Origin of the sequence: Stenotrophomonas africana (assembly GCF_013004645.1) — a bacterium.
GTDB lineage: Bacteria > Pseudomonadota > Gammaproteobacteria > Xanthomonadales > Xanthomonadaceae > Stenotrophomonas > Stenotrophomonas africana.
In genome coordinates this window covers 1-57671 of sequence record NZ_JABEME010000007.1, presented here as the reverse complement: position 1 = coordinate 57671, position 57671 = coordinate 1, and the positions used below count along the sequence as shown (strand labels likewise).

The 57671-nt window shown below is 66.2% G+C and carries 50 protein-coding genes (1 of these 50 running past the window's edge); 27 read left to right on the top strand and 23 right to left on the bottom strand.

From position 1 onward, the window contains the following. The 6 genes from gyrA to ligA all read right to left on the bottom strand — a co-directional run. Positions 1-1295, bottom strand: partial view of a DNA gyrase subunit A gene (gene gyrA / locus HLA98_RS13330; protein WP_057500617.1) — the 5' end (the start) only. 1420 nt of this gene lie to the left of the window's left edge; the window shows 1295 of its 2715 coding nt (coding positions 1-1295); the start codon lies at positions 1293-1295; the stop codon falls past the left edge of the window. A gap of 261 nt (positions 1296-1556) precedes the next feature. Further along, a complete protein-coding gene (mtnA, locus tag HLA98_RS13325; protein ID WP_049445610.1) occupies positions 1557-2621 on the bottom strand; it encodes an S-methyl-5-thioribose-1-phosphate isomerase in 1065 nt (354 codons plus the stop codon). A gap of 47 nt (positions 2622-2668) precedes the next feature. Continuing rightward, positions 2669-3397, bottom strand: coding sequence for a DUF3011 domain-containing protein (locus HLA98_RS13320; RefSeq protein ID WP_057500618.1), 729 nt, complete (start codon positions 3395-3397; stop codon positions 2669-2671). 139 nt (positions 3398-3536) lie between these two features. Then, positions 3537-4493, bottom strand: coding sequence for an EF-P lysine aminoacylase EpmA (gene epmA, locus HLA98_RS13315; protein WP_049445613.1), 957 nt, complete (start codon positions 4491-4493; stop codon positions 3537-3539). After that, positions 4490-4975 carry a GNAT family N-acetyltransferase gene (locus tag HLA98_RS13310; RefSeq protein ID WP_049445614.1) on the bottom strand — a complete coding sequence of 162 codons (486 nt, stop codon included), beginning with the start codon at positions 4973-4975 and terminating at the stop codon, positions 4490-4492. The genes epmA and HLA98_RS13310 overlap by 4 nt, the downstream gene beginning before the upstream one ends. Before the next feature lie 49 nt (positions 4976-5024). Beyond that, positions 5025-7496 carry an NAD-dependent DNA ligase LigA gene (ligA, locus tag HLA98_RS13305; RefSeq protein ID WP_170272477.1) on the bottom strand — a complete coding sequence of 824 codons (2472 nt, stop codon included), beginning with the start codon at positions 7494-7496 and terminating at the stop codon, positions 5025-5027. A gap of 282 nt (positions 7497-7778) precedes the next feature. Between ligA and HLA98_RS13300 the strand changes: the two genes are divergently transcribed. After that, a complete protein-coding gene (locus HLA98_RS13300) occupies positions 7779-8897 on the top strand; it encodes a pyridoxal phosphate-dependent aminotransferase (protein ID WP_057500620.1) in 1119 nt (372 codons plus the stop codon). 99 nt (positions 8898-8996) lie between these two features. Here the strand turns inward: HLA98_RS13300 and zipA are convergent, their stop codons facing one another. The 6 genes from zipA to HLA98_RS13270 all read right to left on the bottom strand — a co-directional run bounded on the left by zipA (position 8997) and on the right by HLA98_RS13270 (position 15324). Further along, positions 8997-9734: a cell division protein ZipA gene (gene zipA / locus HLA98_RS13295; RefSeq protein WP_057500621.1), complete on the bottom strand. Its 738-nt coding sequence runs from the start codon at positions 9732-9734 to the stop codon at positions 8997-8999. A 46-nt stretch (positions 9735-9780) separates the two neighbouring features. Continuing rightward, complete coding sequence (gene smc / locus HLA98_RS13290) at positions 9781-13284, bottom strand: chromosome segregation protein SMC (RefSeq protein WP_057500622.1); 3504 nt, start codon at positions 13282-13284, stop codon at positions 9781-9783. Positions 13285-13543: 259 nt separating this feature from the next. Beyond that, complete coding sequence (gene rplI, locus HLA98_RS13285; RefSeq protein ID WP_049408589.1) at positions 13544-13993, bottom strand: 50S ribosomal protein L9; 450 nt, start codon at positions 13991-13993, stop codon at positions 13544-13546. A gap of 105 nt (positions 13994-14098) precedes the next feature. Beyond that, positions 14099-14329, bottom strand: coding sequence for a 30S ribosomal protein S18 (rpsR, locus tag HLA98_RS13280; protein WP_002804494.1), 231 nt, complete (start codon positions 14327-14329; stop codon positions 14099-14101). A gap of 11 nt (positions 14330-14340) precedes the next feature. Next, positions 14341-14778, bottom strand: a complete 438-nt coding sequence (gene rpsF, locus HLA98_RS13275; RefSeq protein ID WP_049445625.1) for a 30S ribosomal protein S6 — start codon at positions 14776-14778, stop codon at positions 14341-14343. A gap of 207 nt (positions 14779-14985) precedes the next feature. Next, a complete protein-coding gene (locus HLA98_RS13270) occupies positions 14986-15324 on the bottom strand; it encodes a HesB/IscA family protein (protein WP_006376495.1) in 339 nt (112 codons plus the stop codon). Positions 15325-15452: 128 nt separating this feature from the next. On the opposite strand from HLA98_RS13270, the gene asnS reads away from it, so the two are divergent. From asnS to HLA98_RS13215, 11 genes are all read left to right on the top strand, one after another. After that, positions 15453-16847 carry an asparagine--tRNA ligase gene (gene asnS, locus HLA98_RS13265; RefSeq protein WP_057500623.1) on the top strand — a complete coding sequence of 465 codons (1395 nt, stop codon included), beginning with the start codon at positions 15453-15455 and terminating at the stop codon, positions 16845-16847. Positions 16848-16877: 30 nt separating this feature from the next. After that, positions 16878-17177: a hypothetical protein gene (locus HLA98_RS13260; RefSeq protein ID WP_005417403.1), complete on the top strand. Its 300-nt coding sequence runs from the start codon at positions 16878-16880 to the stop codon at positions 17175-17177. A 7-nt stretch (positions 17178-17184) separates the two neighbouring features. After that, positions 17185-17499 carry a hypothetical protein gene (locus HLA98_RS13255; protein ID WP_006453002.1) on the top strand — a complete coding sequence of 105 codons (315 nt, stop codon included), beginning with the start codon at positions 17185-17187 and terminating at the stop codon, positions 17497-17499. Positions 17500-17506: 7 nt separating this feature from the next. Further along, positions 17507-18145, top strand: coding sequence for an FMN-binding negative transcriptional regulator (locus HLA98_RS13250; protein WP_057500624.1), 639 nt, complete (start codon positions 17507-17509; stop codon positions 18143-18145). 74 nt (positions 18146-18219) lie between these two features. After that, the gene (can, locus tag HLA98_RS13245; RefSeq protein WP_005413910.1) at positions 18220-18882 is read left to right on the top strand and encodes a carbonate dehydratase; all 663 of its coding nucleotides are present in this window, start codon (positions 18220-18222) and stop codon (positions 18880-18882) included. Between the two features lie 20 nt (positions 18883-18902). After that, positions 18903-19424, top strand: coding sequence for a 3-hydroxyanthranilate 3,4-dioxygenase (locus HLA98_RS13240; protein WP_057500625.1), 522 nt, complete (start codon positions 18903-18905; stop codon positions 19422-19424). Between the two features lie 138 nt (positions 19425-19562). Beyond that, on the top strand, positions 19563-20837 hold the full coding sequence (gene kynU, locus HLA98_RS13235) for a kynureninase (RefSeq protein WP_057500626.1): 1275 nt from the start codon (positions 19563-19565) through the stop codon (positions 20835-20837). Between the two features lie 31 nt (positions 20838-20868). After that, entirely contained in the window at positions 20869-22236 is a 1368-nt protein-coding gene (locus HLA98_RS13230) for an FAD-dependent oxidoreductase (RefSeq protein WP_057500627.1), read from the top strand. Beyond that, entirely contained in the window at positions 22236-23675 is a 1440-nt protein-coding gene (gene sbcB / locus HLA98_RS13225) for an exodeoxyribonuclease I (RefSeq protein ID WP_057500628.1), read from the top strand. The genes HLA98_RS13230 and sbcB overlap by 1 nt, the downstream gene beginning before the upstream one ends. Beyond that, positions 23672-24358 carry a DUF2461 domain-containing protein gene (locus HLA98_RS13220; protein ID WP_005410240.1) on the top strand — a complete coding sequence of 229 codons (687 nt, stop codon included), beginning with the start codon at positions 23672-23674 and terminating at the stop codon, positions 24356-24358. The genes sbcB and HLA98_RS13220 overlap by 4 nt, the downstream gene beginning before the upstream one ends. 55 nt (positions 24359-24413) lie before the next feature. After that, positions 24414-24965 carry a DUF2939 domain-containing protein gene (locus HLA98_RS13215; protein WP_057500629.1) on the top strand — a complete coding sequence of 184 codons (552 nt, stop codon included), beginning with the start codon at positions 24414-24416 and terminating at the stop codon, positions 24963-24965. Between the two features lie 174 nt (positions 24966-25139). Here the strand turns inward: HLA98_RS13215 and HLA98_RS13210 are convergent, their stop codons facing one another. From HLA98_RS13210 to HLA98_RS13200, 3 genes are all read right to left on the bottom strand, one after another. Next, positions 25140-26084 carry a 5'-nucleotidase gene (locus HLA98_RS13210; protein WP_019660382.1) on the bottom strand — a complete coding sequence of 315 codons (945 nt, stop codon included), beginning with the start codon at positions 26082-26084 and terminating at the stop codon, positions 25140-25142. Between the two features lie 47 nt (positions 26085-26131). Next, the gene (locus tag HLA98_RS13205; protein ID WP_049445646.1) at positions 26132-26905 is read right to left on the bottom strand and encodes an NAD kinase; all 774 of its coding nucleotides are present in this window, start codon (positions 26903-26905) and stop codon (positions 26132-26134) included. Between the two features lie 208 nt (positions 26906-27113). Further along, positions 27114-32090: an NAD-glutamate dehydrogenase gene (locus HLA98_RS13200; protein WP_057500630.1), complete on the bottom strand. Its 4977-nt coding sequence runs from the start codon at positions 32088-32090 to the stop codon at positions 27114-27116. A gap of 250 nt (positions 32091-32340) precedes the next feature. On the opposite strand from HLA98_RS13200, the gene HLA98_RS13195 reads away from it, so the two are divergent. The 3 genes from HLA98_RS13195 to HLA98_RS13185 are packed head-to-tail and all read left to right on the top strand — an operon-like array spanning position 32341 to position 37454. After that, positions 32341-32997: a TetR/AcrR family transcriptional regulator gene (locus HLA98_RS13195; protein WP_057500631.1), complete on the top strand. Its 657-nt coding sequence runs from the start codon at positions 32341-32343 to the stop codon at positions 32995-32997. After that, the gene (locus HLA98_RS13190) at positions 32997-34265 is read left to right on the top strand and encodes an efflux RND transporter periplasmic adaptor subunit (protein WP_057500632.1); all 1269 of its coding nucleotides are present in this window, start codon (positions 32997-32999) and stop codon (positions 34263-34265) included. The genes HLA98_RS13195 and HLA98_RS13190 overlap by 1 nt, the downstream gene beginning before the upstream one ends. 15 nt (positions 34266-34280) lie before the next feature. Continuing rightward, complete coding sequence (locus tag HLA98_RS13185; RefSeq protein ID WP_057500633.1) at positions 34281-37454, top strand: multidrug efflux RND transporter permease subunit; 3174 nt, start codon at positions 34281-34283, stop codon at positions 37452-37454. 175 nt (positions 37455-37629) lie between these two features. Here HLA98_RS13185 and HLA98_RS13180 read toward each other — a convergent pair whose 3' ends face one another. Further along, complete coding sequence (locus tag HLA98_RS13180) at positions 37630-37917, bottom strand: hypothetical protein (RefSeq protein ID WP_049445657.1); 288 nt, start codon at positions 37915-37917, stop codon at positions 37630-37632. 133 nt (positions 37918-38050) lie between these two features. Next, complete coding sequence (locus HLA98_RS13175; RefSeq protein ID WP_043402932.1) at positions 38051-39199, bottom strand: acyl-CoA dehydrogenase family protein; 1149 nt, start codon at positions 39197-39199, stop codon at positions 38051-38053. A gap of 153 nt (positions 39200-39352) precedes the next feature. Between HLA98_RS13175 and HLA98_RS13170 the strand changes: the two genes are divergently transcribed. From HLA98_RS13170 to HLA98_RS13155, 4 genes are all read left to right on the top strand, one after another. Further along, a complete protein-coding gene (locus HLA98_RS13170; RefSeq protein ID WP_014037755.1) occupies positions 39353-40282 on the top strand; it encodes an ArsR/SmtB family transcription factor in 930 nt (309 codons plus the stop codon). Between the two features lie 13 nt (positions 40283-40295). Beyond that, positions 40296-41390 carry a homocysteine S-methyltransferase family protein gene (locus tag HLA98_RS13165; RefSeq protein ID WP_057500634.1) on the top strand — a complete coding sequence of 365 codons (1095 nt, stop codon included), beginning with the start codon at positions 40296-40298 and terminating at the stop codon, positions 41388-41390. Beyond that, positions 41387-44071: a methionine synthase gene (metH, locus tag HLA98_RS13160; protein ID WP_057500635.1), complete on the top strand. Its 2685-nt coding sequence runs from the start codon at positions 41387-41389 to the stop codon at positions 44069-44071. Before HLA98_RS13165 ends, metH begins: the two co-directional genes overlap by 4 nt. 86 nt (positions 44072-44157) lie before the next feature. After that, positions 44158-45345, top strand: a complete 1188-nt coding sequence (locus HLA98_RS13155) for an MFS transporter (RefSeq protein WP_057500636.1) — start codon at positions 44158-44160, stop codon at positions 45343-45345. Between the two features lie 48 nt (positions 45346-45393). Here HLA98_RS13155 and HLA98_RS13150 read toward each other — a convergent pair whose 3' ends face one another. From HLA98_RS13150 to HLA98_RS13130, 5 genes are all read right to left on the bottom strand, one after another. Beyond that, entirely contained in the window at positions 45394-46074 is a 681-nt protein-coding gene (locus tag HLA98_RS13150; RefSeq protein WP_049445665.1) for a DUF2058 domain-containing protein, read from the bottom strand. Positions 46075-46084: 10 nt separating this feature from the next. Next, the gene (locus HLA98_RS13145) at positions 46085-46324 is read right to left on the bottom strand and encodes a SlyX family protein (RefSeq protein ID WP_057500637.1); all 240 of its coding nucleotides are present in this window, start codon (positions 46322-46324) and stop codon (positions 46085-46087) included. After that, positions 46317-47666, bottom strand: a complete 1350-nt coding sequence (locus tag HLA98_RS13140; protein ID WP_049445668.1) for a UDP-glucose dehydrogenase family protein — start codon at positions 47664-47666, stop codon at positions 46317-46319. Before HLA98_RS13140 ends, HLA98_RS13145 begins: the two co-directional genes overlap by 8 nt. A gap of 23 nt (positions 47667-47689) precedes the next feature. Further along, entirely contained in the window at positions 47690-48667 is a 978-nt protein-coding gene (locus tag HLA98_RS13135; RefSeq protein WP_049445670.1) for an FKBP-type peptidyl-prolyl cis-trans isomerase, read from the bottom strand. 96 nt (positions 48668-48763) lie between these two features. Next, on the bottom strand, positions 48764-49351 hold the full coding sequence (locus tag HLA98_RS13130; RefSeq protein ID WP_049445672.1) for a glutathione peroxidase: 588 nt from the start codon (positions 49349-49351) through the stop codon (positions 48764-48766). A gap of 368 nt (positions 49352-49719) precedes the next feature. Here HLA98_RS13130 and HLA98_RS21455 point away from each other — a divergent pair, with 368 nt between their 5' ends. From HLA98_RS21455 to HLA98_RS13100, 7 genes are all read left to right on the top strand, one after another. After that, positions 49720-49959 (top strand): hypothetical protein, encoded by a 240-nt coding sequence (locus HLA98_RS21455; protein WP_080354825.1) that lies wholly within the window; start codon positions 49720-49722, stop codon positions 49957-49959. Positions 49960-49961: 2 nt separating this feature from the next. Continuing rightward, positions 49962-50321 carry a GntR family transcriptional regulator gene (locus tag HLA98_RS13125; RefSeq protein ID WP_006453095.1) on the top strand — a complete coding sequence of 120 codons (360 nt, stop codon included), beginning with the start codon at positions 49962-49964 and terminating at the stop codon, positions 50319-50321. Further along, positions 50321-51196 (top strand): ABC transporter ATP-binding protein, encoded by an 876-nt coding sequence (locus HLA98_RS13120; RefSeq protein ID WP_057500638.1) that lies wholly within the window; start codon positions 50321-50323, stop codon positions 51194-51196. Before HLA98_RS13125 ends, HLA98_RS13120 begins: the two co-directional genes overlap by 1 nt. Further along, positions 51193-52221: an ABC-2 transporter permease gene (locus HLA98_RS13115; protein WP_049445678.1), complete on the top strand. Its 1029-nt coding sequence runs from the start codon at positions 51193-51195 to the stop codon at positions 52219-52221. Before HLA98_RS13120 ends, HLA98_RS13115 begins: the two co-directional genes overlap by 4 nt. Positions 52222-52246: 25 nt before the next feature. Further along, the gene (locus HLA98_RS13110) at positions 52247-53134 is read left to right on the top strand and encodes a GIN domain-containing protein (RefSeq protein ID WP_057500639.1); all 888 of its coding nucleotides are present in this window, start codon (positions 52247-52249) and stop codon (positions 53132-53134) included. A gap of 30 nt (positions 53135-53164) precedes the next feature. Further along, the gene (locus HLA98_RS13105) at positions 53165-53776 is read left to right on the top strand and encodes a DUF2884 family protein (protein ID WP_057500640.1); all 612 of its coding nucleotides are present in this window, start codon (positions 53165-53167) and stop codon (positions 53774-53776) included. 99 nt (positions 53777-53875) lie between these two features. Continuing rightward, positions 53876-54301, top strand: a complete 426-nt coding sequence (locus tag HLA98_RS13100) for a hypothetical protein (RefSeq protein ID WP_049445685.1) — start codon at positions 53876-53878, stop codon at positions 54299-54301. A gap of 104 nt (positions 54302-54405) precedes the next feature. Here the strand turns inward: HLA98_RS13100 and HLA98_RS13095 are convergent, their stop codons facing one another. Beyond that, positions 54406-55830 (bottom strand): class II fumarate hydratase, encoded by a 1425-nt coding sequence (locus HLA98_RS13095; RefSeq protein ID WP_057500641.1) that lies wholly within the window; start codon positions 55828-55830, stop codon positions 54406-54408. Positions 55831-56123: 293 nt separating this feature from the next. Between HLA98_RS13095 and purB the strand changes: the two genes are divergently transcribed. Next, complete coding sequence (gene purB / locus HLA98_RS13090) at positions 56124-57491, top strand: adenylosuccinate lyase (protein ID WP_049445689.1); 1368 nt, start codon at positions 56124-56126, stop codon at positions 57489-57491. Positions 57492-57671 lie beyond the last annotated feature (180 nt).

The following is a 57671-nucleotide window of genomic DNA, read 5'->3' as shown; positions in this document are numbered from 1 at the left end:
CGCGAGGCTTCGGCACCGGCAGCGCCCAGCATCGAACCGACCAGGCCCGGTTCCCACAGGCGCGCGAGCATGCGCTCGCGGGCTTCGGCGGGGTTCGGCGAGGTCTTGATCAGCTCGATCATCTCGTCGATGTTGGCCAGCGCGACGGTCAGGCCTTCCAGCACGTGGGCACGGGCACGCGCCTTGCGCAGCTCGAACACCGTACGGCGGGTGACCACTTCGCGGCGGTGGCGGACGAACGACTCCAGCATCTGCTTGAGGTTCATCAACTGCGGGCGGCCATCGACCAGCGCCACCATGTTGATGCCGAACACCGATTCCATCTGCGTCTGCTGGTACAGGTTGTTCAGCACAACCTCGGCAGATTCACCGCGCTTGATTTCGATGTAGATGCGCATGCCGTCCTTGTCGGACTCATCGCGCAGCTCGCTGATGCCTTCGATCTTCTTTTCCTTGACCAGCTCGGCGATCTTTTCGATCAGACGCGCCTTGTTCACCTGGTAAGGAATTTCGGTGACGATGATCGACTCACGGCCGTTGTCGGCCACTTCGATATCGGCCTTGGCGCGGATGCGCACACGGCCGCGGCCGGTGCGGTAGCCGGCAACGATGCCGGCGGTGCCATTGATGATGCCGGCAGTCGGGAAATCCGGGCCCGGGATGTACTCCATCAGGCCGTCGACATCGATTTCCGGATTGTCGATCAGCGCGATGCAGGCGTTGATCGATTCGGTCAGGTTGTGCGGCGGGATGTTGGTCGCCATGCCCACCGCGATACCGGCCGAACCATTGACCAGCAGGTTCGGGAACCGGGTCGGCATGACCGTCGGCTCCAGTTCCTTTTCGTCGTAGTTGGGCTGGAAATCGACGGTTTCCTTGTCGATGTCCGCCATCAGCTCATGCGCCAGGCGCGACATGCGCGCCTCGGTGTATCGCATCGCCGCAGCGGAGTCACCGTCGACCGAACCGAAGTTACCCTGGCCATCGACCAGCATGTAGCGCAGCGAGAACGGCTGTGCCAGACGCACCAGCGTGTCGTACACCGACTGATCGCCATGCGGGTGGTACTTACCGATGACGTCACCGACGATACGCGCCGACTTGAAGTAGGGCTTGTTGCTGTGCGCGTTCAACTCGTTCATCGCGAACAGCACGCGGCGATGCACCGGCTTGAGGCCGTCGCGCGCATCCGGGAGCGCGCGGCCCACGATCACGCTCATGGCGTAATCGAGATAGCTCTTGCGCATCTCGTCTTCCAGGTTGACCTGGATGATTTCCTTGGCGGTTTCTGCCATTCGGGTTCCGTTGTCTGGTAGCGGTCCAGTCCGGCGCAGCCCTCTGCGGGAGGGGGTCGCGCCGGAACCTCGATTCAACCTGTGGATGCTACCACAACAGGCCGTTTTCCGCCTCCCTTTACGGGGATTTTACCGGCACAAATCAGGAACTTAGGGCCCCATGCCGCCCCTGTAGAGCCGAGCCCATGCTCGGCTGCGGCGGATTCACTGGCTGAGCCGAGCGTGGGCTCGGCTCCACAGACATCCGCGACCCTGCCCGCCTCAGCCGCCGAAGGCGGCACGCATGTTGTCAGCGGTCGGGTTCAGGATCACCCCACGCTCGGTCACGATGGCATCGATCAGTTCACCCGGGGTCACGTCGAACACCGGGTTCCAGGCGGCAATGCCTTCGGCCACGGTGCGGGTCCCGCCCACGCCATACAGCTCGCCCGGGTCGCGCTGCTCGATCTCGATCTGGCTGCCGTCCACGGTGTCCATGTCCACGGTCGAGGACGGCGCCACCACCATGAACCTGACCCCGTGGTGGCGGGCGGCGATGGCCAGCTGGTAGGTGCCGATCTTGTTGGCGGTATCGCCATTGGCGCAGATGCGGTCTGCACCGACGATCACCCACTGCACCGCGCCGGTCTTCATCAGGTGCGAGGCGGCCGAATCGGCAATCAGGGTGGCGTCGATGCCATCCTGCTGCAGCTCCCACACGGTCAGGCGTGCGCCTTGCAGCCACGGACGGGTCTCGCCGGCAAACACGCGGGCGATGCGGTGCTGGGCCATGCCGGCACGGATCACGCCCAGTGCGGTGCCGAAACCTGCGGTGGCCAGCGAGCCGGTGTTGCAGTGGGTCAGCACGCCGCTGCCGGCGTCGATCAGGCCCGCGCCCAGCGCACCCATGTGGCGGTTGGCGGCCAGGTCTTCCTCCGCGATGGCCTGCGCCTCCGCTTCCAGCAGCGCCTTCCAGTCGGCACCGGCGGCATTCAGGCAGCGACGCATGCGTGCCAGCGCCCAGGCCAGGTTGACGGCGGTCGGGCGCGACGCGTTCAGGCGCTGCAGCGCCGGTTCCAGCTGCTGCAGCGCGTGCGCACCGTCTGCGGCCTGCACGTCACGTGCGGCCAGCACCACGCCCCAGGCCGCGGCAATGCCAATCGCCGGTGCACCACGCACGGTCAACGCGTGGATGGCGGCGGCAACCTCGTCACTGTCATGGCAGACCACATGCTCGACCACGAACGGCAGCTTGCGCTGGTCCAGCAGTTGCAGGGCATCGCCGGTCCACAGGATCGGGCGGATATGGTCGTAACGGGCGTAGTCGATGTCGGAGGCAGTGTTCATGGGCCCATTGTAGGGCCACGCCCCGCGCGGTTGGAGCCTGCCCGGGCTCAATTCACCGAGAATTCGGCGCGGCAGCCGCCGTCCACCCAGATCCCGTTGCGGTTCCAGCCCCAGGTGTTGCCTTCCTCGCACGGGGTGCTGGACAACTGTTCGGTGACGACGGCGCCGACCGAAATGCTCGCGCCACAGAAGCGGCGCTTCTTCGACTTCGACTCGCAGGTCAGACGGCGTGGCACGTCAACAAAACGGCCGTCCTCGTCAGCCACTTCGAAATCTCCCTGGCAGCCGCGGCTGGTCCACACTTCGTTGCGCTTGTAGCCCCAGCCCTGCCCTTCCCGGCACGGCAACGCCGACAGTTGGCGCAGCAGGCGTACCGGCGCCCCATCCAGGCGCACCGGACAGCTCTGCGGACGACCGTTGGATTCGCAGCGCACCACGCGGCGAACCAGGCGTTTGCCTTCATTCGCTGCCGGAATGGCCCCCGCGGCGCGGCGCGCGCGGAACTCGGCGCGGCAACCCAGGGTGACCCAGACACCACTGCGGTCGGTGCCCCACTCGCTGCCACGGATGCAGCTGCTGTTGGAGAGCTGGCGGACAAGGTCGATGCCATTGCTGACATCGATATCGCAATGCGCCCAGCCCATGTCGCGCGATTCGCAGGTCACCACTTCGCCGTCATACCCCACCTGCTGGGCAGACGCCGACGACGGCAGCCAGGCACCCCACAACGCAATGGAGTAGACCGGAGCCGCGACGACCGCAAACCACTTGACCAATGCCTTCCCCAACAGGAGTGGACGAATTCCGATGCGAGTGTCCCGCATCTGCCGTGATAAGAGCATCATCCTGCTTACCGAAGCAAGCACGGAAATGCGGCAATCCGTTCAGTCTTCGATGTTCAGAAAACCCTGAAGATCAGGCGTGGGCGAAGTCATAGGCCAGCACGTCGGCGATGCGTGGCGTGCGGTTCATCGCCATCAGCAGCCGATCGACACCCACCGCCACACCCGCGCAGGCCGGCATTGACGGGAGTGCGGCCAGCAGTGCCTCGTCCAGCGCCGGCTGCACCTGGCCGCGTTCGTGCCGGCGCTGCAGGTCACGCTGGAAGCGCGTGCGCTGCTCCTGCGCATCGTTCAGTTCGTGATAGCCGTTGGCCAGTTCCACCGCGCCCAGATACAGCTCAAAACGCTCGGCCAGCGGCGGCGTGCCGGCGCGGATGCGGGCCAGCGCCGCCTGGCTGGCCGGCCAATCGTGGACCACGGTCATCACCGTGTCATCGAAGTGCGGCTGGATGTGATGGGTCATCAGCAGGTCCAGCCAGTCGTCGCGGGTCAGCCCTACCGGGTCGATGTGCACGTCGCCGAGCGCGGCGCGCAGCGCGGCTTCGTCAGCCTCGAACGGGTCCACGCCCACATGCTGCTGGAACAGTTCGCGGTAGCTCAGCACGCGCAGGGTCGCACTGCGCCCGACCAGGGCCAGTGCCTGACCGACCAGCTCGGCGGTCTCCTGCACCAGCCGGTGGTGGTCCCAGCCGACCCGGTACCACTCCAGCATGGTGAATTCCGGGTTGTGGCGACCACCCGCTTCGCCGTTGCGGAACACCCGGCCCAGCTCGTAGCAGTCGCCCACACCTGCCGCCAGCAATCGCTTGAGCGGGTACTCCGGCGAGGTGCGCAGCCAACGGCGACGGCCACCGGCATCGACATGCCCGGTGAAATCGGTATGGAAGCTGTCGATGTTGGGCTCGGTGTTGCCTGCAACCGACAGGATCGGTGTTTCCACCTCCAGCACATCGCGCTCGGCGAAGAAGCGGCGCACCAGCGCATTGAGCGCAGCGCGCTGCTGCAGCGCGTGCAGCAGGGCCTCACTCACAGGATGCCCTCCGGGCGCGGATGATCCAGCGGCAGGGTCAACAGATCGCGGGTGTCATCGATGTAACCGCTGGCCAGGTACAGGCGACGGGCGAGCTCGTTGTGGTGGTTCACTTCCAGGCGCAGGCGGCTGACGCCACGGCCACGCGCGCGCTGTTCGCAGATGGCCAGCGCCTGCTTGCCGCGGCCACGACCGCGCGCGCGATGGCTCAGGTACAGCTCGTCCAGCAGCATGAAGTGGCCGCCCTGCTCCAGGCTGAAGCCCATCGCGATCACTGCGTAACCGACCACCTCGCCCGCCTCGTCCAGCCACAACAGCACTTCGCCGTTGCGTGGGTCGGCCAGCAGTGCGTCCACGCCGCGACGCACGCGCGCGTCATCGAAGTCGATCTTGTCTTCGGCGTAGAACTCGCGCATCAACGCGATCAACTGCTCTTCGTCGGCGCGGGTGGCCAGGCGGAAATCCAGCGGGGCGGTCTGCATCGGTATTCCTTTGTGTTTCATGCCGGGCGCGAGGCACCCGGCGGGGTCATCATTCGTGTTCGGCAAGGTAGGCCAGCAGGCGGTCTTCGTCCCACACGGGCACGCCCAGCGATTGCGCCTTGTCCAGCTTGGAGCCGGCCTCGGTACCGGCCACCACGAAACTGGTCTTCTTCGAAACGCTGCCGGAGACCTTGGCACCCAGCGCTTCCAGGCGCTCCTTGGCGGCATCGCGGGTGAGCTGGGCCAGGGTGCCGGTCAGCACCACGGTCTGCCCATCCAGCGGGCCGGCCACGATCTCGGCCAGCGCCGGCGCCTTGGCCAGGATCTGCTGCATCGCCTTTTCGGCCACCAGCAGCATCGCGCCATGGCCTTCGGCGTCCAGCCACGCAGCCAGACCGCGTGCGGTGTCATCGGGCAGGCCGGCGTTGACGAACTGGCCATGCTCGGCGTCGAGCACGGCCTGCGCGCCAGGCAACGCAGCCGCCAGCTTCTCCGCACGCAGGCGGGTGATGCCGGGGATTTCCGACTCGACCAGCAGCTGCGCCAGATCCAGCCCTTCGCGCAGCTTGGCACTGGGCGCATGCACATCACTGATGCGCACCTGGCCGACCTGCAGCAGGTCATCGATGGCCTGCTGGTTACCCTGCTGCTCGAAGAAATGGCCGAGCGAGCGCGCTACTTCGCCACCGATGTCCGGCACACGCTTGAACAACGGCCACGGCAGGTGGCGGATCAGCTCCAGGTCACCGAACCACTGCGCCAGCGCCTTGGCCGTGCTTTCGCCCACATGCTCGATGCCGAGCGCGAACAGCAAACGCTCCAGCGTGGCGGCACGACTGGCGTCGATCGCCGCGATCAGGTTGTCGGCCCACTTGGTGGCGATCTTCTTCGTGTTCCATTCGAAGCTGGCGGGCTGCACCAGCGCCTGCGCGCGCCAGCCCGGATCGTTGCCGTCCAGCTTGAGCACCGCATTGAGCACCGCACCACTGCCTTCGGCGGGCAGATGCAGCTTCAGCGCAGCAGCCAGTGCGGAAGGGTCCTCGGCATCCAGCACAAGCTTCAGGTGCAGCAGCTGGTCACGGTTGAGCCGGTACAGGTCGGCCACACTCTTGACGATGCCGGCGTCGACCAGGGTTTCGATGTACTTGTCGCCGAGGCCATCGATATCCATCGCACGACGTGAAGCGAAATGGGCAATGGCCTCCTTGCGCTGCGCAGGGCAGGACAGCTCACCCGAACAGCGCCATGCGGCGGCACCTTCCTCGCGCACGATTTCCGAGCCGCACACCGGGCAACGCGTCGGCATCTGCCACGGCAAGGTGCCCTGCGGGCGGCGATCGAGGATGACGCTGACCACTTCCGGAATCACATCGCCGGCGCGGCGCACGATCACGCTGTCGCCCACCCGCACATCCAGGCGTGCGATCTGATCGGCGTTGTGCAGGGTGGCATTGGACACGATCACGCCGGCCACAGCCACCGGCGCCAGTCGCGCGACCGGCGTGGCGGCACCGGTGCGGCCGATCTGGATCTCGATGGCCTCCACCGTGGTGCTCTGTTCCTGCGCCGGGAACTTGTGCGCGATGGCCCAGCGCGGCGCACGCGAGACGAAGCCCATCGCCTGCTGGCCCGCGCGGTCATCGAGCTTGTAGACCACGCCATCGATATCGAACGGCAGGCCATTGCGGCGCTCACCGATATCGCGGTAGTAACCCAGCAGGCCGTCGGTGCCTTCCACCACCTTGCACAGTTCACTGACCGGGAAGCCCCAGGCACCGAGCTGGGCCAGGGTGCCCGAATGGGTGTCCGGCAGCTCGCCGCCCTGCACTTCGCCAGTGCCGTAGGCGAAGAAACTCAGCCTGCGCTGCGCACTGATCTTCGGGTCGAGCTGGCGCAGCGAACCGGCCGCCGCATTGCGCGGATTGGCCAGCACCTTGCCGCCCTGCAGGCGCGCACGTTCGTTGTAGGCCTCGAAGTCGGCACGGGCCATGTAGACCTCGCCGCGCACCTCCAGCACATCCGGCCAGTCCTTGCCGTGCAGGCGCTTGGGAATGTCAGCGATCTCGCGCAGGTTGGCGGTCACGTCCTCCCCGGTACTGCCATCGCCACGGGTCGCGCCGAGCACGAAATGACCATCCTCATAGCGCAGGCTGATCGCCAGGCCGTCCATCTTCGGCTCGGCCGAAAACTGCAGGCTGCGACGGCCCAGGCGCTCATCGATGCGGCGCACGAAATCGGCCACTTCTTCATCGCTGAAGGCATTGGACAGCGACAACATCGGTACCGCGTGGCGCACCTCCGGGAAGCGGCCGGAGGGGCGCGCACCGACCTGCTGGGTCGGGCTGTCGGCACGGGCCAGTTCCGGGTGTTCGCGCTCCAGTGCTTCCAGCTCGCGGACCATCCGGTCGTAGTCGACGTCGGGGATCTCCGGCGCGTCCAGCTCGTGGTAGGCGCGGTTGGCCTGGGCGATCTGCCGGCGAAGGTCTTCGGCGCGTTCGGCGGGGCTGGGGCTCATCGGGATCCGGTGGTTCTGGGATGGCCGGGGATTCTACCGCGCCCGGCTGTCAGGCCCGGTAACGGCCCTGCCTTTTGTGGAGTCGAGCCATGCTCGACTGGCGCTTCGCTCTGGCAGGCGCCAACCACTCCCCCGCTCCAGCAGGTGCCAACCTTCTCCCCAGCTCCGGTAGGTGCAAACCTTGGTTGGCACGTCTGTGGTCGAGCACGGCTCGACGCTGCAAAAGCAGCTTGCCGCCCATCCCCACCAGCGCTAGCGTGCGACGGTCTGCCCTTCGGAATCCTGCCCGTGACCCTGCCTGCTTCCCGTCGACGCTTCCTGCAACTGGCCGGTGCCGGCCTCGCTGTCGCCGGCAGCGGGCTGCCACAGCTCGGCCATGCCCAACCCGCGACAGCCGCCGCCCCTGCCGAAGGCGCGGTGCTGCTGAATTTCAACGAATGTCCCTACGGCCCCTCGCCCGCGGCCCAACAGGCGGCACGCGACAGCATCGCCGGTTGCGGCCGCTACCGTTTCGCACTGGCCGGTCAGGTGCGCGACGCCTTCATCGAACAGGCGCGCATCCCGGCCGATCACGTGCGGCTCTATCCGGGTTCCAGCGAACCGCTGAACCGTGCCGCCGTGCTATGGACCGGCCCGCAGGCGGGACTGGTAGTCGCCGACCCGACCTTCGAGACGCTGGGCGAGGTCGCCGCCGCCCACGGTGCGCACGTGCAGAAAGTGCCGCTGCGTGACGACGGCGCCCATGACCTGCGCGCGATGGTCGCCGCCGCGCACGCACGCCCGACCGGACTGCTGTATGTGTGCAACCCGAACAACCCGACCGGTTCGATCAGCCCGCCGGATGAGCTCGCCTGGCTGCTGGCCCACAAGCCCGCATCCACCCGCGTGCTGTTGGACGAGGCCTACCTGCAGTACAGCGAACAGCCGAGCCTGATCGCACAAGTGGCGCAGCGCGATGACCTGATCGTGTTGCGTACGTTCTCCAAGCTGTATGGCATGGCCGGCCTGCGCCTGGGCGTGGCGGCCGCGCATCCCGACCGCCTTCGCGAACTGGCCAGCCTGGGCGACAACCCACTGCCGGTGCCGGCGCTGGCCGCTGCACTGGCCAGCCTGCGCGATCCGCAGTTAATTCCGCAGCGCCGCCTGCAGAATGCCAAGGTGCGGCAGGCCACCATCGCGTGGCTGGGCAAGCGTGGTTTCAGCTGCGTGCCGTCGGAAGCGAACTGCTTCGTGGTGGACGTGCAGCGCGACGGTGCCGCCTTTGCCAAGGCGATGGCAGACAACGGCGTGATCATCGGCCGCAGCTGGCCGATCTGGCCACAGCGCGTGCGCGTGACCGTCGGCTCCGAAGAGGAGATGGCCGCGTTCCGCCATGCGTTCGCGAAGTTGGCCGGTGTCCCGGCCTGACCCTGTTGGTGGGGGAGAACCTTGGTTCGCCCCATCCACGCATGGCGTGGATCTACTGTTGTGGGTGCCGACCGTTGGTCGGCACACCGAAAAAAGCACTTACCAACGCGGGGTCTTGGTCAGCGGCGGCGCCTGGTGCTGACGGTCGTAGGCGCGCAGCTCGTCACGGATGTGCGCGATGCGCTGGCGGCCCAGCGCGTTGCGGCTGTCATCCAGCACCACGCCATCCAACAGCTCGGCCATGCGCTGCACGGTCGGCAGCATCTTCTCCCACGCGTCCAGCGCGGTCAGCGGCGCCGGCAGGGTCAGGAAGAAGGCGATGGCCGGAGTCTCCATGGCGCGGATGTTGGCCATGTCGAAGCTGCCCGGCTTCATGATGCTGGCCATCGAGAAGATCGGGCCGCGCTCGGGGTGGCCTTCCACCAGACGGTGGAACACGTTCATGTGGCCGAACACCAGGCCGGTCTTTTCCGCCGCCACCACGATGTCCTCGCCACGCAGCTGCTCGCCGGCGCGGGCGGCCACGAACAGCGAGACGATCTTGTCGAAATCCTGGGTGGCGCGCTTTCCGAGGTCGCTGGCGCCCGGGTCGGTTTCACCCAGGCCGAGTTCGGCCTGCTCGCCTTCCGTACCCATGCCCGGTTCGACGCGGCCCTCGGCCACGGTGACGCCGTCTTCGCCCAGCACCGGCTCGCGGCGCTCGCCGCTGGTCGGTTCCGCGCCTTCCACGCGGCGCCCCTGGGGCTTCTTTTTCGGACGGCCAAACAGGAAGATCGCGGCGATCAACAGCAGGCCGGCGGCCAGGATGCCGATGCGCAACAGTGCCGTGTCGGACATTCGATAGGTTCTCCGGCTAGTTCATTCAGGTAACTAGGATGGCACGTCAGGCCGCGCCCGCCAATCGCGCGGCTTCTTCCAGGTCTACGCTGACCAGGCGGCTGACGCCCGGCTCGCGCATGGTCACGCCCGACAGCTGGTGCGCTGCCTCCATCGTCGCCTTGTTGTGGCTGACGAACAGGAACTGCACCTTTTCGCTCATTTCCTTGACCATGTTGGCCAGGCGGCCGACGTTGGCTTCATCCAGCGGCGCGTCCACCTCGTCCAGCAGGCAGAACGGCGCGGGATTCAGCTGGAAGATGGCGAACACCAGCGCCACCGCGGTCATCGCCTTCTCGCCGCCGGACAGCAGCGAGATGCTGGACACGCGCTTGCCCGGAGGACGCGCCATGATGGTCACACCGGTGTCGAGCAGGTCTTCACCGGTCAGTTCCAGGTAGGCGTGGCCGCCACCGAACAGGCGCGGGTACAACGCCTGCACGCCAGCGTTGACACGATCAAAGGTGTCCTTGAAACGACCGCGGGTCTCGCGGTCGATCTTGCGGATGGCGTCTTCCAGGGTTTCCAGCGCGGTGGTCAGGTCGGTGTGCTGCGAATCCAGGTAATCCGAGCGCTGCGAAGCCTCGCCGTATTCGTGGATGGCGGCCAGGTTGACCGGCTCCAGCCGGCGCATGCGGCCGTCGATCTGGTGAACGGCCTGCTCCCAGTCGCCCAGGCGGGCATCCTCGGGCAACGCGTTGAGCACGTCCTGCAGCACGAAGCCGGCCTTCTCCACCGCCGCCTGCAGGGTCTCCGCGCTGAGCACCAGCGCCTGCTGGTCCAGCTTGCGCTGCGAAATGCGCTCGCGCTGGGCCAGCGCCTGCTCGTCACGCTGGTGGCGGGTCTGTTCGTAGTTGCGCAGCTCGGCGTCGATGCCGTCCAGCAGCGTGCGCGCCTCGGTCAGCACGCGATCGGCGCGCACGCGCTCTTCCAGCGCGTTCTGGTGCTCGGCCTGCAGCGATTCGACCGGCGAATCGCCTTCATCCAGCTGCGAATGCAGTTCGCCCAGGCGCGAATCCAGCTGCCCGCGCTGAGTGCCCATGCGCTCCAATGCCTGGCTCAACGAGGCCAGCTGCGCCCGCTGTGATTCCAGGGTCAGCGCCAGCGAGTGCGAGCGCTCACGCACCGCGCGTGCAGCATCGCGCGCCAGGTCGCGGGCCTCGGTCAGCTGGCGGCGCTCGCCCTCCAGTCGCTGCCGGGTCGATTCCAGGTCGCCCATGCTGCTGACCGCGTTCTCCAACCGTGAGCGCGCTTCACGCGCCTGCTCGTTGTTGGCTTCCAGCGTTTCCTGCAACTGCTTCAGCTCACCTTCGATGCGGTCGATGCGCGTGCGCGCCGCTTCCACCTTGCCCTGCTGGCCTTGCAACTGGCCCGCCAGTTCAGAGACCGCACGATGGGCCTGGTACAGCGCCCGCTGCGCGTCTTCGCGCTGCTGCTCGGCGGCCTGCAGCTGCTCACGGAAACCACTCAGCTGTTCTTCCAGCTCGGCCTCGCGGTCCTGCAGCTGCTCGATCTGCTCACGCAGTTCATTGATCTCACGCTCGCGCAGCAGCGCGCCCTGCTGGGCTGCACCGGAGCGCGATACGCGCAGCCAACCCTGGCCCAGGCGCTCGCCGCTCTGGGTGATGATTGAATCGCCTTCCGGAAGGCTGCCCTGCAACGCCTTCGCTTCGGAAAGGTCCTTTGCTGCATGCAGGTGTGCCAGCAGGCGACGGATCGCTGCCGGGCCACGTACGCGGGCGGCCAGCGAGGTCGGCGCGACCTTCAGGTCCGTGCCATCGTTGGCGACCAGTGCAATGTGGCCCTCGCCCAGTTCGCCCAGCGCGTCGACCAGGCTGGCCGGGTCATCGACCAGCACGCCTTCGATCAACTGACCGAGCGCGCTTTCCACGGCATTTTCCCAGCCGGCATCAACGTCCAGGCGTTCGCCGACACGCGCTGCCGAATCCAATCCACGCGCCTTCAGCCAGGCCACAGCCGCACCCTGCTCCTGGCCCAGCGCGGCCTGCTGCAGGGTTTCCAGCGAGGCCAGGCGGCCACGCAGGCCGTTGGCCTGCTTGCGCAGTTCGGCCAGTTCGTTCTGGCCATTGCGCTGCTGTTCCTGCACCGCCGCCACGCCCTGCTTGCGCAGTTCGACGTCTTCGCTCAATTCATCCAGCGCGGTCTTCTGCGTGTCGTGCTGCAGGTGCAGCTGCTCGAACGTTTCTTCCAGCGCATCCACGTCCAGGCCGGCGCGCTCGGCGGCCAGGGCTTCACGACGCCGGTCGGCGTCAAGGATCTGCTTGTCCAGATAGTCCACGCGCGTGCGCTCGACATCGCCGGCGCGCGAGGCCTCCGAACTCTGCGAGGTGTGCTGTTCCCAACGCTGCTGCCAGCTGGCCAGGCGGTCCTCGGCCTCGCGCAGGCTTTCCTGCTTGATCTCGTTCTCTTCCTGCAGCTCCTCCAGCTGCGGGGTGGCAGCCTCCACCGCCTCGCGCAGCACCCTCAGCTTGGCCTCGTCGCCGCTGATGTGCTGGCCCAGTTCGGCCAGCGCCTGCTGGGTTTCATCGCGCGCCTTGTGCAGGCGCTGCGACAGCTCGCGCTGGTGCTGGATCTGCTGCTCCAGGCGGGCCAGCGTGCTGCCGACCTGGTAGACCGCAGCCTGCGCGGTGTTGAGCGCGTCAGCGGCCTCTTCGCGCCGCGCACGCGAGGTCTCGATGCGGGCCTCGGCATCACGCTGGTCGGCGATCAGCTGCTGCAGCTTGGTCTCTTCCTGCGACAGGCCTTCGCGCAGCTTCGACAGGCGTCCGTCGAGACCACGGAATTCCAGCGCCTTCCACTCGGCATCCTTGATCCGGCGCTCTTCCTGCAGGGCCTGGTACTGCTCGGCCTGCTTGGCCTGGCGCTTGAGGTGCTCCAGCTGCTTGCTGATCTCGTCGCGCAGGTCGCCCAGCCGGTCCAGGTTCTCGCGGGTGTGGCGGATGCGGGTCTCGGTTTCCTTGCGGCGCTCTTTGTACTTGGAGATGCCCGCCGCCTCTTCCAGGTACACGCGCAGGTCTTCCGGGCGCGCTTCGATGATCTGGCTGATCATGCCCTGCTCGATGATCGAGTAGCTGCGCGGGCCCAGGCCGGTGCCGAGGAACAGATCGGTGATGTCGCGGCGGCGGCACTTGGTGCCGTTGAGGTAATAGTTGCTGGTGCCGTCGCGGCTGACCGTGCGCTTGACCGAGATTTCGTTGAACGAGGCGTACTCGCCGGAGATCGTGTGGTCGGAGTTGTCGAAGATCAGCTCGACCGTGGCCTGCGAGACCGGCTTGCGGGCATTGGACCCGGAGAAGATCACGTCGGTCAGCGAGTCGCCACGCAGGCGGCTGGCCGAACTCTCGCCCATGACCCAGCGCACGGCGTCGATGATGTTCGACTTGCCGCAGCCATTGGGCCCCACCACACCGGTCATGTTGGTCGGCAGGTGCAGGGTGGTCGGATCGACGAACGACTTGAAGCCGGACAGCTTGATCGTGGAAAGACGCATAGGGGTTCCGGACTGGGGCCGGCAAGCGGCCTGCGTTTACCCTCCAAGTCATTGATCCTGTTGGGATCGATGCCCGTGGAACGGGTGTGACGCCCTGAGTATACCGATGTGGCCGTGTTCTACGAATGGGCGTGGAACATTGTCCAGCCCCACCCCGCCGGCCGAGCGTGGCCCGTCACCACGAAACGGAGCCATAAAACAAAACGGGCACCCTTGCGGGCGCCCGTTCTGCGGTGATTCCAGGCCGTGCGGCGTGGGATCAGGCTTCGGCGACGACGACGACCTTGACGGTGGTCTCGACGTCGGCGTGCAGGTGGATCAGCACGTCGTATTCGCCGATGTTGCGGAAGGCGCCTTCGCCCAGGATGACTTCGCTCTTGCTGACCGGCAGGCCGGCAGCGGTGAAGGCATCGGCGATTTCGCGGGCGCCGACCGAGCCGTACAGCTTGCCTTCGGTCGAAGCATTGGCCGGGATGGTCACGCTCGCGCCTTCCAGCTTGGCCTTGCGGGCGTCAGCGTCGGCGTGGATGGCCTGGGCCTTGGCTTCGTACTCGGCGCGCTTGGCTTCGAACTCGGCCTTGTTGCTCTCGGTGGCCGGAACGGCCTTGCCCTGCGGCACGAGGAAGTTACGGCCGTAGCCCGGCTTCACGTCAACCAGGTCGCCCAGGTTGCCGAGGTTGGTGACTTTCTGCAGGAGGATCAGCTGCATGGTATTGCTCCAGATGAGTTATTCGTTAGCGAGGCGACGCCCCGCAACAAAGGCTGTCCGAATAGCTGGCACAGCGGGGGCGGCACCGGGCCGCCCCGCCGGGCATCAGACGTCGTGGTTGTCGGTGTACGGGATCAGGGCCAGGAAGCGAGCGCGCTTGACGGCGGTCGCCAGCTGGCGCTGGTACTTCGACTTGGTACCGGTGACGCGGCTCGGCACGATCTTGCCGTTCTCGGTCAGGTACTGGCGCAGGGTGTTGAGATCCTTGTAGTCGATCTCCTTCACACCTTCAGCCGTGAACTTGCAGAACTTGCGGCGACGGAAGAACTTGGACATGGGAAGGCTCCTTAGGCGGCGGAAGCGGCGTCATCGCCGGCTTCGTTGTCAGCGGTGGTGGTGGACTCGCCTTCTTCGTCGTCACGACGACGGCGCTCACCGCGCTCCGGCTTGTCACCCTTCTCGTCCTTGCTCTTCATGATCAGCGACTGCTCGGTGTCAGCCTCGTCACGCTTGATGACCAGGTTGCGCAGCACGGCGTCGTTGAAGCGGAAGCTTTCGGTCAGCTCGTTCAGCACGGCCTGGTCGGCTTCGATGTTCAGCAGCACGTAGTGGGCCTTCACCAGGTTCTGGATCGGGTACGCCAGCTGGCGGCGGCCCCAGTCTTCCAGACGGTGGATGGTGCCGTTGCCGTTCTCGACCAGCGACTTGTAGCGCTCGATCATGGCCGGGACCTGCTCGCTCTGGTCCGGGTGGACCATGAACACGATTTCGTAATGACGACTCATGTTTTTTCTACCTTTCGGATGTGGCCTTGCGGCCGGACAGCCCCCCGCCGTTGATACCGCGGTGGGGCAAGGATTCCCGCCAGGAAGGCAGGAAGCCGCGCATTATGGCGCAGATGGGGTGACCGGGCAACCGGGGTGCCCTGGAGCTCCTGAACCGGGGTGCCCTTCACCCGTGCCGACCAAGGCCGGCAACTACCCAGGCGGCCCTCAGGCCTTGTCGGCGTCGGTGGTGAAGCTCTCGCCGCAACCACACTCGGCGGTGGCATTCGGGTTGCTGAACGTGAAGGTCTCGCTCAGGCCGTGCTTGCCGAAGTCGATCACGGTGCCGTCCACCAGCGCCAGGCTCTTGGCATCGACGTAGATCTTCACGCCGTCCTGGTCGAACACGGTATCGCCCTCGCGCTCGTCGCGGGCCAGGTCGGTGATGTGACCCCAGCCCGAGCAACCGGTCTTGGTCACGCCGAAACGCAGGCCCAGCGCGCCGGGGGTCTGGGCGACAAAGCGCTGCACGCGCTCGAAGGCAATGGGGGTCAGGCTGACGGCCATGGGGCTACTCCAGAGGTACGGGGACATTATAAGGAGCCGTTGCCGCGAAAAATGCCTCGCAAGCAGAACGCTGCAACCGGTAAACTCCCGTGTTCACAGATCGAGTCGATCAGCAGAGGATTCAAGTCATGACGGTGGTCAGCGTTGAACATGCGCTTGCCGGGAAGATCCCGGAAGGCGGCGAAGTCACGGTACGCGGATGGGTGCGCACGGTGCGCGGTTCAGCGAATCTGGCTTTCGTGAATGTGAGCGACGGCTCCTGCTTCGCCCCGATCCAGGTCGTGGCCGGCGACAGCCTGGCCAACTTCGACGAGATCAAGCGCCTGACCAGCGGCTGCTCGGTCATTGCCACCGGCACCCTGGTGAAGTCGCAGGGCAAGGGCCAGTCGTTCGAGATCCAGGCCAGCGCACTGGAAGTGGTCGGCTGGGTCGAAGACCCGCTCACCTACCCGATCCAGCCCAAGCCGATGTCGCCGGAGTTCCTGCGCGAAGTGGCACACCTGCGCCCGCGCACCAACCTGTTCGGCGCGGTCACCCGCATCCGCAACTGCCTGGCCCAGGCCGTGCACCGTTTCTTCCACGAGAACGGCTTCAACTGGATCAGCACCCCGATCATCACCACCTCCGACGCCGAAGGCGCCGGCCAGATGTTCCGCGTGTCCACCCTGGACATGGTGAACCTGCCGCGTGACGAGAAGGGCGCGATCGATTTCAGCCGCGACTTCTTCGGCAAGGAAACCTTCCTGACCGTGTCCGGCCAGCTGAACGTCGAGGCCTACTGCCTGGCGCTGAGCAAGGTCTACACCTTCGGCCCGACCTTCCGCGCCGAAAACAGCCACACCACCCGCCACTTGGCGGAGTTCTGGATGATCGAGCCGGAAATCGCCTTCGCCGACCTGGCCGAAGACGCGCGCCTGGCCGAAGAGTTCCTGAAGTACCTGTTCCGCGCGGTTCTGAACGAGCGCAGCGACGACCTGGCCTTCATCGCCGAGCGCGTGGACAAGAACGCGATCACCAAGCTGGAAGATTTCATCAACGCACCGTTCGAGCGCATCGACTACACCGATGCGGTCAGCCTGCTGCAGAAGTCCGGCAAGAAGTTCGACTTCCCGGTCGAATGGGGCCTGGACCTGCAGACCGAGCACGAGCGCTGGCTGACCGAGGAACACGTCGGCCGCCCGGTGGTGGTGACCAACTATCCGGAGCACATCAAGGCCTTCTACATGCGCCTGAACGACGACGGCAAGACCGTGGCCGCGATGGACGTGCTGGCCCCGGGCATCGGCGAGATCATCGGCGGCAGCCAGCGCGAAGAGCGCCTGGACGTGCTGGACGCGCGCATGGCCCAGTTCGGCCTGGATCGTGAGCACTACAGCTGGTACCGCGACTTCCGCCGCTATGGTTCGGTGCCGCACGCGGGCTTCGGCCTGGGCTTCGAACGCCTGGTGGTCTATGTCTGCGGCCTGTCCAACATCCGCGATGCGATCCCCTACCCGCGCGCCCCGGGCAGCGCGGACTTCTAAGCCCCACACGATCACGGAGGTACCGCTCCCATGACCCTGTTCTTCGCCCTCTGTTTCGTCGGCGTTGCAGTGGCCGGGTTCAGTGCCTTCGTGATCTTCTGGCCGCTGACCCTGGTGCACGTGCGCGACCGCCACCCGGCGCTCGCCGAGCGCTTCGGCAGCGGCGCCTTCCTCAAGCCCGATGCCCTGGCCTGGCTGCTGCGCCGCGACTATCGCCAGCAGCCCGACCGCTCGCTGTCCGGGCTGGCGACGCCGGCCTGGGTATCGCTGCTGACCCTGCTGGCCGGACTGGGCATGGCCGCCCTGCTCTGGCTGGCCTCGCTCTGGTAACACATCCATGAATGACATTACCGCCTCGCGCGACAGCTGGTGGCTGGCCAGCCTCGGCAACACCCTGATCTGGGCGCGCCTGCGCGTGCGCCCGGCCGGCACCGCCGAAGTGCTCGACAGCGATGGCAACACGCTGAGCTATGACAGCGAAGACACTGCCCGTTCGCAGTTGTTCGACGCCGAGTTCGTCGAGTACGACGGCCTGGACGAGGAGGACGCGCTGGTGCGCGGCTTCAGCCTGCACGAAGTGCAGCCGCCGCAGGCCGACAGCGACGAGGGCCTGCGTGGCCGCATGATCCAGTCGCTGGGCGGGCGCGCCTGACCCCTGCATGTTCACCCCGCGCGCCTTCGCCGAGACCGACCTGCTCTGGCTGGACCGCCTGCTGGCGCGCGACCCGTTCGTCACGGTGCTCACCGTCGGCAGCGATGGCCTGCCGGAGCTGACCCGGATGCCAGTGCTGCACCGGCGTGACGGCGACCAGATCGAACTGCGCGGCCACTGGGCGCGCGCCAACCCGCAGTCGCGCCACAGCGGCGCGGCCAAGGTACTGGTCGATGGCCCACACGGCTACGTCTCGGCCAGCTGGTATCCGGACAAGGAACCCGCCGCGCGGGTACCCACCTGGAACTACGCCTCTGCCGAGCTGCGTGGCCAGCTGCAGACCTTCGACGACGCTGATGCGCTGGCCGAACTGGTTGGCGCGATCAGCGACCGCTTCGAGGCCAGCGTCGGCCAGGCCTGGCAGTTCGATGCCACGCGTGCCGAACACGGCCCGGAGCTGCGCGCCATCGTCGGCTTCCGCTTCCAGGTGGAACACGTGCAGCTGAAGCTGAAACTCAGCCAGAACCATCCCGACGCCAACCAGCAGGCCGTGATCGCCGCACTGGACGCGCTCGCCTCCCCGTCCTCCCATGAGCTGGCGCAGTGGATGCGCTGGCACCGTGAACAGTCCGCCTCCAGCGGCTGATCACCCCAGCTTCCCGCGACGGCGCGACCAGAACGGCCGCGCCTTGCCCCCACCCGACGCCAGGGATACCGCACATGAAAGACATCCACCGCCTGCTGCAGAACAACCGCGACTGGGCCGACCGCATCGCCAAGGAAGACCCTGAGTTCTTCCAGCAGCTGTCCAAGCAGCAGCATCCGGAATACCTGTGGATCGGCTGCTCCGACTCGCGGGTGCCGGCCAACCAGATCATCGGCATGGCCCCGGGTGAAGTGTTCGTGCACCGCAACGTCGCCAACGTGGTCGCGCACACCGACCTGAACTGCCTGAGCGTGGTGCAGTACGCGGTGGACCAGTTGAAGGTGAAGCACATCCTGATCGTCGGCCACTACGGCTGCGGCGGCGTGCACGCCTGCCTGCACAATACCCGCGTCGGCCTGGCCGACAACTGGCTGCGGCATGTCGGCGACGTGGTGCAGAAGCACCAGGGCATCCTCGATGCGATCGAGGATGACGAGCTGAAACACGCGCGCCTGTGCGAACTGAACGTGATCGAGCAGGTCGCCAATCTGTGCCGTTCGACCATCGTCGAGGACGCCTGGGCGCGCGGGCAGAAGCTGATGGTGCACGGCTGGGTCTACAGCCTGAAGAACGGCCGGGTCAGCGAAATGGGCATCGATGTCGGTGGACCGGAAGAGCTGAAGCCAGCCTATGAAAAGGCACTGTCCTACGTGCCCCGCCAGGGCCGGCGCGACTGACCTCACTACGGACCACGACCATGCTCGCCTCGCCGATCAACCTGCACGCCTGGATCGAAGAAAACCGCCACCTGCTGAAGCCGCCGGTGGGCAACAAGATGATCGACAATGGCGACTTCATCGTAATGGTGGTGGGCGGGCCGAATTCGCGCACCGACTATCACTACGACGAAGGTCCGGAGTGGTTCTACCAGCTCGAAGGCGAGATGGTGCTGAAGGTGCAGGAAGACGGCGCGGTGCGCGACATTCCGATCCGTGCCGGTGAGATCTTCCTGCTGCCGGCGAAGGTGCCGCACTCGCCGCGGCGCCCGCCCGGCGGTATCGGTCTTGTGGTCGAGCGCAAGCGCCTGCCGCATGAGATGGACGGCGTGATCTGGCATTGCGAACGCTGCAACCACAAGCTGCACGAAGAGTATTTCGCGCTGCTGAACATCGAGACCGATCTGCCGAAGGTGTTCGCGCGCTACCACGCCAGCCTGGAGCTGCGTACCTGCGGCCAGTGCGGGCACGTGGACCCGCTGCCGGCGCCAGCGGCGGGCTGAGCACCTGCGCCTGTAGAGCCGAGCCCATGCTCGGCTTCGTGGCCCGGCAGCCGAGCATGGGCTCGGCTCTACAGGTTCGGCGGCAGGCACGCCGCCAAGCGCTACACTGGCGGTCCCGTTGCAGCCTGTTGCCCGACCATGTCCGACCTGCTCAGCCGCACCCACGCCATTGCCCTGGACGCCGCCGATCCGCTGCGCCCGCTGCGCAATGAATTCCTGATTCCGCGCCACGGTGGTGGCGAGCAGACCTACTTCGTCGGCAACTCGCTGGGCCTGCAGCCGCGTGGCGCGCAGGCGGCCGTGCAGGAAGTGATGAAGCAGTGGGGCGAGCTGGCGGTGGAAGGCCACTTCACCGGCCCCACGCAGTGGCTGTCCTACCACCGCCTGGTGAGCGCGCAGCTGGCCCGCGTGGTCGGTGCGCTGCCCAGCGAAGTGGTGGCGATGAACACGCTGAGCGTGAACCTGCACCTGATGATGGTCAGCTTCTACCGGCCCACGGCCGAGCGCCCGGTGATCCTGATGGAAGCCGGCGCATTCCCGACCGACCGCCATGCGGTGGAGGCGCAGATCCGCTTCCATGGTTTCGACCCGGCCGAGTGCCTGGTGGAAGTGCAGCCGGATGAGGTCAACGGCACGATATCGCTGGCAGCGATCGAACGCGCCATCGCCGAACACGGTCCGCGCCTTGCACTGGTGCTGTGGCCCGGCGTGCAGTACCGCACCGGCCAAGCCTTCGACCTCGATGCAATCACCCGTGCTGCCCGCCTGCAGGGCGCGCGCATCGGCTTCGACCTGGCGCACTCGGTCGGCAACCTGCCGCTGCGCCTGCATGACGTCGCACCCGATTTTGCCGTGTGGTGCCATTACAAGTACCTCAACAGCGGCCCGGGCGCAGTGGCTGGCGCCTTCGTGCACGAGCGCCACCACCGCGATACCACCCTGCCGCGCTTTGCTGGGTGGTGGGGCCATGAGGAAGCCACCCGCTTCCAGATGGCACCGCAGTTCACCCCAGCCATCGGCGCCGAAGGCTGGCAGCTGAGCAACCCGCCGATCCTCGGCCTGGCGCCGCTGCGGGCCTCGTTGGACCTGTTCGAGCGCGCCGGCATGGAGGCGCTGCGCAGCAAGTCGCTGGCGCTGACCGGCATGCTCGAAGCGCTGGTGCGCGCGCGCCTGTCCAGCGTGCTGGACATCATCACCCCGGCCGAGCCGCAGCGCCGCGGCTGCCAGCTGTCATTGCGCGTGATCGGTGGCCGCGAACGTGGCCGCGCACTGTTCGAACACCTGCGCGGCATCGGCGTGCTCGGTGACTGGCGCGAGCCCGACGTGATCCGCATCTCGCCCACGCCGCTCTACAACCGCTACCTGGACGTGCACCACTTCGTCGAGGAAGTGGAAGCCTGGGCCGGCCTCTAAGCCGGCCTCTCCCCTACTGCTGGACAGTTCGTTGATCGCACACGCTTCCCGCTCGTTGAGCATTATCGGTGCCGGCCTCGCCGGGTCCCTGCTGGCCATCCTGCTGTCACGCCAGGGCTGGCGCATCACCCTGTACGAACGCCGCGGCGATCCACGCGTGGCTGACTACGAGAGCGGACGCTCGATCAACCTGGCGCTGGCCGAGCGTGGGCGCAACGCGCTGCGCCAGGCCGGTGTGGAAGACGAGGTCATGGCGCGCGCGGTGATGATGCGCGGCCGCATGGTGCACCCACGCGACGGCGAACCGCAGCTGCAGCGCTATGGCCGTGATGACAGCGAAGTGATCTGGTCGATCCACCGCAGCGACCTGAACACCACGCTGCTGGAACTGGCCGAACAGGCCGGCGCCACCGTGCACTTCCATCGCCGCCTGCATACCGTCGATTTCGATGCCGGCTACGCGCGCTTCATCGATGACCGCGACGACAGCCCGCACGACATCCACTTCGACACCCTGATCGGTGCCGACGGCGCGGGCTCGGCACTGCGTGCGGCGATGAACCGCCGTGCACCGCTGGGTGAGGACATTGCCTTCCTCGACCATTCCTACAAGGAGCTGGAGATCCCGCCGGCCGCCGATGGCAGCTTCCGCATCGAGCGCAATGCGTTGCACATCTGGCCGCGTGGCCACTACATGTGCATCGCCCTGCCCAACCACGAAGGCACCTTCACCGTCACCCTGTTCCTGCCCAACCAGGGCAACCCCAGCTTCGCCACCGTCAACACCGGTGCGCAGGCCGAGGCGCTGTTCGCGCGCGAGTTTGCCGACACCCTGCCGCTGATCCCGAACCTGCGCGCGGACTGGGAACAGCACCCGCCAGGCCTGCTCGGAACACTCACCCTGGAACGCTGGCACCAGCAGGGCCGCGCCGTGCTGATCGGCGACGCCGCGCATGCGATGGTGCCGTTCCACGGCCAGGGCATGAACTGCGCGTTCGAGGACTGCGTTGCGCTGGCCCGTCACCTGATGGAGGCCGATGATCTGGAGGGTGCGTTCGCCGCGTTCGAAACCGAGCGCAAGCCGAATGCACGTGCGATCCAGCAAATGGCGCTGGAGAACTATCTGGAGATGCGCGACCGCGTGGCCGATCCGGCCTTCCTGCTGCAGCGTGAGCTGGAGCAGGAGCTGCAGCGTCGCTGGCCGACGCGCTTCGTGCCGCACTACACCATGGTCACCTTCCTGCACACGCCGTACGCCGAGGCGCTGCGCCGCACCGAACTGCAACGCGACATGCTGGTGGCCGCCACCACCGGCCATGATTCACTGGACAACATCGACTGGGCCGCGCTGGAAGCGCAGATCCACGCGCAGCTGCCGGTCCTGGAGGGCGCGCACTGATGGCTGACAGCTTCCTGTTCTACGATCTGGAAACCTTCGGCCAGGACCCGCGGCGCACGCGCATCTCGCAGTTCGCCGCCATCCGCACCGACGCCGATCTCAACGAAATCGACACCCCGGTCAGCTTCTTCGTGCGCCCGGCCGATGACCTGCTGCCCTCGCCGATGGCCACCCTGGTTACCGGCATCACCCCGCAGCAGGCACTGGCCGAGGGCATCAGCGAGGCCGAGGCCTTCGACCGCATCAACGAGCAGCTGTCGCGCCCCGGCACCTGCGCGCTGGGCTACAACACGCTGCGCTTCGACGATGAGTTCGTCCGCTACGGGCTGTTCCGCAACTTCCACGACCCGTACGAACGCGAGTGGCGCAACGGTAATTCGCGCTGGGACCTGCTGGACATGCTGCGGCTGATGCGCGCGATGCGCCCGGACGGCATCCGGTGGCCGCTGCGCGAAGATGGCGCCACCTCGTTCAAGCTCGAACATCTGGCCGAAGCCAACCACGTGCGCGAAGGCGATGCACACGAAGCACTGTCCGACGTGCGCGCCACCATCGGCATGGCGCGGCTGTTCAAGCAGTCGCAACCACGCCTGTGGGACTACGCCCTGAAGCTGCGCGACAAGCGCTTCGTCGGCGGCCTGCTGGACGTGGCCGCGATGAAGCCGGTGCTGCACATTTCCATGCGCTACCCGGCCAGCCGCCTGTGCGCGGCACCGGTGCTGCCGTTGGCCGTACACCCGACCATCAACAACCGGGTGATCGTGTTCGACCTGGAAGGCGAGATCGACGACCTGCTGGAACTGCCGGCCGAGGTGATCGCACAGCGCCTGTACATGCGCGCCAGCGAGCTGCCCGAAGGCGCGGCACGGGTACCGCTGAAGGAAGTGCATCTGAACAAGGTGCCGGCGCTGATCGCCTGGAACCACCTGCGCGCCGATGACCACGCGCGCCTCGGCCTGGATGTGGCTGCGATCGAAGCCAAGGTGGAGCGCCTGCGCGCGTTCGCCCCGCAGCTGGCCGAAAAAGCCCGGCAGGTCTACAACCAACCCCGCGCCGCCACCGTGGCCGACGTCGATGCCTCGCTGTACGACGGCTTCCTCGGCAACGGTGACAAGCCGCTGCTTGCGCTTGCACGCACCACCGCGCCCGAGCAGCTGGCCGCGCTGGAAGGTCGCTTCCGCGACCCGCGCCTGCCGGAGCTGCTGTTCCGCTACCGCGCGCGCAATCATCCCGACAGCCTCGCGCCGCCTGAACGCCAGCGCTGGCAGGATTACCGCCGCCAGCGCCTGCTCGGAGACGGCGGCCTGGGCGAACTCAACCTGCCCCAGTACCAGCAGCAGCTGGATGCACTGGCCGCTGAAGCGCCCGAAGACACCCGGCGCCAGGCCCTGCTGCAATCGCTGCGCGACTGGGGCCAGCACCTGCAGGAGACGCTGTGAGCACTTATTTCTCGGACGCCAGCTTCAAGTTCCTGCGCAGCCTTGCGCGGCACAACGACAAGGCCTGGTTCAACGATCACCGCCAGCAGTACGAAGACCACGTGCGGCAGCCGTTCCTGCGCCTGCTGGGCGACCTGCAGCCGGCGCTGGCTGAGGTCAGCGAGCACTTCCGCGCCGATACCCGTGGCGTCGGTGGTTCGCTGTTCCGCATCCATCGTGACGCGCGTTTTTCCAACGACAAGTCGCCGTACAAGACCTGGCAGGGTGCACGCCTGTTCCATGAGCGCCGCCGCGAAGTGGCCGCGCCCTCGTTCTACGTGCACCTGCAGCCGGGCGAGAGCTTCGTCGGCGCCGGCCTGTGGCATCCGGAACCGGAAACCCAGCGCCGCGTACGCCACTTCATCCTCGACAATCCGGGCAGCTGGAAGGCCGCCGCGCATGCACCGGCCCTTCGCAAACGCTTCGATTTCGAGGAGAGCGAAAAGCTGGTGCGGCCCCCGCGTGGCTTCCCGGCCGACTTCGAGTTCATCGACGACCTCAAGCACCGCAACTGGGTGATGTGGCGCTCGCTGGACGATGCCACCATGACCGGCCCGCGCCTGCTGTCCACGCTGGGCAAGGACCTGGCTGGGCTCGGCCCGTTCGTTGACTACCTGTGCGCGGCGCTGGACCTGGAGTTCTGAGCCGCATCACCTGCCGTTCACCACTGGCTGCCTCACTTGCGGCAGTCTGGACAGCATGAAGAAGCTCACTGCACTGGCCGTGCTGCTGGTCCTGTCCTTGGCTGCGTGGTGGTTCGGCGGCCCGTACATGGCCGTGCATGGCCTGTCCAAGGCCATCGAAGAACGCGACACGGCGCGACTGCAACGCTATGTCGATTTCCCTCGCGTGCGCAGCAGCCTGCGCGCCCAGCTCAACGACTATCTGGTACGCCAGGCCGGCCCGGATGTAGCGGCCAGCGCGTTCGGCGCCCTGCTCTATGGGCTGGGCGACCAGCTCGGTGGTGCGGCGGTGGAGACGATGGTGACCCCGACCGGCATCGGCGCGATGCTGCAGGGCCACGTGCTGTGGAAGCGCGGCCGCAATGAACTGCAGGGCGGTGATGCCTTCGGCGCGACCGAGCCGGCACGGCCATTGAAGAACGCCGAGCATCACTTCGAAGCGCTGGACCGCTTCGTGATCGACGTCGATCGCGGCCCCGACCAGCCGCCGATGAAGGTGGTGCTGGAACCGCAGGGCCTGCGCTGGAAGGTGGTGGACCTGCAGTTGGGGATGTCGGGCAGCCCGTGACGGGTCATGCCCTTCGACGGCGCTGTTTTCGGTAGGTGCCCACCTTGGTGGGCATGGATCCAGGACGGCGCCAACCAAGGTTGGCGACTACCGCGGTACAGCGCTCTGGTAGATGCCCACCTTGGTGGGCGCCCATGCATGGCAGCGCCAACCAAGGTTGGCAACTACCAGGCCCTACCCCTCGTTGGCGACACCATGCGGCACATGGCCGGCGGCCACATGCTCGCGGGCGCTGTCGATGTTGTGCTGCGAATCATCGAAGAAGATGTCGGCGCCGAACGCCTGCAGGAACGGTCCCTTGTGGCGGCCACCGAGGAACAGCGCTTCGTCCAGGCGCACGCCCCACTCACGCAGGGTGCGGATCACCCGCTCATGCGCCGGCGCCGAACGCGCGGTGACCAACGCGGTGCGGATCGGTGCACTCTCGCCGGCCGGGAACACTTCCTGCAGCGTGTGCAGCGCCGACAGGAAGCCGCGGAACGGGCCGCCGCTGAGGGGTTCGCGGGCACGCTCGCGTTCATGGCGGCCAAACGCTTCCACGCCCTGCTCGCGCGAAATGCGCTCACTCTCGTCGCCGAAGATCACCGCGTCACCGTCAAAGGCGATGCGCAGCTGGCCGGCCGGGCGACCGATATCGATCTGGTCGGCCGCTGCCGCAGCGGTCTCGCCCGGCGGCTTGGGCAGGATGGTCGCCGCCGCGATGCCATGGCGCAGCGCGCTGCGCACCGATTCCGGGTTGGCCGACAGGAACAGGTCAGTGCCGAACGGCTTCACGTACGGCCAGGTCGGCTCGCCGGCGGTGAACGTCGCACGGATGATGCCCAGGCCGTAATGCTGGATCGAGTTGAAGATGCGCAGGCCGGTATCGGCCGAATTGCGCGACAGCAGGATCACCTCGACCCGCGGGTTCTCCGGGCTGGCGCCCTGGTTCAGCGCCAGCAGCTTGCGCACCACCGGGAAGGCCACGCCGGGGCCGAGGATGTCGTCCTCATGCTGGCGCTGGAACTCGGCATAGGCCGCCACGCCATCGCTCTCGAACAGCGCGTGGCTTTCCTCGAGGTCGAACAGCGCGCGCGAGGTCACCGCAACGGTCAGCAAACGGGGGGAGTTGTCGCCCATCGGTGGGGGTCCTTCAAGCGGTCGGCGGGGCCGGCCGCCTATTGTCCTCAAAAAACGAACTGTTCGCTCAGGATCCGGTCTTCCAGGTTGTGTTCCGGGTCGAACAGCAGGGTCACGCGGCGGTCCTTCGACTCGCGGATGGTCACTTCGACGACGTCGCGGGTCTCATGCGAATCAGCGGTCACGCTGATCGGGCGCTTGTAGGGATCGAGCACGCGGAAGCGCACTTCGGTGTCGGCCTTGAGGATCGCCCCGCGCCAGCGTCGCGGCCGATACGGGGCCAGCGGCGTCAGCGCGATGGTGTGCGAGCCCAGCGGCAGCACCGGGCCGTGCGCGGAATAGTTGTACGCGGTACTGCCAGCCGGGGTGGCGACCAGCACGCCGTCACCGATCAGTTCGGCCACGCGTTCCTGGCCGTTCAGGTCGATGCCGATATGCGCGGCCTGACGGGTCTGGCGCAACAGCGAGACGTCGTTGTAGGCCAGCGAGCCGGTACTGGTGCCCGATTCGGTCAGTGCCACCATCTCCAGCGGACGCAGGTTGGCCGGTTCAGCACGGGCGATGCGCGCCTGCACGTCATCGTCGCCGCGGTACTGGTTCATCAGGAAACCGACCGTGCCCAGCTTCATGCCGAACACCGGCTTGCCCAGGTGCCCATGCCGGTGCAGGGTCTGCAGCATGAAACCATCGCCGCCCAGTGGGCACAGTACATCGGCCTGCTCGGGCGTGTAGTCGCCATAGCGCGACACCATGGCCGCGCGGGCCATCTGCGCGGGCTCGGTGGTGCTGGCCAGGAAAGCGATGCGGGGGGTGTCGCTCATCGGTGGATCCGGGTGGGTTTGATGGAGAGCATAACCGAGCGCCGGGAGTTGGACCCCGTGGGGCGGATGACCGGCATATCCGCCTGGCAGGTTCACGGCCGGCGTCGGGTCAGGTGGTCGCAAAGATCAAGGGCAGAAACAGAACGGCCCCGCTTTCGCGGGGCCGTTCCGGTTCACGCATGCCAGGCGTGGCCCGGCACTACATCACTCACGCACCATGCGCGGCCAGCTGGCCCAGGCGCTGGACTGCGACCGAAACGGTCGGGTAGTCCAGGGTCTTCTGCTCGGCCAGTTCGGCCAGCATCGCCAGGGTGAAGCGCAGGCTGTTGTCGTCACGGCCCATCCAGGCTGCGACCTTGGCCTCCGCGCTGCTGCCCTTGGTGCCCAGCACCTGGCCGGCCAGGTTGCGGTGGTTGGCCGCCAGCTCGTCGCGCAGCACGCCACGTGCCACAGCGTGCCAACGACCGTTGACCTCCAGCGCATCGACCTGCTCGAACAGCCACGGCAGCTGCAGGGCATCGCCCAGGCGAAAGTGGACCTTGGACACGTCCACCGGCTTCAGCTTGCGGGTGCGGGCCAGTTCGATGATGTCGAACGCCGGCTCCAGGAAGTGCAGTTCGGCCAGCTGCTGCGCCAGCGCGGACGGCAGGCCCTTTTCCTTCCACTCGTCCACCAGGGCTTCGTAGGTCGGACGCTGCGAATCCGGCAGCACACCCGAGGCAACGCGGATGTCGTTGAACGGGCCCTGGTAGCGGTTGACCGCCTCCGTGATGCCCGGCATCGCGCCCGGGCGCGACAGCAGCCAACGCACGAACGAACGCTGCAGCTTCCAGATCACTTCCAGAGCGTCGATCTGCACCGACTCCGGCACCTTGCCGTCGAGGGCATCGATCTGCGCCCACAGCGCGCGCGCATCCAGCGTTTCGCGGCTGATGGTGTAGGCCTTGGCGACCTCGGCGATGGAACGGCCGGTGTCTTCCTGCATGCGCATCAGGAAGGTGGCGCCCATGCGGTTGATGGTCTGGTTGGTCACGGCCGTGGCGATGATTTCGCGCTTCAGGCGGTGACGCTCCATCGCGTCGGCGTACTTCTTCTGCAGCGGGGTCGGGAAGTAGCGCTGCAGCTCCTTGGACAGGTACGGATCTTCCGGGATGTCCGAATCCAGCAGCTGGGCGAACGCCACCAGCTTGGAATAGGACAGCAGCACCGACAGTTCCGGACGGGTCAGGCCCTGGCCGCGTGCCTTGCGCTGGGACAGCTCGGCGTCGGACGGCAGGAACTCGATCTGGCGATCGAGCAGGCCCTGCTGTTCCAGGGTACGGATGAAGTGCTGCTTGGAACCCAGGCGCTTGACCGCCATCCGCTCCATCAGGCTCAGCGCCTGGTTCTGGCGGTAGTTGTCATTGAGCACCAGCTCGGCGACTTCATCGGTCATCGAGGCCAGCAGCTTGTTGCGCTGCTCGACGGTCAGCTTCTTGGCCCGCACCACATCGTTGAGCAGGATCTTGATGTTGACTTCGTGGTCGGAGGTGTCGACACCGGCCGAGTTGTCGATGAAGTCGGTGTTGAGCAGCACGCCGGCCTGGGCGGCTTCGATGCGGCCCAGCTGGGTCATGCCCAGGTTGCCGCCCTCGCCCACCACCTTGCAGCGCAGCTCGCCACCGTTCACGCGCAGCGCGTTGTTGGCGCGGTCGCCGACATCGCTGTGCTGCTCGCTGGCGGCCTTCACGTAGGTACCGATGCCGCCGTTCCACAGCAGATCGACCGGTGCCTTCAGGATCGCGCTCATCAGATCGTTCGGCGACAGCGCCTTGACGTTGTCATCCAGGCCCAGCGCTTCACGCACCTGCGGGGTGATCTCGATCGACTTCAGGCTGCGCGGGTACACGCCGCCGCCCTTGCTGATCAACTTGGCGTCGTAGTCCGCCCAGCTCGAACGCGGCACGGTGAACAGGCGCTCACGTTCAACGAACGTGGTGGCCGCATCCGGGTTCGGGTCCAGGAAGATGTGGCGGTGGTCGAAGGCAGCGACCAGGCGGATGTGGCGCGACAGCAGCATGCCGTTGCCGAACACGTCGCCGGACATGTCGCCGACGCCGACCGCAGTGAAGTCCTGGGTCTGGCTGTCACGGCCCAGCGCACGGAAGTGGCGCTTGACCGACTCCCACGCACCACGTGCGGTGATGCCCATGCCCTTGTGGTCGTAACCCACCGAACCGCCGGAGGCGAATGCATCGCCCATCCAGAAGCCGTGCGCGATGGCCAGGCCGTTGGCGATGTCGGAGAAGGTCGCGGTGCCCTTGTCGGCCGCAACCACCAGGTACGGATCGTCCATGTCGTGGCGCACGACATCCACCGGCGGCACGATCTTGTTGTTGACGATGTTGTCGGTGATGTCCAGCAGGCCCTGGATGAACAGCTTGTAGCAGGCCACGCCGTTGGCGAAGATCGCGTCGCGGTCACCGTTCACCGGCGGGGTCTTGGCGAAGAAGCCGCCCTTCGCGCCAACCGGCACGATCACGGTGTTCTTGACCATCTGTGCCTTGACCAGGCCCAGCACTTCGGTACGGAAGTCTTCGCGACGATCCGACCAGCGCAGGCCACCACGGGCGACCGCGCCGAAGCGCAGGTGGGTACCTTCCACGCGCGGGCCGTAGACGAAGATTTCGCGGTACGGGCGCGGCTTCGGCAGGTCCGGCACCAGCGCCGAATCGAACTTGAAGCTGATGACATGGCCGTGCTGGCCGTTGGCATCGGTCTGGTAGTAGCTGGTACGCAGGGTCGCGTCGATCACGCCCATGAACGAGCGCAGGATGCGGTCCTCGTCCAGGCTGGACACGCGGTCCATCAGCTTCAGCAGCGCATCGCGCGCGGCCTGCATCTGCGCGTCGCGGTCACCCTTGCGGGCGTCGACCACGGTCTTGAGCACCTTCAGGGTGGCGTCGTCGCCAGCAGCCAGCACATCGAAGTGGGCCTTCAGCTGGGCCTGGCCGGCGGCGATGTCGTCCTTGCTCTCGTGGCCGGTAGCCGGATCGAAGCGCGCCTCGAACAGCTCGACCAGCAGGCGGGCCAGCAGCGGGTAGCGCGCGAAGGTGCCTTCCACGTAGGCCTGCGAGAACGGCACGCCGGTCTGCAGCAGGTACTTGCAGTAGCCGCGCAGCATGGCGACCTGGCGCCAGTGCAGGCCGGCAGCCAGCACCAGGCGGTTGAAGCCGTCGTTCTCTGCATCGCCATGCCAGACGCGGGCAAAAGTCTCGCCGAAGGCTTCATCGACGCTTGCGGCATCGATCGCGCCGGCAGTCGATTCGACCTCGAAGTCCTGCACGTACACCGGGGCGTTGTCGACCGACAGGCGGTACGGACGCTCGGCGATCACGCGCAGGCCCATGTTTTCCATCATCGGCAGCGCATCCGACAGCGGAATGTCGTCCAGCTGGCGGTACAGCTTCAGGCGCAGGCCATCACCGCTTTCGCGCGGCACGGCCTGCAGGCTCAGGCGCAGGTCGTCCGGGCCGGTCAGGGCGTCGAGCTGGCTGACATCGTTGGCGGCAACGGCGGTGCTGTTGTCTTCGATGTAGCCGGCCGGCAATGCCTTGCCGATACGGGCGGCGATGCGCAGGCCTTCGGTTTCGCCATGGCGGGCCACCAGCGCTTCACGCAGGTCGTCCTGCCAGTTGCGCAGCACCTGGGCCAGCTTCTGCTCCAGTTCGGCGGTATCGACGTCGAGCATTTCACCCGGCTTCGGGCGCACGATCAGGTGCACCTGGGCCAGCGGCGATTCGCCCAGCACCACCGAGCTGTCGACGTACTCGCCGTGCAGCGCGTCTTTCAGCATCGCTTCGATGCGCAGGCGCACGTCGGTGTTGAAGCGCTCGCGCGGCAGGTAGACCAGCGCGGAGATGAACCGGCTGTACTTGTCGCGACGCAGGAACAGGCGGCTTCGCACACGCTCCTGCAGGCCCAGCACGCCCATCGCGGTACGCAACAGTTCGTCCTCGCTGGACTGGAACAGTTCTTCGCGCGGCAGGGTTTCCAGGATGTGGCGCAGGGCCTTGCCGCTGTGGCTGGCCGGGGCCAGGCCCGACTGCTTCATCACGTGCTCGTGGCGCTGGCGCACCAGCGGGATTTCCCACGGGCGACGGTTGTAGGCGCTGGAGGTGAACAGGCCGAGGAAGCGCTGCTCGCCGATGATCTTGCCCTTGGCGTCGAATTCCAGCACGCCGATGTAGTCCATGTAGCCGGCGCGGTGCACGCGCGAACGGGCATTGGTCTTGGTCAGGATCAGCGCGTCCTTCAGACCGGACGTGGCGTTCAGGCCCTGCGCGGCCAGCGTCTTGACCGGACGGGCGGCGGACTTGTCCTTGCCGCGCATCAGGCCCAGGCCGGTGTCGTTCAGCGGCGCCAGCACTTCTTCCTTGCCCTGCTTCTCCACGCGGTACTCGCGGTAGCCGAAGAAGGTGAAGTGGTTGTCGGCGGCCCAGCGCAGGAATTCCTGTGCTTCCTTGCGCGAGGCTGCGTCGACCGGCAGCTGGCGGCTGCCCAGGTCGTCGGCCAGTGCCAGCGCCTTGTCCTTCATCGGCTGCCAGTCGCGCACGATCGCACGCACTTCGTCCAACGCCTTGTTGATGGCCTGCTCGATGGCCGCCATGGCTTCGGCCGGCTGGCGGTCGATTTCCAGCAGCATCACCGACTCGGCATCACCCTCGCCGACCTTGACCAGCTTGCCGGCCTTGTCGCGGGTGAAGCGCAGCACCGGATGGCCCAGCACGTGGACACCCACGCCCTGTTCGGCCAGCGACATGGTGACGGTGTCGACCAGGAACGGCATGTCGTCGTTGACGATCTGCAGCACGGTGTGCGGCGATTCCCAACCGTTGGCCTTCGCGGTCGGATTGAACACGCGGACGTTGGCCTTGCCGGCCTTGCGGGCACGGGCGAATTCCAGCGTCTCAGCCGCGAGAGCGGCCCACTCTTCAGCGCTGTGATGCGGAAACTCGTCCGACTCCATGCGCTTGTAGAAGTCAGTGGCGAAGGCCACCGCTTCGGCCTGTGCGGCCGCGGGGTAACGCTTGCGCAATGCCGTGTACACCGGCTCCAGGGAGAAACCAGCGGTCACTGCGACCTCCGCTTCTGCTGGTTTGGTCTTGTTTTTCACGGTCTTGGCTGCGGTTTTTTGCGGTTTCATGGCAGAGCGATGCGCTTGCTCAGTTGGGAAAATGAAATTGTAGCCCTACCGCATGAAAAGGCCTTGCTGCAGGACGGAATAAGTAGATTCGGGTTTGCTGCGGTTTAGACGCCTATTCAGTTCGCACCGGTATGGTGCTGGCGCCCGCTTCAGCACTGCCGACAGGATCGGCAAAGCGTGTTACCGGAAGACACACGCGGCGACCCGGATTCGATTCCACAATCCTGAACTGGACGGTATAGTCCACCGCGTGAACCCGGCCTACCTCCCCGTTGCCCTCGACGCACGCGATGAGCGCGTGTTCGATGCCGTGCGCGAGCTGCTGGCCCAACAGGGCATGCAGATGAGCATGGACGCGGTGGCCCAGCACGCCGGCTGCTCCAAGCAGACCCTGTACTCGCGCTATGGCAGCAAGCAGGAACTGCTGCGGCGGGTGATGCAGCGCCATGTCGGCCACGCCACCGGCGCCATGGTTCGTGCACTCCGCAGTGACGACCTGCGTGCCAGCCTGCTCCAGTTCGCCATCGACTTCCTGGAGCATTTCAACCAACCGCACGTGGGCCAGGCCTGTCGGCTGATCGCCGCCGATGCGTCCCAGTTTCCCGAAGAGGCGCGTACGCTGTACCGGCATGGCGCCGGCGCGCTGACGCTTCATCTTGCTGAATGGATTGAAACCGTTTGCATGCAAGGCCAGCTCCGGCATGACGACCCGCACTTCATGGCCGAACTGCTGCTGAGCATGATCGCCGGTCAGGATTTCGACAAACAGCGCTTCCACACCCCCCATCGTGATGACGCGCTGCTGCGTCGGCGCTGGGCAGAGTTCTCCGTCGACAGCTTCCTGCGCGCGTTCGCGCCACAGCCGTCGGCGGCCCCGTCTACAAACCAACCCCGGAGTTCCTCCTGATGATCGCCCCACTCCGCACCCTTGCCTTGACGTGCGCCGTTGCTGTCGCTCTGGCTGCCTGCAAGAAGCCGGAACAGCAGACGCCCCCGCCGCCGGAGGTGGGCGTGATCGACGCCAAGCCGCAGACCCTGCCGCTGCAGCGTGAGCTGGTCGGCCGCCTGTCGCCGTTCCGCAGCGCCGACGTGCGCGCGCGCGTGCCGGGCGTGCTGCTCAAGCGCGTTTACCAGGAGGGCTCACAGGTCAAGCAGGGCCAGACCCTGTTCCTGATCGACCCGGCGCCGCTGCGTGCCTCGCTCAATGCCTCCGAGGCCCAGCTGGCCTCGGCCCGCGCAACCTACGCCAACGCCAAGGTCGCCGCCGACCGCGCGCGTTCGCTGGCCCCGCAGCAGTTCGTCTCCAAGTCCGACCTGGACAACGCCGAATCGGCCGAGCGCACCGCGCTGGCTGCGGTCAAGCAGGCCGAAGCGGCAGTGACCTCCTCGCGCATCAACCTGGGCTACACCGAAGTGACGGCGCCGATCAGCGGCGTGGCCAACAAGCAGCAGGTCACCGAGGGCGCGCTGGTCGGCCAGGGCGATGTGACCCTGCTGACCACCGTCGACCAGCTCGACCCGCTGTACGTCAACTTCTCGCTGAGCGTGGATGAGCTGACCCAGCTGCGCGCCCAGCAGGCCAAGGGTGCGCTGGCGTTGTCCGGCGATGGCAAGGCCACGGTCAACGTCAAGCTGGCCGACGGCAGCACCTACAGTGAGCCGGGCACGCTGGACTTCTCCTCCACCACGGTCGACCCGGCCACCGGCGCGGTGTCGCTGCGTGCGCTGCTGCCGAACCCGCAGCAGATCCTGCTGCCGGGCGCCTTCGTCAGCTTCCAGGCCAACCTGGGCGAGCGCAACAACGCCTACCTGGTGCCGCAGCAGGCCCTGCTGCGCGATACCACCGGCGGTTACGTGATGGTGGTCGGTGCAGACGGCAAGGTCGTGCGCAAGAACGTCAAGACCGATGGCGCGCAGAACGGCAACTGGCTGGTCAGCGACGGCCTGGCCGCCGGTGACAAGGTGATCGTGGCCGGCGTGCAGAAGGTCAAGGAAGGTGCACCGGCGGTGGCCAAGCCGTGGACCCCGGGGCAGGACGCCAACGGCAAGCCTGCCGCAGGCGGCGCCGCTCCTGCGGGCGCGGCACCGGCCGCAGGCAAGGCACCGGCCGACGCGGCCAAGCCCGAGCAGGCCGATGCGGCCAAGCCGGCCGCCACCGATTCGAACAAGCAGTAACGGGAACCTTCCGTCATGCCTAAATTTTTCATCGAACATCCAGTCTTCGCCTGGGTGGTTGCGATCCTGATCTCGCTCAGCGGCGTGATCGCGATCCTCAACCTGGGCGTGGAGTCCTATCCCAACATCGCCCCGCCGCAGGTCACCGTCTCGGCGACCTACCCGGGCGCCAGCGCGGATACCACCGAAAAATCGGTCACCCAGGTGATCGAGCAGCAGCTGACCGGTATCGATCACCTGTTGTACTTCAGCTCTTCGTCCGCCTCCAACGGCCGCGCGCAGATCACCCTGACCTTCGAAACCGGTACCGATCCGGACATCGCGCAGGTGCAGGTGCAGAACAAGGTGTCGCTGGCCACGCCACGCCTGCCTTCGGAAGTGACCCAGCAGGGCGTGGTGGTGGCCAAGGCCAACGCCGGCTTCCTGATGGTGATCGCGCTGCAGTCCGACACGCCGGCCATCAACCGTGATGCCCTGAACGACATCGTCGGTTCACGCGTGCTCGATCAGGTCTCGCGCATCCCCGGCGTTGGCAGCACCCAGCAGTTCGGTTCCGAATACGCCATGAACATCTGGCTGAACCCGGAAAAGATGCAGGGTTATGGCCTGTCGGCCAGCCAGGTGCTGGCCGCGGTTCGTGCGCAGAACGTGCAGTTCGCCGCCGGTGCGCTGGGTTCGGACCCGTCGCCGGAAGGCCAGCACTTCACCGCCACGGTCTCGGCCGAAGGCCGCTTCAGCTCGCCGCAGGAATTCGAGAACATCATCCTGCGCGCCAACGCTGACGGCTCGCGCGTGCTGCTGAAGGACATCGCCCGCGTTGCGTTCGGTGCCAACAACTACGGCTTCGACACCCAGTACAACGGCAAGCCGACAGGTGCCTTCGCCATCCAGCTGCTGCCGGGCGCCAACGCCCTGAACGTGGCCGATGCGGTGCGCGGCAAGATGGACGAGCTGCAGCCCAGCTTCCCGTCCGGCGTGACCTGGTTCTCGCCGTACGACAGCACCACCTTCGTCAAGATCTCGATCCAGGAAGTGGTCAAGACACTGTTTGAAGCAGTGTTCCTGGTGTTCCTGGTGATGCTGATCTTCCTGCAGAACTTCCGCGCCACCCTGATCCCGACCCTGGTCATTCCGGTGGCCCTGCTCGGCACCTTCCTGGGCATGTGGATGATCGGCTTCACGATCAACCAGCTGACCCTGTTCGCGATGGTGCTGGCGATCGGCATCGTGGTCGATGACGCGATCGTGGTGATCGAGAACGTCGAACGCATCATGACCGAGGAAGGCCTGGCGCCGAAGCCGGCCACGCAGAAGGCGATGACCCAGATCACCGGCGCGGTGGTGGCGATCACCGTCGTGCTGGCGGCGGTGTTCATCCCGTCCGCCCTGCAGGGCGGCGCCGCCGGTGAGATCTACAAGCAGTTCGCCCTGACCATCGCCATCTCGATGGCGTTCTCGGCGTTCCTGGCGCTGGGCTTCACCCCGGCGCTGTGCGCGACCTTCCTCAAGCCGACGCACAACGACAACCCGAACATCGTCTACCGCACCTTCAACAAGTACTACGACAAGATCAGCCACACCTACGTGGGCCACATCACCTCGGCGGTGCGCCATGCGCCGCGCTGGATGATCCTGTTCGTGGTGCTGACCGCACTGTGCGGCTTCCTGTTCACCCGCATGCCGGGCAGCTTCCTGCCGGAAGAAGACCAGGGCTATGCGCTGGCGATCGTGCAGCTGCCGCCGGGCTCGACCAAGGGCCAGACCAACGAAGTGTTCGGCCAGATGCGCGGCATCCTGGAAAAGCAGGATGGCTATGAGGGCATGCTGCAGGTGGCCGGCTTCAGCTTCGTCGGTTCCGGCGAGAACGTCGGCATGGGCTTCATCCGCTTGAAGCCGTGGGAGGAACGCAAGTTCACCGCGCCCGAGTTCATCCAGAACATGAACGGCGCGTTCTATGGCATCAAGGAAGCGCAGATCTTCGTGGTCAACCTGCCCACCGTGCAGGGCCTTGGCCAGTTCGGCGGCTTCGACATGTGGCTGCAGGACCGTAGCGGTGCCGGTTACGAGCAGCTGACCCAGGCCCGCAACATCCTGCTCGGCCAGGCCGCACAGAAGCCGGACCACCTGGTTGGCGTGCGCCCGAACGGCCTGGAAAATGCCCCGCAGCTGCAACTGCACGTGGACCGCGTGCAGGCGCAGTCGATGGGCATGTCGGTGTCGGACGTGTACAGCACCATCCAGCTGATGCTGGCCCCGGTGTACGTCAACGATTTCTTCTACGAAGGCCGCATCAAGCGCGTGACCATGCAGGCCGATGGTCCGTACCGCACCGGCCAGGAATCGCTGAAGAGCTTCTACAGCCCGTCCAGCCTGACCCAGAACGCCGATGGCACCAATTCGATGATCCCGCTGAACACGGTGGTCAAGTCCGAATGGGTGTCGGCACCGCCGTCGCTGAGCCGCTACAACGGCTACTCGGCGATCAACATCGTCGGCTCGCAAGCCCCGGGTACCAGCTCGGGCGAGGCGATGCAGACCATGGAGAGCATCGTCAACGACGACCTGCCGGCCGGCTTCGGCTACGACTGGTCAGGCATGTCCTACCAGGAAATCCTGGCCGGCAACGCCGCGACGCTGCTGCTGGTGCTGTCCATCGTGGTGGTGTTCCTGTGCCTGGCCGCCCTGTATGAGAGCTGGTCGATCCCGGTCGCGGTGCTGTTGGTGGTGCCGCTGGGTGTGCTCGGCGCCCTCGGCCTTTCGATGCTGCGCGGCCTGCCCAACGATCTGTTCTTCAAGATTGGTCTGATCACCGTGATCGGCCTGGCGGCGAAGAACGCGATCCTGATCGTGGAGTTCGCGGTGGAGCAACGTGCAGCAGGCAAGAACCTGCGCGACGCCACCATCGAGGCGGCGCGCCTGCGTTTCCGCCCAATCCTGATGACGTCGTTCGCGTTCATCATGGGCGTGATCCCGATGGCGATCTCCACCGGTGCCGGCGCCAATTCCCGCCACGCCATCGGTACCGGCGTGATCGGCGGCATGCTGTTCGCGACCCTGCTCGGCCTGCTGATGATCCCGGTGTTCTTCGTGGTCGTGCGCCGCATGCTGGGCGACAAGCTGGATGAACCGTCGAAGGAGTTCATGGAACGCCAGCGCGACGCAGATGCTGCACACCGTCCGGATCGTTGATCCAGCGGTGAGTTGAAACGAGAAAGGCCCCGGAGCGATCCGGGGCCTTTCTTGCAGGTTTCTGTAGAGCCGAGCCCACGCTCGGCTGCTTTTGCTTCCTGTAGAGCCGAGCCCATGCTCGGCTGCTTTTACCCGAGCCGAGCATGGGCTCGGCTCTACGGCAAGCTCCAACCCCTCAGCGCAACAGCGCGACCGCCACGCACACCACTACGAGTGCCAGCGCAGCCCATTGCATCGGCACAAAGAAGAAATGATGGGGTGCGGCCTCGCCCTTCTGCCGGGGCGCACGGTTGAACCACAGGCCCAGCATTACGTTTACCGCCGCGCCAATGCCTGCACCCAACAGAACCTGCGTCAGCGGAGTGTTGCCCCTGGAGCCTTCATGCGGGAAGAAGTACGCCAGCAGCAGGATGGCTGCAATCGGCGTCACCAGCGTCATGAATCCCCAACCACGATAGATCATCATTGCAGACCGCGTAATAAACGGCCTGTATTGGAACAGATCGGGTATCGCCCGGCCAAGAAGACCGTGTAGATCCACGCATGGCGTGGATCTACCGGCCGCGCCGCCGTTGCAGCGGCGCGGCCGGTCGAACTCAACGCAGCCCGGTCTCGTTGCGGGCGATCACCAGGCGCTGGATTTCCGACGTGCCTTCGTAGATCTCGGTGATCTTGGCATCACGGAAGTAGCGCTCCAGCGGCATTTCCTTGGAGTACCCCATGCCACCGTGGATCTGCACGGCCTGGTGGGTGATCCACATCGCCGCTTCCGAAGCGGTCAGCTTGGCCACGGCCGCTTCCGTGCTGAAGCGCTTGCCCTGGCCCTTCACCCACGCCGCGCGCAGGGTCAGCAGCAGCGCTGCATCCAGCTTGCACTTCATGTCGGCAATCTTGGCCTGGGTCATCTGGAAGGTGCCGATGGCCGCGCCGAATGCCTTGCGCTCCTTCACGTATTCCAGGGTCGCTTCATAGGCGGCGCGGGCGATGCCGATGGCCTGCGAGGCGATACCGATGCGGCCAGCATCGAGCACACTCATGGCGATTTTGAAGCCCTCGCCTTCCTGGCCCAGCACGTCTTCGGCCTGCGCCACGTAATCGTTGAACTCGATCTCGCAGGTAGCCGAGGCACGGATGCCCAGCTTCGGTTCGGTCTTGCCGCGACCGAAGCCCGCCTTGTCGGTATCGATGAGGAAGGCGGTGATGCCGCGCGCGCCCTTGTCCGGCTCGCTCATCGCGAACAGCACGATGTACTTGGCCACCGGGCCGGAGGTGATCCAGCTCTTCTTGCCGTTGATGATGAAGGTGCCGTCGGCCTGCTTCACGGCGCGGCAGCGCATGGCCGTGGCGTCCGAACCGGACTGCGGCTCGGTCAGCGCAAACGCGCCGATGGCCTCGCCCTCGGCGATGGCACGCACGTACTTCTGCTTCTGTTCCTCGGTACCGTGGGTGAGGATGCCATTGCAGAACAGCGAGTTGTTGACCGACATGATGGTCGAGTGGGCAGCGTCGGCGGCAGCGACCTCCACCATTGCCAGCACGTACGCAACCGGGTCCATGCCCGCGCCACCGTATTCGGTCGGCACTTCGATGCCCATCAGGCCGTTCTCGCCCAGCAGGCGGATGTTGTCCAGCGGGAACTCGCCGGTGCGGTCATGGTGCTCCGCGCTCGGGGCGATCTTTTCCTGCGCGATGCGCCGCGCAACGTCCTGCAACATCAACTGCTCTTCAGTAAAGCTGAAATCCACAACACCCTCCCGGGTACATGATGTTATGGGCCGCGCACGGCGCGCCCAGGTGCCCCGATTGTACCGGGGCCCGGGGAATTCCGTACGCCAGCGACTTGACCGCGGCAGGTGCTCTCGGCGAATATATCTCTATATCGCGATAGGTAGATATTTATGGATCTTGAAGACTGGTCGACACGCCTGAAGGTGTTCGCCGATGCGACCCGCGTGCGCCTGCTGGCGCTGCTGGAGCAGGAGGAACTGACCGTGGCCGAACTGTCAGCGATCACCCGCCTGGCACAGCCGCGCGTCTCCACCCACCTGGCGCGCCTGAAGGAAGCCGGCCTGGTTCGCGACCGCCGTGCCGGCGTGTCAGCCTATTACCGCTTCGACGAGGCCCAGCTGGACCCGGCGCAGCGTGCATTGTGGCATGCCCTGAGCAACGGAAGCGACGACCCGTTGCTGCGGCAGGACGCTGAACGTGTTGCCGCCGTGCTGGCCCACCGCGCCTCCGACCAGAACTGGGCCGACAGCGTGGCCGGCGACATGGAGCGCCACTACTCCCCTGGCCGTACCTGGGAAGCGCTGGCGCGTACCGCGCTGCCGCTGCTGGAAACCGGCGACGTGCTGGACATCGCCTCCGGCGACGGCGTGCTGGCCGAACTCGTCGCCCCGCATGCCAAGCGCTACATCTGCATCGATACCAGCGCGCGCGTGGTTGCCGCCGCCAGCGAGCGCCTGCGCCGCCTGCCCAATGTGGAAGTGCGCGAGGGCGACATGCATGCGCTGCCGTTCAAGGACGGCAGCTTCGACCTGGTGGTACTGATGCACGCGCTGACCTACGCCAGCAAGCCGGCGCAGGCGGTAACCGAAGCCGCGCGCGTGCTGCGCCCGGGCGGGCGCCTGCTGCTGTGCAGCCTGGCCCGCCATGAGCACAAGGCGGCAGTGGAGGCCTACGGCCACGTCAACCTCGGCTTCAGCGACAAGGAGCTGCGCAAGTTCGTCGACAAGGCCGGCCTGCAGGTATCAAGCCTGGAGACGGTTACCCGCGAGAAGCGCCCGCCGCACTTTGAAGTGATTTCGCTGATCGCCAACAAGCCCTGAGCCCGAGAACGCCATGTCCGCCCTGCCCTGGTTGCATCCTGATCGTGTCAATGCCCTGCTCGACGCCCTGCGCCAGCGGATCCTGATCATCGACGGCGCGATGGGGACGATGATCCAGCGCCATGGGCTGCAGGAAGACGATTACCGAGGCGAGCGCTTCGCCGATGGTTACGACCACGCCCATGGCCCCGGCTGCGACCACGGCACACCGGAAGGTCACGATCTCAAAGGCAACAACGATCTGCTGCTGTTGACCCGGCCGCAGGTCATTGCCGACATCCATACCGCCTATCTCGAAGCCGGTGCGGATCTGGTCGAGACCAACACCTTCAACGCCACCTCGGTCAGTCAGGCCGACTACCACCTCGAACACCTGGTCTATGAGCTGAACAAGGCGGGCGCTGCGGTAGCTCGTGCCTGCTGCGATGCCGCCACTGCGAGCACGCCGGACAAACCGCGCTTTGTCATCGGCGTGCTTGGCCCGACCAGCCGCACGGCCTCGATCAGCCCCGACGTCAATGACCCCGGCTTCCGCAACACCAGCTTCGACGAACTGCGCGACACCTACCGCGAAGCCATCGACGGCCTGATCGACGGCGGTGCCGACACGATCATGGTCGAGACCATCTTCGACACGCTCAATGCCAAGGCCGCGCTGTATGCCATTGAAGAAGCCTTCGACGCACGCGGTGCGCGGCTGCCGATCATGATTTCCGGCACCATCACCGATGCTTCCGGTCGCACCCTGTCCGGCCAGACCGCCGAGGCCTTCCATGCGTCACTGGCACATGCACGCCCGTTGTCCATCGGGCTGAACTGCGCATTGGGCGCGGAAGCGATGCGCCCGCACGTGGAAACCCTGTCGCAGGTGTCGAACTGTCATGTCAGCGCGCATCCCAACGCGGGCCTGCCCAATGCCTTTGGCGAGTACGACGAAACGCCCGAAGAAATGGCCACCACCCTGCGAGGTTTCGCCGAGGATGGCCTGTTGAACCTGGTCGGCGGCTGCTGCGGCTCCACGCCCGACCATATCCGCGCGATCGCCCAGGCCGTGGCCGGGCTGCCGCCGCGCGCCCTGCCCGGTTCCCAGGAGCAGCAGGCCGCATGAGCACCTCGCCCTACACCCGCCTGTCCGGCCTGGAGCCGCTGGTCATCACCCCGGACCTGTTGTTCATCAACGTCGGCGAACGCACCAACGTCACCGGCAGCGCGCAGTTCCGCAAGCTGATCAAGGAAGGCCGCTACGAAGAAGCGGTGGACGTGGCCCGCCAGCAGGTCGCCAGCGGCGCGCAGATCCTCGACGTCAACATGGACGAGGGCCTGATCGATTCGGAAGCGGCGATGACCCGCTACCTCAACCTGATCATGTCCGAACCGGACATCGCCCGCATCCCGGTGATGGTCGACTCCTCCAAGTGGAGCGTGATCGAGGCCGGCCTGAAGTGCCTGCAGGGCAAGAGCGTGGTCAACTCGATCTCGCTGAAGGAGGGCGAGGCGCTGTTCCGCGAACACGCGCGCAAGGTCCTGCGCTATGGCGCCGCCGCGGTGGTCATGGCCTTCGATGAAGCCGGGCAGGCCGATACCTGCGCGCGCAAGGTCGAGATCTGCACCCGCGCCTACCGCATCCTTGTCGACGAGATCGGTTTCCCGCCGCAGGACATCATCTTCGACCCGAACATCTTCGCCGTCGCGACCGGTATCGAAGAGCACGACAACTATGCAGTGGATTTCATCGAAGCCACCCGCATCATCAAGCAGACGCTGCCGCACTGCCATGTCTCCGGTGGCGTCTCCAACGTCTCGTTCTCGTTCCGTGGCAACGAAACGGTGCGCCAGGCCATCCACTCGGTGTTCCTGTACCACGCCATCGCCGCCGGCATGGACATGGGTATCGTCAACGCCGGCGCGATGCCGATCTATGACGAACTGGAACCGGAACTGCGGGAGCGCGTGGAGGATGTGATCCTGAACCGCCGCAGTGATGCCACGGAGCGCCTGCTGGAAATCGCCGAGCGCTACAAGGGCAGGAAGGGCGCGGCGAAGACCGAAGACCTGGCCTGGCGCGAGAAGCCGGTGGCGCAGCGCCTGGCGCATGCACTGGTGCACGGCCTGGATGCCTTCGTGGAAGAGGACACCGAACTGGCCCGGCAGGCCTCCAGCCGCCCACTGGACGTGATCGAAGGCCCGTTGATGGATGGCATGAACGTGGTCGGCGACCTGTTCGGCGCCGGCAAGATGTTCCTGCCACAGGTGGTCAAGTCCGCGCGGGTGATGAAGAAGGCCGTGGCCTACCTCCTGCCGTACATCGAGGCGGAGAAGGCACGCAGCGGCGACACCGCCAAGAGCAACGGCAAGATCATCATGGCCACGGTGAAGGGCGATGTGCATGACATCGGCAAGAACATCGTCGGCGTGGTCCTGGCCTGCAACAACTTCGAGGTCGTCGACCTTGGCGTGATGGTGCCGGCGCAGAAAATCCTCGATGCCGCCCGCGAACACAACGCCGACCTGATCGGCCTGTCCGGACTGATCACTCCATCGCTGGAGGAGATGAGCCACGTCGCCCGCGAGATGCAGCGCCAGGGCTTCGAGCTGCCGCTGCTGATCGGTGGCGCCACTACCTCGCGTGCGCATACCGCGCTGAAGATCGACCCGCATTACAAGGCGCCCACGGTGTGGGTGAAGGATGCCTCGCGCGCGGTCGGAGTGGCCCAGTCGCTGATCTCGCGTGACCTGCGCGATGCCTTCGTGGCCGCCAACGAGGCCGACTATGCCGAGATCCGCGCCCGCCACCGGAACCGTGGCGACGCCAAGCGCCTGGTCACGCTGGAACATGCACGCGGGCAGAAATTCCAGGGAGGATGGGACAGCTACACGCCGCCGGCACCGAACCAGCCCGGCCTGCACGTATTCGACGACTACCCGCTGGCCGAACTGGTCGACTACATCGACTGGACGCCGTTCTTCCAGGCCTGGGAACTGGCCGGCAAGTTTCCGGCCATCCTCACCGACGAGATCGTCGGCACCCAGGCCAGCGATCTGTACAAGGATGCCCGCGCGATGCTCGAGCGCATCGTCGGCGAGAAATGGCTGACCGCCAAGGCCGTGTTCGGCCTGTGGCCGGCCAACAGCGTCGGCGACGACGTGCGCGTGCGGCATCCGCAGGGCGAGACCACCCTGCACTTCCTGCGCCAGCAGGTGGACAAGCCGGCCGAGCGCCCGGATTTCTGCCTCGCCGATTTCATCGCGCCGGCCGACAGCGGCAAGCAGGACTGGATCGGCGCCTTTGCCGTCACTGCCGGTATCGGCATCGACGCGCATGTGGCGCGCTTCGAAGCCGACCACGACGACTACAACGCGATTCTGCTGAAGGCACTGGCCGACCGCTTCGCCGAAGCGCTGGCCGAACGCCTGCACCAGCGCGTGCGTACCGACTTCTGGGGCCATGAGCAGGCCGAGACGCTGGACAACGAAGCCCTGATCGACGAGCAGTACCGCGGCATCCGTCCGGCCCCCGGTTACCCGGCCTGTCCGGAGCACAGCGAGAAGCGCCGGCTGTTCGACCTGCTGCAGGCCGAAGCCAACGCCGGCATGGAGCTGACCGAGAGTTTCGCGATGCTGCCCACGGCCGCGGTGTCGGGCTACTACTTCAGTCATCCGCAGAGCCAGTACTTCGTGGTGGGACGACTCAGCCGCGAACAGGTCAGCGACTACGCCCGCCGCAAAGGCGTGGACCGCGCCCAGGCCGAACGCTGGCTGGCCTCCAACCTCGACTACGATCCCGAATGACGCAGAAAGGGGACGGAGGGGATTAAGTTGTTTTGGGCACAAACGACTTAATCCCCTCCGTCCCCTTTTTGCTTCATCATTCCGCGATGACCGTTCCCGTTGCCCGCCTTTCCAGCTTCTACCTGTTCTATTACGCGGCGCTGGGCGCGTTCACTCCGTACTGGAGCCTGTTTTTGACCGCGCGCGGCATGAGCGTGACCGCCATCAGCGTGATGATGGGTCTTTGGTATGCCACCCGCGTGATCGCGCCCAGCACCTGGACCTCACTGGCGGCGGCCTCGCCACGGCCGATCCGCCTGCTGCGCATCGGTTGCGTCCTGACCCTGGTCAGCTTCGCAGCGTTCCTGCTTCCCTTGCCGCAGCCGTGGATGTATCCGGCGATGGTGGTGTTCTGCTTCTTCTACAACGCGGTGATGCCGCAGTTCGAGTCGATCACCCTCACCCACCTGGGCAGCGACAGCCATCGCTACGGATTGATCCGGGTCTGGGGCTCGCTCGGATTCATCGCCGTCGTGACCCTGTTCGGGTGGCTGATCGAGGGCGACGGCACCACCAGCCACGCCGGGCTGCTGCCGTGGATGATGCTGCCACTGTTCGCCCTGATGGTGGTGTCCGCCTTCAGCAACCACTACGCACGCGGCGTCGGCAAGGCCGAAGGCGATGCCAGCGGATTCTGGCAGATCGTGCGGCGGCCACCGGTGCTGGCGTTCTTCCTTGCCGCCTTCATGGAACAGCTCTCGTTCGGGCCGTACTACACGTTCTTCTCGGTCTACATGGACCACCATGGCTACCGCACGTCCACGCTCGGCCTGCTGTGGACCATCGGCGTGGTGTTCGAGGTCGGCCTGTTCTTCACCATCGGCCGCTTCTTCCGCCGCTACGACGCCAGCTGGATGCTGTTGATCGCACTGGTGAGCTCCTGCCTGCGCTGGGCGGTCACTGCCCTGTTCCCGCAGAACCTGCCAGTGATGCTGGTCGCGCAGAGCGCGCATGCGCTGGGATTCGCCGCCTTCTTCGCAGCGGCAATGCAGATGCTGGCGACCTACTTCCCGGGCCGCCTCAACGGCCATGGCCAAGGCCTGCTGTACGGCTTCTCGTCCGGTGTCGGCGGCGTGCTGGGCGCGCTCATTGCCGGCCAGCTGTGGAAGATCGATGACGGCCGCACGGCCTTCCTTGCCGGCAGCGGCTTCGCGTTGGTCGGCGCCGTGCTGTGCTTCTTCGCGCTGAGCCTGCCGCTGATCCGCGCACGCCGCAGCAGCATGCATGCCCCGTAACGAAAACGCCGGGCAGTGCCCGGCGTTTCGATCATCCTGCTGGCCTGATTACCAGACCAGGTCGTCCGGCACCTGGTACTGCGGGTCGGCGTAGGGATCTTCCTCGGCCGGCGCATTCGGATCGACCTTCAGCGCCACCGATGCGGCGAACACCGCCTCGGACTGTGCCAGCACCTCGGCAGTCACCAGCAGGTAACGGCCATTGAGCTGGACCACGCCCAGCTCACCGGCATTGAGCGCGGTCAGCTGTTCGGCCGTCACGTAGATGCGCTTGATCTTGCCGCCATACGGGAAGTGGCGGGCAATGTCCGCCGCTTCGGCATTGAGGCTCTTGTCCTTCAGCAGTTCTTCCAGCTTGGCCTTCGCCTCGCGGCGCACGCGCGCCTCTTCCTGCTTCAGGCGCTCGGTCTCGATGCGCTCCTCCTTCTCCCGCTGCGCACGGATGGCATAGGCCTTGGCCAGGTCCATCTCTTCGGCGCTGCGCGGCTTGCGCGGGCCCTGCTGGCCCTGGCCACGCTGGCCACCGGGCTTGCCCGGACCACCATGGCCCTGCCCACGGCGCTCGCCGGGCTTGTGCTCGCCCTTGCCTGCGCCCTGCGGCTTTCCATTGCCATTGCCACCCTTGCCCTGCGGGCGGCCGTCACGGCGGGGGCCATCATTCTTGCGCTCGGGCTTGGGCGCCGGCTTGAAGCCCAGGCCCATCAGCTGGTCGCGGAGGGTATCGCTCATAGGATTCGGATCAGTAGTGCGGCGGCGGCGGTTCGCTCGCCGGATCGGAAGAATTCAGTGCGTTGCGGACCTTGCCCAGGTCTTCAAGCAGCACGCGCAGCACATCGGCGTTGCGCATGCCCTGCATGCGGGCGTCGGCCAACGCATCGCTCAGCTCGGCCAGCGCCTGCTCCTGGAAAGACACGCGCATTTCCAGCTCGACCAGGCGCGCTTCCAGCGCCTGCTCGTGTTCGGACGGTAGATCAGACATGCAGCGAGCGCCCCCGGCCGATGCCGTAGTAGGCCAGGCCTGCGGCTTCCACTTCGGCCGGCTCGTACAGGTTGCGCCCGTCGAACACCGCCGCATCCTTCAGCTGCTCGCGCAGCTTCTGGAAATCGGGGCTGCGGAACTGCTTCCACTCGGTAACCACCACCAGCGCGTCGGCGCCCTGCAGTGCTTCATCGGCACTGTTGCAGAACACCAGGTCATCGCGCTCACCGAAGATGCGCTGCGATTCGTGCATCGCTTCCGGATCGTAGGCACGCACCGTCGCACCAGCTTCCCACAGCTGCGCCAGCAGGCGGCGGCTGGAGGCCTCGCGCATGTCGTCGGTGTTCGGCTTGAACGCCAGGCCCCACACGGCAAAGGTCTTGCCGCGCACGCCTTCGTCTTCGCCCTTGTCGTAATGGCGCTGGATGAGGGCGAACAGATGGCCCTTCTGCGCGTCATTGACCGCTTCCACCGCGTTCAGCAGCTTCGGCTCGAGGCCATACTGCTGGGCGGTGCGGGCCAGCGCCTGCACGTCCTTGGGGAAGCACGAGCCGCCGTAGCCGGCGCCCGGATAGATGAAGTGCCAGCCGATGCGCGGGTCCGAACCGATGCCCTGGCGGACCTGCTCGACGTCGGCACCGACGCGTTCGGCAATGTTGGCGATTTCATTCATGAACGAAATCTTGGTCGCCAGCATCGCATTGGCCGCGTACTTGGTCAGCTCCGCCGAACGCACGTCCATTTCCACCACACGGTCATGGTTGCGGTTGAACGGCGCATACAGGCGGCGCATCACCGCCACCGACTCTTCATTGGCCGCACCGATGATGATGCGGTCCGGCCGCATGCAGTCCGCAACCGCATCGCCTTCCTTCAGGAATTCCGGGTTGGACACCACGTCAAACGCGATGTCCGCGCCACGCGTGGCCAGCTCTTCGGCAATGGCGGCACGCACCTTGTCGGCGGTGCCGACCGGCACCGTCGACTTGTTCACTACCACGGTCGGCACGCTCATGTGCCGACCGATGGTACGGGCAACGGCAAGCACGTATTGAAGATCGGCACTGCCATCCTCGTCCGGCGGCGTGCCGACGGCGATGAACACCACCTGGCCATGATCGATGGCGGCCGCGGCATCGGTGGTGAACGCCAGCCGCGTTGCGGCATGGTTGGCCTTCACCATCGGCTCCAGGCCGGGTTCATAGATCGGGATGATGCCCTGGTTGAGGCCATCCACCTTGGCCTGGTCGATATCGACACAGACCACCTGATGACCAACATCGGCCAGGCAGGTACCGGTCACCAGTCCAACGTAACCGGTACCAAAAATCGCAACGCGCATATCCGTATTCGCTCCTGGATGACTTACGGCAGAACGCCCAGCAGCTCGACGTCGAACGTCAGAGTTGCGTTCGGGCCGATCGGGCCACCCGGGGTGCCGTTTTCGCCATAGGCCAGGTTGCCGGGGATCCAGAAGCGGTACTTCGAACCGACCGGCATCAGCGCGACGCCTTCGGTCCAGCCCTTGATCACCTGGTCCAGACCGAACTCGGCCGGCTGACGACCATAGGAGCTGTCGAACACGGTGCCGTTGAGCAGCTTGCCTTCGTAGTTCACGCGCACCTTGCTGCTCGGCAGCGGACGCTCGCCGCTGCCCGGGCGGATGACCTGGTACTGCAGGCCCGACGCGGTGGTCACCACGCCCGGCTGGGTCTTGTTCTTGGCCATGAACGCATTGCCTTCCTCACGGTTGGTCTGCGCCGCGGCGGCAGCCTTGGCCTGCATTTCGGCCTGCTTGCTGCCCATGAAGGCCTGAATGGTGGCGGTCGCGTCAGCTTCCGTCATCTTCGGCTGGCCCTTGCTCAGGCCGGTGCTGATCGCGTCAAACAGCGAGGCGACGTCGATGTCGTCCTTCAACTGCGCCAGCGACGGACCCACCGAGTACGAACCAATCATCTGCGACACCTTGACGCGGTCGACCTTCGCCGGCTGCGAGCCCGGTGCCACGCCCGGCACCTGCTGGCCGCTGCGGGCCATCACGACCTGGCGCAGCGCGGCATCGGTGGCCTTGGCCTGTTCCTGGGTGATCTGCGGCTGCAGGCCTTCGAACGAGCGCTCGACGGCGGTGCGCAGGGCGGCAACGTCGATCTCATCGGCGATCGGGGTGAACGACTTGGCCACGTCCAGGCCGATGGCGTAGCCGAGCTTCTGCTTGGGGGAATTCAAGGTTGCGGTCTCCTTGGCGGCTGCGGGGGCAGCCGGTTGTTGCGACAGAGCGACACCCGAAGTGCCCATCGCCAGAATCAGAACCGACGCCGCGGCGCCGCGCATTCCCATCTTCATTCGCTGCATTCCTGGAAGTGTCTGGGCGCCGACGTCGGCGCGAAAAGGAACATTGTCGCACGCATGCCGTCGATGTCGAGGCATGCGTGCCGGATATCAATGCGTGGCCGCTGCGGCCAGCGCCTTGTCGATAGCCGCGGTCAGCTGCGGATCGTCCGGCGTCACCTTGCTGGCGAACTGGGCGATGACCTTGCCATCGCGGCCGACCAGGTACTTGTGGAAGTTCCAGCCTGGCGCCACGCCGGTGGCCGCGGTCAGGCGCTGGTACAGCGGCGTCGCCTCCGCGCCGATCACATGCACCTTCTCGAACATCGGGAACTTGACGCCGTAGGTCAGGGTGCAGAAGTCCTGGATCTGCTTCTCATCACCCGGTTCCTGGCCCTTGAAGTCGTTGGACGGGAAGCCCAGCACCGCGAAACCCCGGCCGGCATAGCGCTTCTGCAGCGCCTCCAGCCCCTCGTACTGCGGGGTGTAGCCGCATTTGCTGGCGGTGTTGACCACCAGCAGCACCTGACCGTGGTAGCGCTGCTGCAGGTTGACCTGCTGCTTGCTGGCCAGCGGCCGGTAGTCCAGGTCGAGCAGATCGGCGGCCAGCGCACTGGTGGAACCGGCAATGCCGGCCACCAACAAGGCCAGCAGGGACAGACCGCGCAGGCGGCGCGGGGAAACGGTCGACAGGGGCATCAGGAGTGGTCCGCGGTAGCCATTCACAAGGCCCGGCCACTGCCGGCCGGGAATCGGCCGAACTATAGCACCGGGCTCCGGCGCCCCTGATGGCATCGGCCCAGCAGGGCTTTGCGCGGCGTGGCGAATGCGCTGCACGGGCGCGATCGGCAGTGCCGGGATGACATAGCATGGACATCACTGAATGGAAGGCGGGTGCGGCTTGCCCGCTGCGACAGCTTTGTTTCTCTTTATAAATCAATTGAATAAAGGGATATTTCAGCAATCTGACTGCCCCCTGCCATCAGTTGGGGACGGCAGGGGTTGCACGTAGGCGTGCCGGTGTTATAGTTGCATACAACACCAGTCACCTGAGACAGGGGGAAGCCATGAACGTCCGGATCCGTCGCAACCTCACCGCACCCGCGGCCGCTGCTGTTTCGACCCTGATCGTGCTGGCCTGGTTGGCCGCGCCCAGCCTCTCCGACTCCGCTGACAGTGCGCAGGACGCGACCGCCTCTCCGGCAGGGAACGCCAACCCCTCCTCCCCCCCTCCCCCGCGTCGGCTGCACAGCTCCCTGTCCATGCCGTATTTCTCGTTCGCCCAGCCGCTGACCCCACGGAGCTGAATATGAGCGACATCCAGTGGAGCGACGGCGCTCCCATCTACCGTCAGTTGAAGGAGCGCGTGATCGCCATGATGCTCGACGGAATCCTCAAGCCGGGCGATGCCCTGCCTTCGGTGCGCCAGGTGGCCGCCGACTATCAACTCAACCCCATCACCGTTTCGCGCGCTTACCAGGAACTGGCCGACGAAGGCCTGGTCGAGAAGCGCCGCGGCCTGGGCATGTTCATGACCGAGCAGGCGGCCACGCAGCTGCGCAGCAGCGAGCGCGACCGTTTCCTCAACGAAGAATGGCCGGCCGTGCTGGAGCGCATCCAGCGCCTGGGCCTGAGCCTTGATGAATTGCTGCCCCAGGGGAAAGTCTGATGAATAGCACTGCAAGTGAATCGGTCATCACCGCCCGCGGCCTGCGCAAGGCCTACAAGACCACCGTCGCCCTCGACAACGCCAGCTTCAGCGTTCCGAGTGGGCGCATCGTCGGCCTGATCGGCCCCAACGGCGCCGGCAAGACCACCGCATTGAAGGCCATCCTTGGCCTGACCTCGGTGGAAGGCGACCTGAGCGTGCTCGGCCGCGACCCACGGCTGCATCGCGACGAACTGATGAAGGACATCTGCTTCATCGCCGACGTCGCCGTGCTGCCGCGCTGGCTGAAGGTCCGCGAAGCGATCGATTTCGTCGCCGGCGTCCACCCGCGCTTCGACCGCGCCCGTTGTGAGCGCTTCCTGGCCAACACCAAGTTGCAGCCGAAGCAGCGTGTACGCGAACTGTCCAAGGGCATGATCGTGCAGCTGCACCTGGCGCTGGTGATGGCCATCGATGCCCGCGTCCTGGTGCTTGACGAGCCCACCCTGGGCCTGGACATCCTCTATCGCAAGGAGTTCTACCAGCGCCTGCTGGAAGACTACTTCGACGAACAGAAGACCATCATCGTCACCACCCACCAGGTGGAAGAGATCGAGCACATCCTCAGCGACGTGATGTTCATCCGTGATGGCCGCATCGTGCTCGATGCGGAAATGGACGAGGTCGGCCAGCGCTACACCGAGCTGCTGGTCAATGCCGACCAGCTCGAAACGGCCCGCGCGTTGAAGCCGATCGACGAGCGCAGCCTGGCGTTCGGCAAGACCGTGATGCTGTTCGATGGCGTGCCGCGCACCCAGCTCTCCACCCTCGGCGAGACCCGCAGCCCGGGCCTGGCCGACCTGTTCGTCGCCATCATGAAGGGGACCTACGCATGAATGCCGTCAACCACCCCGTCAGCCCGTTGGGTACCCTGCGCTGGCTGCTCAAGCGCGAGTACTGGGAGAACCGCGGCGGTTTCCTGTATGCCCCGCTGATCGCCGGCCTGATCTCGCTGGTGATGAGCACCGTGGGCATCGCCTTCGGCCTGTTCGCGCTGAACCGCGCAGCGCGCAACGGCGCCCTGCATGTCGATGGCGAAAGCGTGAACGTCAATGGCCTGGACCTGGCGCTGCTCACCCGCAACATCAACGGCAAGGATCTGGCCGATCTCGGCAATGGCCTGGACCTGACCCTGGTGCTCAGCTCGGCGTGGCCGTTCCTGGTACTGGCCTTCGTCGTGTTCTTCTACTGCCTGGGCGCCCTGTACGACGATCGCCGCGATCGCAGCATCCTGTTCTGGAAGTCGTTGCCGCTGTCCGATACCCAGACCGTGCTGTCCAAGGTGATCAGCGCACTGATCGTGGCACCGCTGATCGCGGTCATCGCCGGCATCATCACCATGTTCGGCTTCATGTTGATCATCAGTGTCGTCGCGCTGATGCACGGCGGCAGTCCGATGGCGCTGATCTGGGGTCCGGCCAGCCCGTTGACCCTGGCCGCAGGCCACCTGGCCTGGATTCCGGTCTATGCCCTGTGGGCGCTGCCCACCGCCGGCTGGCTGCTGCTGTGCTCGGCCTGGGCCAAGAGCAAGCCGTTCCTGTGGGCGGTGATGCTGCCGCTGTTTGCCGGTGTCATCGTCAGCACCACCAAGATCATGCCGCTGTTCGGCCTGACCACCGGCTGGTTCTGGCAGAACATCGTCGGCCGCCTGCTGCTGGGCGGTGTCCCTGGCATGGACCTGCTGTATCGGCTCAGCGCCGGTGAAGGTTCGCGCCGCGACCTGGACTCGGTGGTCAGCCTGATGTCCCCGGCTTCACAGTTGAAGTCGCTGGCGATGCCGGAACTGTGGATCGGTGCGGCCGTCGGTGCAGTGTTCATCTTCCTTGCCATCCGCCTGCGCAAGCGCGCCGGCGAGATCTGATCCCATCCATCCGGAGGCACCACCCATGCGTTCCCTGCTCGCCTGTTCCGCGTTGTTGCTGTTGCCGTTGTCGGCGCTGGCCGCCGATGCTCCGAACTGCAAGTTCACTGCCGCCCGCGCGCTGAAGCTGGACGTGGCCGGTGCCAGAACGGTGGTGTTCGAGGTCAATCAGCATGACCTGAAGGTGGTCGCCAGCGCCGGCGGCGGTCAGCTGGAAGGGCGCGCCTGTGCCTCCAGCCAGGAATGGCTGGACCAGCTGGTACTGGACCAGCGCAAGGTGGGCGACAAGCTGGTGGTGAGCCTGCGCCGCGACGGCCGCCAAAGCGGCATCAGCCTGGGCAACAGCTATGCCTGGCTGGATATCCGCGGCAGCGTGCCGGACAACCTGCCGCTGCAGTTCAAGGTCGGCTCGGGCGATGCCAGCGTGGAAAACGCACAGTCGCTCAGCATGGACGTCGGCTCCGGTGACGCCGTGGCCCGCGGTACCCGCGGCAGCATCCACGCTGCAGTGGGTTCCGGCGACCTCAACATCGATGGCGGCAGCTCCCTGAACCTGCTGTCGCTGGGTTCCGGCGATGTCACCGTACGCAACATCAGCGGCGACGTCAGCACCGGTACCGTCGGCTCCGGTGACCTGAAGATCACCGATGTGCGTGGCAACGCGCGGCTGGATACCGTGGGCTCCGGTGATATCGAGTTCAAGCGGGTGAAGGGCAGCGTCGAGGTGGGCGTGGTCGGCTCCGGCGGCATCGACCTGGCCGACATCGGCGGCAATGTGCACGTCCGCAGCCACGGCTCGGGCGACATCCAGGTCGACGGCGTTGGCGGCAGCCTGACCGTCGACCACAGCGGCAGCGGTGACGTCGATCATCGCAATGTCAGCGGCAAGGTCACCCTGCCGCGCAGCAAGTAATCCACTTCCAGACACCTCCAGGGGACCACCATGAACCTGCTGCGCCTGTTGCCCGCTGTGCTGCTGTCCCTGCCGCTGATCGCCTGCGGCGGCACCTCGTCCTCGTCCGACAAGACCGTCGGCAAGAGCGTCGCTGAAGCCACCAGTGGCGTCGGCCAGACCGTCAAGGAAGCCATGGACGATGCCCGCAAGGACATCGCCCAGGGCAACATCAAGATCTCGGCCGACAAGCAGCCGCGCGCGGAAATCAGCCCGGATGGCCGCCTGCTGATCGCGGGAAAGGAGGTCACCGTCAACGACACCCAGCGCCGCCACCTGCAGGAGTACCGTGGCCACGTGGTCGCCATCGCGATGGATGGCATGGACGTCGGCCTGGCCGGCGCCAAGCTGGGGGCCAATGCGGCCGGTGAAGCTCTGAAGGGCATCTTCAGCGGCGACAGCGAAGGTGTCGAGAAGCGCATCAACGCCGAAGCCGCGAAGATCGAGAGCCAGGCCAAGCGCATCTGTGAACGCCTGCCGGCGATGCTGGCCAGCCAGCAGGCTCTGGCGCGCGAGCTGCCGGCCTTCAAGCCGTACGCAACGATGGACCAGAGCGACGTGGACGACTGCGGCAAGAACAACTCGGTCACGTTCTCCAAGTGAGACACATCGACGCACCGGACCGGCAGCGGCCTTCCGTTGCCGGTCGCACTGCGTTGGCGGGCTTACAATGGGGCCCCCGGACGGCCCGAACCGAATGTCATGAAGAAGCTGTTTCTGCTGCTGACCGCCCTGCTCTGCCTCGGCCTGGTCGGCTGTGACCAGGAGTACCGCAACCACCGCGCCGAGCGCGGCAAGCCCAAGATTTCCGTCAGCGAAGGCATGGTCACCGTGCGTCGCCCGCCGGCACCGAACATCATCATCCTCGCCGACGGCACGATGAAGATGGACGAGATCCAGATTCCGCTGGACGACGCACAGAAGCAGATGCTGCAGACCATGTTCGGCAAGCTGCAGGTGCTTCGCCAGAACACCCTGGTGGCCGCGCCGGCCGATCCCAACATGCAGCCGGTGAAGATCCAGCCGCCGGAGGGCATGGAAGTGATTCCGGCGGATCTGATCCAGCGCATCCCGGAGTTCAAGGATTACACCGACACCTTCGGCAACATCGTGGCCGACCGTCGCTGAAGAAAAACGCCGCCCAAGGGCGGCGTTCTTCGTTTCCCTAGAGCCGAGCCCATGCTCGACTCCGGAACAACAGTCGAGCGTGGCTCGACTCTACAACCGGCAGATCAACCGCCACCACCGCCGCCGGCGTGGATGCCACCAGCGGTCAGCGCGGCCGGGTCCAGCAGGCGCCGCAGCTCGGCTTCGGCCAACCCGCTGTCCTCCAGTGCCACGTCCAGCACCGGGCGCTGTTCCTTGTAGGCACGCTTGGCAATCGCCGCAGCCTTCTCATAGCCGATGATCGGGTTCAACGCGGTGACCAGGATCGGATTACGCGCCAGTGCCTCGGCCACGCGGTCTTCGCGCACCTTCAACCCGGCGATCGCGCTGTCCGCCAGCAGGGTGGACACGTTGGCGAGCAGGCCGATGCCATCGAGCAGGTTCACGGCGATCAGCGGCAATGTGACGTTGAGCTGGAAATTACCGGTCTGGCCGGCCACGGTGATCGCGGTGTGGTGGCCGATCACCTGCGCACAGGCCATCACGGTCGCTTCCGGAATCACCGGATTGACCTTGCCCGGCATGATCGAGCTGCCCGGCTGCAGCGCCGGCAGTTCGATCTCGCCCAGCCCGGCCAGCGGCCCGGCGTTCATCCAGCGAAGATCATTCGCGATCTTGATCAGGGCCACCGCCAGTGCATTGAGCTGACCCGACAGCTCCACTGCATCGTCCTGCGCGGCCAGGCCTTCGAACTTGTTCTCGGCGCTGTCGAACTTGAAGCCGGTCTGCTGCTTCAGCGCCTTGGCCACCTGTGCACCAAAGCGCGGATCGGCATTGATGCCGGTGCCGATGGCGGTGCCGCCCAGCGGCAGGCGGCGCACGCGCTTGAGGCTGTCTTCGATGCGCTCCTGGGCAGAGGCCAACTGTGCAGACCACGCGCCGAACTCCTGCTCGAAGGTGAGCGGCATCGCGTCCATCAGGTGGGTACGGCCGGTCTTGACCACCTTGCGCAGGCTGCGGCCCTTCTTGTCCAGGGTCCTGCGCAGATGCACCAGCGCCGGCAGCAGCTGCTCATGCGTCGCCAACACTGCCGACACGCGCAGCGCAGTTGGAATCACGTCGTTGGAGCTCTGTCCCTGGTTGACGTGGTCATTGGGGTGCACGGGGGTCTTGCCCGCCTTGCCGGCACAGTTGGCCAGCGTGGCGATGACCTCATTGGCATTCATGTTCGACGACGTGCCAGAACCGGTCTGGTAGACATCGATCGGGAAGTGCGCATCCCAGTTGCCGGCGGCCACTTCGGCGGCAGCGGTCTGGATGGCCTTGGCCACGGTCTTCGGCAGGTGGCCCAGCTCTGCGTTTACGCCGGCGGCAGCGCCCTTGACCAGGCCCAGGGCACGGATGAAACCGCGCGGCATGCGCTGGCCCGACACTGGGAAATTCTGCACGGCACGCTGGGTCTGGGCGCCCCACAGGGCGTCCGCAGGCACCTGCAGCTCGCCCATGCTGTCGTGTTCGATTCTGAAACCCTTGCTTGCAGCTTTGCTCATTGCATCAACTCCGCACTACTTCAGTTGGGGAAAGGGAAGCGGCGGCTGGCAGGGTGTCGCTTCCCGGGCTGGCGGCTGCGCCAACGATACTCCCTTGCCCGCAGCGTGGGATGACGAGGGCGGGCCAGATCGTTCCGTCTGCACGGCCGTTGTGCACGCGCAGGGGTAGTGCCGGCCGCTGGCCGGCACTCCATGGAAGCGTAGGCCGGGCGTGCTTGCCGGCCAGCGGCCGGCACTACCTGACCGGCACGTCGTAGAATATGGCCCCCGCCGCTCGCCCCAGCCCTGCCGACATGTCCGATTCCGCCCTGCTCGCCCTGTCCCCGCTCGATGGCCGCTATGCCGGCAAGGTCGACGCCCTGCGCCCGATCTTCTCCGAGTACGGCCTGATCAAGGCCCGCATCACGGTCGAGGTGGAATGGCTGCTGGCCCTGGCCGCCGAGCCGGGCATCGTCGAACTGGCCCCGTTCTCCGACGCTGCCATCGCCCGCCTGCGCGCGCTGGCCGCCAGCTTCAGCCCGGCCCAGGCCGCGCGCGTGAAGGAGATCGAGCGCACCACCAACCATGACGTCAAGGCGGTGGAGTACTTCATCAAGGAACAGCTGAAGGACGACGCCGAGCTGGCCCCGGCGCTGGAATTCGTGCATTTCGCCTGCACCAGCGAAGACATCAACAACCTCAGCTACGGCCTGATGCTGGAACAGGCCCGCCGCGAGGTGCTGCTGCCGACCCTGGACGGCATCGCCAACAGCCTGCGCAGCCTGGCCCACGCCCAGGCCGGCCAGCCGATGCTGTCGCGCACCCACGGCCAGACCGCCTCGCCGACCACCCTGGGCAAGGAGCTGGCCAACGTGGTCGCCCGCCTGGAACGCCAGCGCAGGCAGATTGCCGCGGTCGAACTGACCGGCAAGATCAACGGCGCGGTGGGCAACTACAACGCCCACATCGCCAGCTACCCGGACGTGGACTGGCCGGCCTTCGCCGAGCGCTTCGTGACCGGCCTGGGCCTGGTGTTCAACCCGTACACCACGCAGATCGAGCCGCACGACAACATCGCCGAGATCGGCGATGCCGCACGTCGCGCCAACATCATCCTGATCGACCTGGCCCGTGACATCTGGGGCTACGTTTCGCTGGGCTACTTCAAGCAGCGCCTGAAGGAAGGGGAAGTCGGTTCGTCGACGATGCCGCACAAGGTCAACCCGATCGATTTCGAGAATGCGGAAGGCAACTTCGGCATCGCCAACGCGCTGTTCGAGCACTTCAGCGCGAAGCTGCCGATCAGCCGCTGGCAGCGTGACCTGACCGATTCCACCGTGCTGCGTGCACTGGGCACCGCGTTCGGCCACAGCCAGGTGGCGCTGGATTCGCTGGCCAAGGGCCTGGGCAAGCTGGAAGTGAACCCGCAGCGCCTGGACGCCGATCTGGACGCGGCCTGGGAAGTACTGGCCGAAGCCGTGCAGACGGTGATGCGCCGCCACGGCCTGCCGAACCCGTACGAGCAGCTGAAGGCGCTGACCCGTGGCCAGGGCATCACGGCCGAGTCGATGCGTGCGTTCGTGCAGGGGCTGGAGCTGCCGGCGGATGCGAAGCAGCGTCTGCTGGAGATGACCCCGGGCAGCTACACCGGTCTGGCCGAGTCGCTGGCGAAGAAGATTTAAGGGGTTTTCTTGCGGCGGCGGCCGCGGGCGCTGCCTGCGGCAGGCAACGGCAACGGCAACGGCAACATCAACGTCAAGAGCGGCTCTGGATTGCTGCTAGCGGGGCGGGTCGGGATGGGCCAGCGGGACACGCCGTGAACCCGTCCCTGGGGGCTCGATGGCGCCATCCATGGCGCCAAC

Bases quoted from the DNA above. Each gene is read 5' to 3' on its own strand.
- HLA98_RS13150 (WP_049445665.1), bottom strand. From the start codon at position 46,074: ATGAGCGATACCCTCCGCGACCAGCTGATGGGCCTGGGCTTCAAGCCG.
- HLA98_RS13205 (WP_049445646.1), bottom strand. From the start codon at position 26,905: ATGAGCGACACCCCCCGCATCGCTTTCCTGGCCAGCACCACCGAGCCC.
- HLA98_RS13120 (WP_057500638.1), top strand. From the start codon at position 50,321: ATGAATAGCACTGCAAGTGAATCGGTCATCACCGCCCGCGGCCTGCGC.
- HLA98_RS13140 (WP_049445668.1), bottom strand. From the start codon at position 47,666: ATGCGCGTTGCGATTTTTGGTACCGGTTACGTTGGACTGGTGACCGGT.
- HLA98_RS13190 (WP_057500632.1), top strand. From the start codon at position 32,997: ATGATCGCCCCACTCCGCACCCTTGCCTTGACGTGCGCCGTTGCTGTC.
- HLA98_RS13215 (WP_057500629.1), top strand. From the start codon at position 24,414: ATGAAGAAGCTCACTGCACTGGCCGTGCTGCTGGTCCTGTCCTTGGCT.
- HLA98_RS13100 (WP_049445685.1), top strand. From the start codon at position 53,876: ATGAAGAAGCTGTTTCTGCTGCTGACCGCCCTGCTCTGCCTCGGCCTG.
- HLA98_RS13165 (WP_057500634.1), top strand. From the start codon at position 40,296: ATGTCCGCCCTGCCCTGGTTGCATCCTGATCGTGTCAATGCCCTGCTC.
- HLA98_RS13200 (WP_057500630.1), bottom strand. From the start codon at position 32,090: ATGAAACCGCAAAAAACCGCAGCCAAGACCGTGAAAAACAAGACCAAA.
- HLA98_RS13115 (WP_049445678.1), top strand. From the start codon at position 51,193: ATGAATGCCGTCAACCACCCCGTCAGCCCGTTGGGTACCCTGCGCTGG.
- HLA98_RS13110 (WP_057500639.1), top strand. From the start codon at position 52,247: ATGCGTTCCCTGCTCGCCTGTTCCGCGTTGTTGCTGTTGCCGTTGTCG.
- HLA98_RS13095 (WP_057500641.1), bottom strand. From the start codon at position 55,830: ATGAGCAAAGCTGCAAGCAAGGGTTTCAGAATCGAACACGACAGCATG.
- kynU (WP_057500626.1), top strand. From the start codon at position 19,563: ATGTCCGACCTGCTCAGCCGCACCCACGCCATTGCCCTGGACGCCGCC.
- HLA98_RS13250 (WP_057500624.1), top strand. From the start codon at position 17,507: ATGTTCACCCCGCGCGCCTTCGCCGAGACCGACCTGCTCTGGCTGGAC.
- rplI (WP_049408589.1), bottom strand. From the start codon at position 13,993: ATGCAGCTGATCCTCCTGCAGAAAGTCACCAACCTCGGCAACCTGGGC.
- HLA98_RS13135 (WP_049445670.1), bottom strand. From the start codon at position 48,667: ATGAAGATGGGAATGCGCGGCGCCGCGGCGTCGGTTCTGATTCTGGCG.
- HLA98_RS13130 (WP_049445672.1), bottom strand. From the start codon at position 49,351: ATGCCCCTGTCGACCGTTTCCCCGCGCCGCCTGCGCGGTCTGTCCCTG.
- rpsF (WP_049445625.1), bottom strand. From the start codon at position 14,778: ATGAGTCGTCATTACGAAATCGTGTTCATGGTCCACCCGGACCAGAGC.
- HLA98_RS13155 (WP_057500636.1), top strand. From the start codon at position 44,158: ATGACCGTTCCCGTTGCCCGCCTTTCCAGCTTCTACCTGTTCTATTAC.
- smc (WP_057500622.1), bottom strand. From the start codon at position 13,284: ATGCGTCTTTCCACGATCAAGCTGTCCGGCTTCAAGTCGTTCGTCGAT.
- HLA98_RS13255 (WP_006453002.1), top strand. From the start codon at position 17,185: ATGAATGACATTACCGCCTCGCGCGACAGCTGGTGGCTGGCCAGCCTC.
- HLA98_RS13105 (WP_057500640.1), top strand. From the start codon at position 53,165: ATGAACCTGCTGCGCCTGTTGCCCGCTGTGCTGCTGTCCCTGCCGCTG.
- asnS (WP_057500623.1), top strand. From the start codon at position 15,453: ATGACGGTGGTCAGCGTTGAACATGCGCTTGCCGGGAAGATCCCGGAA.
- HLA98_RS13260 (WP_005417403.1), top strand. From the start codon at position 16,878: ATGACCCTGTTCTTCGCCCTCTGTTTCGTCGGCGTTGCAGTGGCCGGG.
- HLA98_RS13180 (WP_049445657.1), bottom strand. From the start codon at position 37,917: ATGATCTATCGTGGTTGGGGATTCATGACGCTGGTGACGCCGATTGCA.
- purB (WP_049445689.1), top strand. From the start codon at position 56,124: ATGTCCGATTCCGCCCTGCTCGCCCTGTCCCCGCTCGATGGCCGCTAT.
- HLA98_RS13125 (WP_006453095.1), top strand. From the start codon at position 49,962: ATGAGCGACATCCAGTGGAGCGACGGCGCTCCCATCTACCGTCAGTTG.
- zipA (WP_057500621.1), bottom strand. From the start codon at position 9,734: ATGTCCGACACGGCACTGTTGCGCATCGGCATCCTGGCCGCCGGCCTG.
- metH (WP_057500635.1), top strand. From the start codon at position 41,387: ATGAGCACCTCGCCCTACACCCGCCTGTCCGGCCTGGAGCCGCTGGTC.
- rpsR (WP_002804494.1), bottom strand. From the start codon at position 14,329: ATGTCCAAGTTCTTCCGTCGCCGCAAGTTCTGCAAGTTCACGGCTGAA.
- HLA98_RS21455 (WP_080354825.1), top strand. From the start codon at position 49,720: ATGAACGTCCGGATCCGTCGCAACCTCACCGCACCCGCGGCCGCTGCT.
- can (WP_005413910.1), top strand. From the start codon at position 18,220: ATGAAAGACATCCACCGCCTGCTGCAGAACAACCGCGACTGGGCCGAC.
- HLA98_RS13240 (WP_057500625.1), top strand. From the start codon at position 18,903: ATGCTCGCCTCGCCGATCAACCTGCACGCCTGGATCGAAGAAAACCGC.
- HLA98_RS13170 (WP_014037755.1), top strand. From the start codon at position 39,353: ATGGATCTTGAAGACTGGTCGACACGCCTGAAGGTGTTCGCCGATGCG.
- mtnA (WP_049445610.1), bottom strand. From the start codon at position 2,621: ATGAACACTGCCTCCGACATCGACTACGCCCGTTACGACCATATCCGC.
- HLA98_RS13145 (WP_057500637.1), bottom strand. From the start codon at position 46,324: ATGTCTGATCTACCGTCCGAACACGAGCAGGCGCTGGAAGCGCGCCTG.
- HLA98_RS13185 (WP_057500633.1), top strand. From the start codon at position 34,281: ATGCCTAAATTTTTCATCGAACATCCAGTCTTCGCCTGGGTGGTTGCG.
- HLA98_RS13210 (WP_019660382.1), bottom strand. From the start codon at position 26,084: ATGGGCGACAACTCCCCCCGTTTGCTGACCGTTGCGGTGACCTCGCGC.
- HLA98_RS13310 (WP_049445614.1), bottom strand. From the start codon at position 4,975: ATGCAGACCGCCCCGCTGGATTTCCGCCTGGCCACCCGCGCCGACGAA.
- HLA98_RS13270 (WP_006376495.1), bottom strand. From the start codon at position 15,324: ATGGCCGTCAGCCTGACCCCCATTGCCTTCGAGCGCGTGCAGCGCTTT.
- sbcB (WP_057500628.1), top strand. From the start codon at position 22,236: ATGGCTGACAGCTTCCTGTTCTACGATCTGGAAACCTTCGGCCAGGAC.